Below are 56,391 nucleotides of genomic sequence, written 5' to 3'. Positions count from 1 at the left end.
CGTTCGTCCTGAGCCAAGATCAAACTCTCCATAAAAGTGTTTGTAATACTTAGCTGTTGTAGAAGCTGACTTCTACTTGTTTCAAAAAGAAAACTTAGTTTCCTTTTTCTTGACATACTGGTTGTTTTGTTCAGTTTTCAAAGAGCAAATTTGTTTGTCGTTTTTTAAAAGCGACTTTATTAATCTATCACATTTCATATTGTGATGTCAATAACTTTTTTTAGTTATTTTTTGTTGATCGCTTTGAACTTTTTTAGCGACAAGAAATAATTTACCACACTATCAAACTAAAAGTCAATCATTTTTTTAGAATTTATTTTAGTTCTTGTGGCGGATACTTAATATAGCATGGTTAGAAAAAGAATGCAATACTATTTTTATATCCAAAAAGTTATCTATACTTCTTTCTATTCTATTTATAAAGTATAGATAACTTTTAATTACTTACATTAGGGGACATCTACACTGGCAAGTATCCTGTTATTTTCTTTATAAGAACTCCTAACAGAAACACGACATTGTTCATATACATGTTAAAAAGGGAAAACTCCTCTACACCGAGACGCGAAGCTGCTACTGCTTGGTTTGCTCCTTTCCTCCTGGATTCGTTTGATAGTTTACCCCCTATTACGGTTTCCCCTTTTCGGGAAACGTATCAGTGTCGTAACCATGTTTATACTTCCAATGACAGTTACGATTGGTTTCATTTAGTAGTAATTGGCTTGGTAAAATAGATTCTAACTTACTTTTATTTAGAACCTAAATGGAAAAAGAAAAACAGCACCCTCTTTTAGCGAGTGTACTGCTCATTACTTCAGAACCGTTATTTTCGTTATGAATGGTAAATGTCCTCATGCCTCCGAATTGAGTAACTCTTAATTTGTAAATTTGATATTAGGGGATGCGAGAAAATGATCAACTCTTTTATTTAGACTAACTACTGGGAATGTATTCTCATTATCTGTCCCACTAAGGTATCAATGAAATCTCTTATTAATGTAGTAGTTTAATTTCGCCTTTTCATTCCTCAATTCTTCACCGGGTGCCGATAAACATATTCAGGAAAGTCCGTAATAATACCATCAACTCCACGTTCAAATAGGTTATCTGCTTGTTCCTGGGTACGTACTGTGTAAGCGTATATTTCCATGCCAGCAAAATGAACACGGTTAACCAGATCATCTGTCACGATATTCATATTCGGATTGAAAAAATCAGCATAGGTTGCAAATTGTGCGAGCTGTTCATCCGTAACATCTGCCCATGTCACGCCAGCAAGGACGCCATGTGGGATATTTGGTAGAAGTTCCTTTGATTGTTGTACAGATTCATGATTAAATGACTGGATAATAATTTTACCGTTATTAGGTTTATGCATATTACGCTGGGTCAGAGCTTCAGTAACTTTTTCTTCCATACCTGGATACAGTTCAGGGGATTTTAATTCTATTAAAATTCCTATCTTTCCGCGATATTCATCGATTATTTCCTCAAAAGTAGGAATTTGTTCTCCTGCAAACTCCTCTCCAAACCAGCTTCCAGCATCCAATTGTTGAATTTCATCAAGTGTATAATCTCCAACAAATCCATTACCATTTGTTGTACGATTTACGGTTGTATCATGGATAGCTACTAGTCTTCCATCCCGTGTCATTTGTACATCAATTTCGATATAATCTGCTTTCATTTCAAATGCCTTTTCAAATGCAGCCATTGTGTTTTCTGGAGCATGTCCTGAAGCACCACGATGTGCAACATTAACCATTTCGCTTTGACCATTCGATGCCAATGCAGGAACTGTAAACATAGACATAATGAAAATTGCCGATAATGCTAAAACCGTTAGTTTTCTTATCATGATTTGAACCTCTCCCTTTATCGTATTTATCTTTAATTATAGGGGAAATCTATTAAATGACTGTAAATTGCAAGATAAAGAAATGTGTGGAAATAAGAGAGATTCGTAGTGCTTCTAAAGACCTTGCATAAATTCCTTTATGGCAAGTGATAGACATAGAAAAAAGGGAAAACGATTTGTCCTCCCTTTTCTTAATTAACTTTCCTGAACAGCCTCAGCCGGAGCTAAATAATTCTGTGCCATACGTGCAGCACTCTCCGCTTCAATATATCCCCATACATCATCAAGTGTTGGGTGAGATGTCGATTTTAAAATGCTTTTTATATCATTGGGACTTAGATTCGGATTGGCTTCCAGCATTAGAGCAATGATACCCGCACAAATTGGGGTTGCCATAGATGTACCAGAAAGTTGAATATAACTTTCATCGACAACCATCTCTGGTAGTTCAGATTCAAGAGCAGAACCCGGAGCTAGCAAGGAAATAATATTTGTACCCGGCGCATAAATGTCCGGTTTAACAAACGTATCAATTGTGGGCCCTCTACTAGAATAATCTGCTATAACATCATCTGTGCGCTCTAATGTGTTCTGATCATCCGTTGACCCAACTGTAATAATAAATGGGTCGATTGCAGGAGTGCTGATAGTTGCTGCAGCAGGTCCACTATTTCCAGCAGCAGCACATACAACAATGCCTTCATGCCACGCAGTTTGAGCAGCTAATGATAATGGATCATCCCTAAAAGATTCATAGGCAGGAGCTCCAAGCGAAAGTGAGATTATACGAATATTGTGCTCTTCTTTATGATCGATGCACCATTCCAAGCCTTCAATAATGGTGGATAATCTCCCGCTCCCTTGCTCATCTAAAACCTTTAATCCAATAAGAGAAGCTTCCGGGGCTGTCCCCACATACTTTCCATTAGAGAGGCTTCCATTTCCAGCTGCATCACCAGCACAATGGGTGCCATGACCATTATCATCATAGGCTTCACTTTCTCCGTTTATGAAGTCTTGAAAAGCTATAATTCGATTTTCAGGATTCGTTAAATCTTCATGTGGATGGATACCTGTATCTATTACCGCAATCGTAACGCCTTTACCAGTCAAACCAAGCTCTTCTTTTACTTTCACAGCTCCTGTTTGCTCACTGGCAATATCCATAAAGGAAGTTACAATCCGATCATAAAAAATCCGATCTACTGCTTCATGGTCTTTAATTTCCTTTATTCGATCTGGTGTTAGATGTCCTTGCATCGCATTTATACTTCGGAGTTCTCTACCTAGCTTGTTGTTGGAGTCAGCATTGCATACTTTTAAGAGGTCGTCTTTTTTTCCTTGGTCACAATTCCTTTTCAAATAAACGATAATGGGGATTTCCTTGTTGTTGGATTCCTGATTGGTTACTTTTCGAGAATGTCGTAATTGTTCCACTAAGCCAGGGTCAAGTTTACGTTCGGCATTTTCAAACCATACTCTTTTCCTGTCTGTCATTTTACTCCTCCTCGTAAAATTATTGTAACTTCAATTATAGAGTATCAATGGAAAAGAATTAAAACAATCGGACAGGTTTACTATTTTTTTGAAATTTTTAAAATATATCTAGTAGTTTTGTTGGTAGTTTAACCCAATTCGATGTCAATTTATTCCAAGCGGGCGGTTACTATATGTCTATTATCTTTTTTTTGCAGGAAAGCTAAACTTACCAAGTTACCGAAAAAGTTTTCGTTCATCAAAATAATGAGCGGAAACTTTTTCAATTATAGTTGGTAGTTATGTAACTTATCCTTAAGGCCGCTAAAGGAAAGGATAGGAAATTTCCAAAGTCTACATTCACTTCATTCCAATCTACCTATGCAACAGCTGCTTTAGATTCTTCTATTCTCACTTCTTAACATTAAAAAAATGAAACTTATTTACTTTCACAAAACTAGAATCAGGAGGAGAAGGATTTTTTCTTAATGCAATAGCAAGTCTATTAATTATTTGCGTTAAATCAGCCTGAGCATTATCATGGAATAAAAATTCAATTCCATACTGGTAAATCCCATAGCTTATTTCATTCATCCAGGCAACTGCACCTTGCAATTTAACTGTGTTCCCTAAGATCTCCACTTCAAATTCTAAAACGATGTCTTGATGGACAGTTAACCTTATATCGGATAAAAAGCGAAGACCGCCTAATCCTATGTCTTCAATAAGTACTTCTGCTTTTCCAAGTTCAACATTTCTTCCTAGAATACGCGTAAGTGTCATCGATGCTTTTAATGGAACATCAAGATCGATTCTGAAATATTTTCTTCTGTTTTCAGTTACCTTCACTTCTTCTTTGGGTGCTGTTTCTACTTTGATTTTACTATTTTGTAAGAGTGCAGCAAACTCCTCTGCCGGAACTGGCTTTGAAAATATATAGCCCTGAATCGCGTTACAGTTCAGTTCCTTTAACACCTCCAGCTGCTCGTTGGTTTCCACCCCTTCAGCAACAACATCCATATGAAGATGTTGCGCTAAATCAATAATCATTTTCGTAATAAAATTGGTTGAGTCAGAATCCTTGCGACTTAACCCATTAATAAATGTACGATCAATTTTTAATGTATCGATTCGCCCTTTAAATTTCTGCAAGTAAGAAAGTGATGAGTAGCCTGTACCAAAATCATCTAATGAAACCCGAATGCCCATCTTCTTAAATTCATCCAAAATAGCTAGTATCATCGTTTCATTATCCAGAAGAGAAGATTCAAGTATTTCAATCTCTAGGTACTTCGGGTCAAGTTGCGTCTTTTGTAAAATATTTGAGATATCAGCAAGAATCTCTTTCTCCATAAAACGATGTGCGGAAAGATTGATAGAGATAGGAATAGCTGGCAGCCCATTATCTTGCCATGCCTTATTTTGGGTACACACTGTTTCTTTAATCCATTTGCCTATCTCAACAATAAGTCCCGTTTCTTCTGCAAAAGGGATAAATTCATTGGGATTTACCATTCCCCATTCTGGATGATTCCAGCGAATTAAAGCTTCTGCACCGATAATCTGATTCGTGTTTGTACATATTTTAGGCTGGTAGTACAATTCCAGCTGATTCAGCTTCAATGCCTTTCTAAGATCTGTCTCAAGTGTAAAGCTTTTATACGTTTCTGCATCCAATGAGGAGGTATAAATTTGATAGTTGTTATTTCCTTTGCTTTTAGCCCTGTACAAGGCGGAATTGGCATGTTTTACAATTGTCTCGTAATCCTCTCCATCAATTGGGAAAAAGCTAATTCCAATACTAGTAGAAACGAAGAGTTCGTAATTGTCGATGTGAAATGGCTGTTCGATTGATTGAATCAACGTTTTTGCATAATCTATGACCTGATCTGTATTAGTGATATCTGGTAATAAAATAACAAATTCGTCTCCGTCTACCCTCGTAAGAACTGCCTCTTCCCCAAGCTGATTTTTTAATCTGTGCGAGAATTTTTTAAGCAGCTCATCACCAATCGAATGACCTAACGTATCATTCACATACTTAAAACGGTCTAAATTTAAAATCATGAGCGCAAATCGCTTTTGCAGCGTTTGACTGATAATTATTTCCTGTTCGATTTTCTCATTCAGAAATCTACGGTTTGGGAGCTCCGTCAATGCATCATGATAGACCAAAAAGTTATTCAACTCCTCCGCTTTTTTACGTTCCGTGATATCAATAATTGTACCGATAATCGTTGAATAATTGTGGTATAAAACTTTCTTCACACGGAATTCTACATCTATCCGATTCCCGTCTTCTTGAATCATTTTGATGGATTGCTCAATGCTTTCCTCCCCATCCATTAAATTATCAATTATGGATTGAAATATAGCCTGATCTTCTGGATCGATATAATGGTAAATATTAAAATCCCGGCTAGTATTTGATACCCGTAATCCAACAATTTCAGATAATCTCGGGTTTCCGTAAACTAATTTTCCATTTTGTATAATAAAAACGCCAAAGCTAGATTCTTCAACGAGACTTCTAAACTTTAATTCAGATTCAGTCAGTTCGTACTTTGCGTTATTCAATTCTGTACGATCTTTAAATACCCCGAATATACCAATCGTCCTTCCTTCAGCTATTGCTGGGATAATATGTATTTCCACTTCTAGTGGTGCACCATTTTTCTGGACGATAACAGTATTATCATGTTCAATTTTTCCTGATAGAGCACTATTAAATATTATCCTAAACTTAGCTACTTCACTTTCTAAGAGCAGTTCTTCCAATGGATATAATGCAATTTCATCTTTTGAATAACCAAGTGTAGCCGTAAATCCCTCATTCACTGATGCAATAACCCCTTCTTTATCTGCAAAAAAAACGATATCAGGATTATACGTAAACAAAGAACGAAAAAATAAATCGGAATTTATTGCTTCACCATGATTCGATTGACCTTCCATTAAATTGTTGTCCATTCCCTCACCCTTTTGTTTTATATAATAGTAAAAACTTTTCTCCCCCTGCTATACTCCCTAATCTATTGCCTATTAGTCCTAGAAGTACCATACAATAATAGTGAGACAATTGTGTGGTACAAAAATCATTTAATATGTAGAATTATAGCATTTTTTATAGTTCTTATGTTCTGTTCACCCGAAATTTACATTAGGTAAATATACTTACTAGGATTTCGTCATTTATGTGGTCAAAATCTAGCTTAATTTGCAGAGGTTAAGTTAGTATCAAACCGTTTATAATATTTATTTTTGTAGCTGACCCATTTAAGGCAAAATAAAAAGGACTAGAATATATATTCTAAGCCCCTTTTATTCAGGTCCATTATAAAATTATAATGTTAAGTATAGTTTCTATAGTATTAAGCCTTAGCCTTCAAACGATTAATTATCTCCGCTGTAACTTCCTGCGTTGTATATTTTCCTCCAATGTCTGGAGTAATAATTCCATCATTTGTAACACTTTCCACCACATCTAAAAGAACCGTTCCAATCTCTTCTTCTCCCATATGGTCAAGCATCATTTTAGCTGTCCAGATCTGGCCAATCGGGTTAGCGATTCCCTTTCCAATAATATCTGGAGCTGATCCATGAACAGGTTCAAACATGGATGGGTATTTTCCATTTACATTAATATTGGCAGCCGGAGCAATTCCAACACTTCCCATGATGGCAGCACCAATATCAGTTAGAATATCACCAAATAAGTTACTACCTACAATAACATCAAACTTTTCTGGACGCGTAACAAAGAAAGCTGCAAGGGCATCGATATGCTGGGAATCTGTTTGGATGTCTGGATATTCTTTAGCAACGTCCTCAAAAACTTCATCCCAAAATGGCATCGTGTGGACAATTCCGTTTGACTTTGTTGCACTTGTTACATGTTTCTTCCGTTTAGATGCCAAGTCAAATGCATAGCGCATCGCACGTTCCGTCCCTTTTCGGGAAAAAATATTATTCTGGATCGAAATTTCGTCTTCTCCGCGAAAAATCCTTCCACCAACCTCACTATACTCACCTTCACTATTTTCTCGAACAACAATTAAATCAAAGTCCTTTGGGTTAACTAATGGAGACTTTATACCACGAATAATTTTGGCAGGCCGAATATTAATTACTTGTTCAAACTCACGGCGAAGCTTAATTAAAAGTCCCCATAGTGAAACATGGTCTGGCACGAGTTTAATATTACCAACGGCCCCCAAGAAGATGGAATCAAAATCTTTTAATCGCTCCACCCCATCGTCAGGCATCATGACACCATGTTCCAAATAGTATTCACAGCTATACGGAAAGTCCGTGAATTCAAAGGATAATCCTCCATGCAAATCTGATACCGCTTCCAAAATATCGATAGCAGCAGGAACAACTTCTTTACCAATCCCATCTCCAGGAATGGCTGCGATCTGAAATTTCTTCATTTGATATGCCTCCTAAACGAAATTTAATCAAAAGTCGTCGGTCGACTGTTTGTATTAAAACAAACTATATAATAAATTCTGTCTCTTTGCAATAGTATTTTAAAATTTCTTGGAATGAAAAAACTGCATCCCTAAAGAATACAGTTTTAGCTCTTTCCATTATTTTTGATCTAATAGATTTGCAATTTCTGTGGAACCTGAGAAAATTTCCAAAAGATGCTCCACATCCATTTCCAAATGCTGAATCATTTCTTCAGCAGCTTTCGATTCATTTCTATCTTTTATATAACGAAATACTTGTCGATGCTGTTTTAATATCTCTTCCGCTCGTTGATCACCTTTAAAATTCAAAATCCGATAGTAATTAATCAGTCCTTTTAAATCATTAACTTGTTTTAGTAAGCGAGGATTTTGAGAGTAATTAAGAATGTAGTGATGAAATTGTTCATTCAGAGCGATAATTGTATTCGCATCCTCATTGGCGTTAATAGCAGCTTCCGTTTCATCAAGGATTGCTTCTATTTGCTGAAGTTCTTGATCACTCGCTATGCTGGTTGTTCGTTTGACTGCAAAGGATTCTAATGCCATTCGGCAATAGTAAATATCCTCAACATCTTTTAATGTAGGCTTATAAACAATCACTTTAGATCGATCAACTACTAACAGACCTTCCTTTTCAAGGATTCTTATCGCTTCTCTTATCGGACTCTTGCTTACATTGTATTCTTTTGCGAATTGTGTTTCATTAATGCGCTCACCAGGTTTAATTTTCCCCTCAAAAATCATTTGCTTTATCATTTGATAGAACTGTACATAGTAAGGATTCTTTCTCTCTAAGCTCAAGTAAGATCATTCCTGTCATTTGAATTATATCTATTACTATAGTAGCAATTTACAGATTTTTGTAAAGTGTCCATTTCCTTTTGGCGAGTATATCTGTGATAGAAATATCAATTAAAAGTGTCAGAGCTTAGGGGATAGAGTAAGAGTAACATTAGGGGCAATGTCCCTTTCCCCCATAAATGAGGGTACCGTAGATGGTCCTTGAATCAGGATTTACAGGCAGTTCCCCCCTATTGGTCCATGTTTACATTTAGTATATTTTTATTTCTTACCCTCTTACAGTTTGTCTATCGTCATTTTATCAAAATTTATATATAATTAACGTAAATATTTTCAATTTAAATCCACATAATGTAAGCGCTTAAACGTTAAAAAGATGGATTATTGTAAATTTCAAGGAGGAAATTAAATGAGTAATCAGCAAGGCGAGCTAAAATCAGATTTAAAAATCCGACACATTAGTATGATCTCTATTGCTGGGGTAATTGGGGCAGGATTATTTATAGGTAGTGGTGCTGTTATTAATTCCTCTGGTCCTGGAGCAATCATTTCATATGCACTTGCAGGATTAATTGTTGTACTCGTTATGAGGATGCTTGGTGAAATGGCAGCGGCCTACCCAACAAGTGGCTCATTTTCTACTTATGCAAGCGAAGCCATTGGGCCATGGGCTGGTTTTACAATTGGATGGTTATATTGGTTCTTTTGGGTTGTTGTTATTGCAATTGAAGCAATTGCTGGCGCAGCTATTATGAACTACTGGATTCCTGACTTTCCACTTTGGTTAATGGCACTAATATTAACCGTTCTACTTACTATTACAAATCTATTTTCCGTTAAGTCATTTGGAGAATTTGAGTACTGGTTTGCACTTATTAAAGTTGTAAGTATTGGATTATTCCTTGTACTTGGGCTCTCTGTTATATTTGGCTGGTATCCTGGAGTCAGCGCCCCGGGAACGTCAAATCTATTCAGTAATGGCGGATTTTTACCAACTGGTTTTAGCGCGGTTTTAATGGGAATAGTCGTCGTAATTTTTTCTTTCATGGGAACTGAAATTGTTGCGATTGCAGCAGGAGAATCGGAGCACCCAGCGAAATCTGTACGTATCGCCACAAATAGTGTCATTTGGAGAATCCTCATTTTCTATATTGGTTCTATTGCACTCGTAGTTACGTTATTACCATGGAACTCGGCTAATATACTAGTCAGTCCATTTGTCGCAGTTCTCGATTATGTAGGTATACCAGCTGCTGCCCAAATCATGAACTTTGTTGTATTAACTGCCGTACTCTCTTGCTTAAACTCAGCATTATATGCCAACTCTCGTATGTTATATGGAATGGCAAAGAAAGGTGAAGCGCCGAAAGCATTCTTAAAATTGAGCAAAAATGGCGTACCTGCAAGAGCGATTCTATTCAGTACACTTTTTTCATATATTGCAGTTATCTTTAGTTACATTTCACCTGACAAACTCTTTTTATTTCTTGTAAACTCTTCAGGTGCTGTTGCCCTTTTCGTTTATCTAGTGATTGCCTTCTCACATTTACGAATGCGGAAAAAACTCGAACTTGAAAATCCGGATGCACTACAAATTAAAATGTGGCTGTTTCCTTATCTCACCTATGCGACAATTATTTGCATCGCAGGAATCTATATCGCAATGTTCTTCATGGAATCCTTGCGATTACAGGCGATACTTACTTTATTAATTGTAGGTATAACGATTGCGTCCTATTTCTTGTTTGCAAGAAAGAAGGAAAATGCAGCAGATTTGTCTGATAGCATAGCACCAACCACATCACGAACTGTTCGGTAGTATGGATTAAGTGTCTTTTATAGGAGCTATTCCCAATGAGTCTGATTTGAGTTGTTGGGAATAGCTATTTGTACTTTTACTTCCATCTCTTATTAAAAACAAATAAACTTAAGACCTACAGAAGATATTTATCAAAAAAACCTATGTTAAAAGGTAGAGAATAGTAATACATAAATATTTTAAACCTCAATCAGCGGAATTCAAAACGAAACATTCCACCAATTGAGGTTTTCTCTTTTCTCCAGGTGCTACATTAATCTAACTATTTCCTTCATTACTTATCCGCACGAATCATTTTCAATAACCCAGGAATCTGATGCGGTGCTTTCGTATCATTAGCAAACTCTTCTTCTATAATATCCCACCAACCATACATTTCTAGATATACTAAGTCGAATAACATTATGCCATGCGTGTTATCTTCTAAAGTTCGGATTGCTTTTCGGAATTGTTCCGGATCTCCTTCATATTGTTGAAGATAGAGGGAACCATATACTGGTGCAGCATAATCTACTACTTCCATTACTAGCTGTGCAGACCCTTCGACACTATACCAATACGGTAAGCCGGAAGCATCCGATTCTTCAATACTTACATCATAATAGTAATTACCGGTCATGAGAAAGTCGAGATATTCAGCATAACCCGTTTTATGGTAGTCCTCGCTAGCCCAATCATACTCTGGCTTGTAATCTTTACTCGCCCAGTTTACACCTTCATTATAGTAGAGTGGATACCAAGAACCAACATAGGTGGTAAACAATAAATCATCGTCATAGGAAAGAATGAGATCTTCTGCATCTTTGAAGAAAGATTGGATATTATGTGCACGGAATTCGATCCATTCTTTATACAACGGTCCTTCAACGATTGTCTGCTCTGTTCCATCTAACTGGATTTCATAGATATCTTCTGGCCAATTAGACACTTCCGCACCAATATATTCTTCAAATTTATCACGACTTAAATCACTAAAGTCAGCATGTTCATTTGAATATCTTGCTCTATCAAGCACAATACCGTCTAAATCATAGTTTGTGATTAGCTCTTCTATAATACTCAATTCATAGTTACGGACATCTTCACGGACTGGATTCACAAAAACGGAAAAAGATGGATATTCTGAAGCTGGAATAATCCTCGTTTCAGACTCTTCATATGCAACAGTATCACCAACCTGCAGATTTTCCAATACCCAATTTCTTGCTTCTCCATGTGCAGATAACACGACACCATTTTCCGGGATTTCTAAAGCCTCTCCATTCGTCGCAACTCTATCTTCGATTTGAGTGATTACGCCATCAACAACTTGAACTTCAACTCCCCAGCGATTGGAAGGAGAAACATCATATTCATCAGGTGTAAATAAAATGATTTGGTTCTCTCCTCTTTCTGTATTCACCCCATCCAATGGCAATGTCACTCCATTTTTTGCTTCTACGATTTGTACGGCCGTATAGAAATGGGATTGCCATTCTGGATTATCGAAAGCTGGACCATCTTTATACGTGTTGTTTCCTTCTGAGAAAACATTGATATTCGCTAAAACTTCCAAACCGTACTTATCTGCTTCATCAAGAACTGTTTCCAGTAAATCATAACCAGCTGGAAAATCGCCATAATCGGGAATCTCAGCTGTACTCATATGTGGCGCAATGTCACTATCATAGCCAACAAAACCAGTATAATTCTTCACATCTAAAACAATGGTGTCGATATTCGCATTCGCTGTTTTTTCCACAATATTTGCTACCTTTTCAGGTGTATCTAGGTTGTGAATGTTTGCGGATAAATCATACCAAAGCACACGCCCTTTAATATTTTCATTTTTCACAAGATTAGAAAGGACCTTCTCAAGGCCTTTCCCAGGTGCTGCTTGAATTGGGGTTGCTAACGTCAAAAACAAAACAATAGTCAGTAACATACTAAACCATCTTCTCATTTTCTTTGCCTCCAAAAATTTATTAGCAACCTATTACTTTGATGGAATTTTTCTATTTATTTATTTATCTCTAATCAAACGTACAAAACAAGCGAATACATCACCTCCTTAAAGATGTAAATAGTTTGAAGTTCGAGCTAAGCGTGAAATCATACCAGACCAAACTTCAATAAACTAACTAAGAAGTAAAAAGGAAAAACTCTAACGCGTCTACTAAATCCAACTTCCAAAAACTCCATTCATGTTTCTCTTCCTGCTCGGAATATACAATTCGTGCACCTTTTTTTACTAACATTTCGTGTAATTCCCGGTTTCGAGTTAAAATATATAAGTTTTCATTTGTAATTAACGAAACATATTCGTCTTCGTATTTTCCAACGGTTTGATAAACGCGCCATTGCACTTGTTTCAATTGTTCTACCATTACAATATCCTTTGGGGAAACAGCTGCCGATTGTAACAAGAGGTGTGTCCATGTCTCTGGATTCATTCTTGCAATATGTAACGATATATTTGCCGCTAATGAATCCCCTAGAAGACCGCGACGGACTATTTTCCTACCGATCACTAATTCCACTTCTGGCAAAAATTCTTCTGTCATAAAGGTGATGTACGCGTTAAAATCTTTCCCCTCATGATGGTAGGCGTTCCATCTGTCCATTGAATTCCCTGGGTGCACAAGTACAAAAACTAACTTCCTAGCTATCTCTGGTTGTTTTTCCATTAAAATTTGGAATGCATTCCCTATTTCTCCAAGTTCTAAATAATCTTTCCCGTCCTGAACATATAGTAGATAAGCTTCCTCTGTTACCTCGTCTGCTGTTAAAACGTAGTATTCATAGTCCTGTTTCAAAATACTGCTATGAAAGGTTTTCTTCGTTCGATTCAACAACGTATTAATATCCTTTCTTTTTTAGAATTCCATCTCATCTGGCCAATGTAGATCGATACCTTTTTCTACTAACAACTGCTGATAAGCTTGTAAATGCTTCGAGTTTTGTCTAACTTCCTTTGGTTCAACCTCATTTGCAATGGCGTATGCGGCTAAATATCCGACTGCTTCTCCAATATTCCATTCAGTAGGGTGGAGCCTGTAACATCCATTGGTGATTTGGGTGGTTCCAATATTTTTACATGCCGGTAATAGATTTGTTACGCGCAACGGAATCAATGCACCAATCGGGATTTCGTATGGGTGGCTAGGAATATAAAACGTGCGATTTGAGACAGTCGTATGGTGTAAATCAAGGTGATAGCTTCCTACGCCAACACTATCCGGATAGGTGCGAATGCCTTCTCTTAACTCTTTACTTACGTCATTCTCTGTTATCGTATATTGCGCCTTTATTCTACGCGACTCACGAATATAAGGATATTTAGCAAGTCCATCTTCTGTCCCTACAACATCCTTACGTAATCGTAAACCTGGATAACCCTTCCCGCCATCCAATCTTGGTGCCTCGGTTTGCAACCAATATAATAGAGACAGGCTTAGCTGCTTTGCGCCTTTTAGATGCGTTTCTCGCTCTTCTTCCGTAACATCAATAATTGAACCTAAAAAATAATCATTTTGCGGCCAATTTATCAGTGACACATCACCGTCATATATTGAATCTATTAGGTGCGTAACGTCTAGCACCCTTCGATACGTAAAAAGAGCTGGAATATCCTGTTCGTTAGGAAACAACGTGAACTTCTTCATCGTACTTGTATCCAAAGAATTAACGGCATACCAACTAAGCAATGGCCATTTCGAATAACTTGGGATATACTGCTTCCAAAAGTCATATTGTTCAGGTTTTTCAATGATAAAATTTCTGTTTTTAATATAGTCGACTGCAAACACATGTGTAATAGCCTGTACATCTTTCGAATCTGCTTGTAAAGGTGCATGTGGCTCTCCCGTTTCCTTCTGGGACTCAGCACCAATCACATATTCTACCTCTGCAAGCGGGAGGACGTCGCCGCACTCCGTAGCATCTAAAAAGTAGCTTCCAGTAAGTTCTATTAACTCTCCCTTTACATGATTTCGAATAACTATAGATTCAATTTTGTCTCTACTTGTTTGAGCATCGATAGGTTTATGATTTAACAGGATACGTATTTTCCCACTGTTTACATAAGGAGCTAGCATATCCTGAAGTACCTGTAAGGCAACTTTTGGTTCATGTGAAAGGCGACTAACCCATGCATTACCGGGATTCAATCGTTCTTCCTTCATCGCCTTTTCGGTTAAGGCATAGTTCTGTTTATAATAAGCTCGTACACGATTTCTAAAAGCACGATAAGTAGCGGTACAACCGAACTCCTCAATCCAAGGATGCTCATCAGGAGGAACCGCTTGACTTGTCAATTGTCCGCCGACCCAATCGGTTTCCTCCGTTAAAATAACGGATAACCCCATTTTTGCTACCGACAATGCAGCGATGCATCCACCAAGACTTCCTCCGACAACAATGACTTCTGCCGCTTCCTTTTTCATCATGTCAACTCCTTTCTATAACTAAACGATTGACTCGGAAATTAAGTAGTTTTCGTTTCCAGTTCTATACCACATTCAAACATCCGGTTCCACGGTGCATACGTTTTTAGCATTTCAATTTTCAATCCCTTAAAGCTATTCATCAATAAATCGTTATAACGTCTCCACAAACGCTTATTTCGTTCCTCATTTACAAGGTTTGCTTTATCTTTTAAATCAAAATACGATAAATGATGTGCGGCAAGAAAATCCGCTAGCATTTCCATACGAATTTCGGCTTGATAAAAATAATCATCTAACAAATGATAAATTAAGTTTTGTTGGATTACAGTTTGGTCGCCCCCCATCCCAATGACTCCTTGGGCAATCGTTGTACCAAGCGTATTACAATTTGTATTCCATCCTTTATAAGAAAGTAATTTATCTAAAATTCCAGATTCATCTAACAGTGTAATAAGCTGAGAATCACCACCATTTGCATATGCAGAATCTGCTACAACCACTTTTTTGCCTTCCTTTACATAAGAAGCAATCTGATCCACGAAATGTAATAAATTTCGAAAGCTAGAATACGTTATATCCTTCTTACCTTGGTCCCAAGCTTCTTGCATCACGCGACCTGGTGTATTATAAGCGAGAATTATATCGGCTTCTTCAGCTTGATCAACCAGCTGACAACCACTGGCTAAAACATGTGCCTTAAGACTCTCAGCAAAAGGGCGATCCTCATACATTGGAATAATCTGAGGACCTAATATGCTACTCCAAATTGGATAAATCCTTGGCCGTTTCTGATGATAGGTATTATAAATTCGTGTGAGTAGAGTTGCACCGACCTCATCTGCACCGGGATAAATATGAACGTTATGATAAAGCCTAAGCTGTTCACGTTTTGCTACGACAATAGCTTGATCCCTTGCCGTGTAACCATATTCCGCACTATCATCCTGTGGAATAGCTAGAAAGCTAATAACGCCATCTTTAACTAAGTCCAACATAGATTGGTTAATTTGTAGGTTAAAGCTTCGGCGATTTTCATAATCCTCCACATATTGCTTTGGGAGTTTTTGCTGTATTGCTATAAGTTCAGCCGTTTCGTCATCCGTTAATCCACTAACATTTTGTTTGTCTTCCAAATAAGCATGTAGGAAAATTTCTCTTCCCCACTCCTCATAATAGGTCGGTTCTTCATCACTAGAGCTATACTTAGGAGTGCGCATAATCATATTAGACGCATAGATAGGTAATGCTGGATACTGTTGATGGAAATTTCGTAACCTTTCTACCCATTTCTCAACGGCTCCCTCCGACAAATAATGAATACGAGACGGGAGTAAACCACCATAGACAAGCATATCGATACTAAGAATAATCGCATCTATCTCGGGAGCTACACGCTGTATCCATTGCCACATCCCATCTGTATCGGCAGGTTGTTTTTTAAATCCAAACAGTGTCTTCGGGGGTAACAATAAATCAATATCCTTCGCTGTGGCTGCGATTCGTTCTACAACATGCGTATTACAAGGTCGTTCGTCAATTGGAGTATAGATGATTCTCATTTACACACCTCTTCCTTACATCACTTGCGTCTTTTTCAATGGTTGTATTTCTTTTAAAAAAGTATCAAGTAAATAGAATAAGGATACTTCACGAATCGAATGACTAACTTTTCCCACATCATTGCCAGAAGGGATAAAAAACGTAATATCCGTTCTTTCTGTTATCGGTGAATCCTGCTGACTAGTTATTCCAATCGTGGTTGCATTGCACTTCCTAGCAGCTTCAAGCATTTTTAGTACATTTGAGTTAAATCCTGAAATACTTAATCCTACTACTAAGCAGTGCTGATCCAGTAAGTGAACAGAGCGATCCATTTGATAGCGATTCGAAAAAACGTCAACAGGTATGTGAAGTTCCATCATTTTATACTTGAGTTGATTCATCACATATTCCTTTTCCTCAGATCCGTATAAAATAATGCGTTTCGCGAGTCTAAGTTGCGACCCAATTTCTGCAAAATCAACTGATTGGTTTAACGTATCGATTTTATTCAGGATGTTAATATAGTCTTCTTTAATTTCTACTAGACTAGAATTCTCTGTTTTATCGTGAAGCCTTGTTCCAATCGTTGCTTCTTTTGCCATCATACGCAGCTGATTGTAGGAACCAATTTCAAGCTTCTTGCAAAATCTCGTAATCATCGATTCGGAAACATTGATTTTGTCGGCCATGTGAGAAATGGTATGATTAGGTACGTCGCTTAAATTCATCGTTACATATTTTGCGATAGTCGCTTCGCCTTTGGTTAATTTATGTTTATTTGATTCAATCATCGTCGTAATCCGATTGAAAGGTTGCAAAGATTCTTGAAGTAGGAAATGCCGTAATGCACCAACCATTCCTGCATCATTTAAATTCCCTGCAATTTCAATTTTCGTTTTATCTAGTAGTGCAGGGATAAGATCCTTCTCTAATTGCTTCATAATAAGCGGATAAAGATATTCCTTTTGATTGGTGATTCCACCACCAATCACAATCATTTCTGGATTCATCATATAGGCAATCGTTGCAATTCCCTTTGATAAGTAATACACAAGCTGATTAATTTCTCTTATGCAAACCTCATCTCCATTCAATGCTAATTCAAATATATCCTTTCCATTAAGCTTATCCTCAGGAAAGCCTTTTTGCTTTGCCACATTTTTTACGAGGGTTCTTGTTGAAGCAAGTTCTTCAAATTGACTTCCTTCAATTGGAATATAACCAATCTCCCCACCACTAAAGCTATGGCCACTGTGCAGCTTATTGTCGATAATATAACTCCCGCCAATCCCTGTTCCAATTGTGAGGCAGAACAAGCTTTTAACATCTTTTCCTTTTCCAATCCAAGATTCTGCTAATCCCACACAGTTCACATCATTCTCCACTTCTACCTGTAATTGAAAATAGGTTTCCAATTCTTTTTTGATTTGCATACCGGTATACGTTGGAATGAGGGAAGAGGCATATAGTATTTCCCCTTTTTTAGAATCCACCTGGCCAGCCGTGCTAATGCAGATTCCAGTAATAGGATAAGATTGAAGCAGTTCATCTCCAATCTTTTTCACTTTATCGATCACTGCTGATCCCCCTAAATCTGCTTCTGTAGGGACTTCATTTTTATAAATAATACTGCCATTCTCTTTGAGAACACTGTATTTGATTAACGTACCACCTATGTCAAATGCGATAAAATCTCTCATTGTACCTCTCCTTACAAACTCGGATCACGTTATAGTGACCTGGCCAAATTTTATTGTGCGCTTACCCCTTAACTGCTCCATCTGTTTGTCCGGAAATAAAGTATTTCTGCAACCAAATAAAGATGAGTAGACTAGGTATCGTAGTTAAGATGGAAGCAGCACTTATTAGTTTTAAATTTCCCCCATCAAAGTTTTGTGACATTTGCGCTAACGCAATTGATAATGTATACATGCTGCTTTCTGTTGTGTTGATGAGTGGCCATAAATAATCTCCCCATGTAAAGGTAAACGTATAGATGGCTAATGAAATTAGGGTTGGTTTCACAAGTGGCATAGCAACTTTCCACCATACTTGAAATCGATTAGCACCGTCCAGATAAGCAGACTCCTCCAATTCTTTAGGAACAGTCAAGAATGCTTGACGCATAAAATAAATACCAAATGCAGTTGAAATCTGTAGCACAGCTAAACCTACATAACTGTTTCGCAACCCAAGCTCACCTGCGATCTGAAATAGAGGTGCCATATATAATTGGAAGGGAACGGTCATCGTAGAGATGATAAGCGTAAGGACAATACTTCTTCCTTTAAAATTCATTCGTGCAAGTGCATACCCAGCCATACTACTGAATAATAAGTTAAACGGTACTGCAATCCCAGTTACAATGACAGTGTTTAAAAGGTAGCGTAAGAAATCCGTCTTATAAAAGGCATCGACAAAATTTGCAAACGTTGGATTAGCAGGTAATAATCCATCATAAATTCCTTGTGTTGCGGGTTTTAACGCAATAAATAATGTATATAAAAACGGACCAACCGTTACGACACAAATTGCAAGCATGACAATATATAGGATAATTTTCTTTGTTTGTGCCTTTGCTTTCACTTTCTTTCAGCTCCTTTTTAAGCCTTTAAATCATCTTCACGACCACTTGTTAGCTTCATTTGAATGAGCGATCCGATAATGGCTAACAGCAATAATACTAGCCCAGCAGCAGAAGCAATCGAAACATCCAAATTCATAAACTTATCATAAATATACATAACAAGCGTAGTAGTAGCCCCAGCTGGCCCTCCATTTGTTGTCAGAGCTATTTCTTCAAAGACTTTCAATCCGTTAATAATAGTTAGAACAGAAACCAATGTCATGGAAGGAACCATCATCGGTACCGTAATCTTAAAGAATTGTTGTATGCCATTCGCACCATCAATACTAGCTGATTCGTACACTTGTTTTGGAATAGATTGTAGATTTGCTAGATACATAATCATGTAGTAACCAAGCCCTTTCCAAACGGTAATAAATGCGACCGCGATAAGTGCAGTTGTTGTATTCGTTAAAAAATTCATTGGAGAATCGATAATCCCTAGTGTTACCAAAAAGTTAGATACCGTACCATCCTGGGAATAAAGCATTTTCCACATTAATGCGGCTACAACAATCGGCGTTACAACAGGTAAATAATAAAGCACCCGAAAAGCCCCAACAGCGCGTATTTTTTGATTAACTAGAACAGCTAAAATCATAGGAAGAAATATGTTTAATGGAAGAACAATGGCAACATATAAGATTGTGTTCACAAATGCCATCCAAAACATTTCGTCTGAGAATATCTCTTTAAAATTAGCAAAACCTACAAATTCACTTGTATCTGCAATAATCTTATAATCTAGAAAACTCCATTGAAACGCCTCTATAATTGGTATTGCTAAAAACGTTACTAGAATCACAATTGATGGAAGTAAGAATAACCAAGGTGTAATAGCTGCTGTTAGACTCTTTTTGGAGAAAGGATGTCTACTCATTCGTATCCCTCCTGAATTTAGAGACTAGCAAAAGGTTGCTAGTCTCTTCAATTTTGTAATGTATTAGAATGTTGGTGTTAAACCAGCTTTTTCAAAGGATGCATCCCATTTTTCTGAGATTTCCTGTAAGGCTTCTTCAGGAGTTATATCACCCTGGATATTTTTCACAAATGCCATTTTAACAATTTCATAAAGCTCAGAAGAATTTTCTACCGGTGGAACTAACACCTTCGAACGTTCAAGAGAAGTCGAGGCTTCTAACATCCCCAACGCTTTGGGAGAATCTCCTGGGTTCGTAAAATATTCATCTTCCAATGATTCTGTTGTCGAAGGAAGTACCGTTCCAGCAACTTTTGAAAACTCTAATTGATTTTCTGCATTCGTAACAAATTCCGCCAATGCAACTGCCGCATCTGGGTTATCTGTTTTCGATGGAATAGAGAAATTCATAACAGCTACGTTCATTGGTGCATCTAAGTCATTTAATGGTTGACCAGCTTTTGATGCGTCATATACATCTGGTGCACCGGATTCAATTGGTCCCAAGAAGGTTACGCCACTTTCAAGGAGGGATAAATTATTAGCCATAAATAGTTCTTGTGCCGTAGAGAAAGATCCTTCCGCATTTTCCTGTGGCATAATGCCTTCCTCATACATTTTTTGTGTTAGCGTAAAGAACTTAAGAATCTCTTCATTTTCAGTTAATAACGTTTTTCCTTCTTCTACAATCGGTTCGCCATTCGCTATGGAAATCATCTTTTCGATTACCGTGTCACCTTGGTTGATGATTTGATAGTAAGAAGGCTTGCCTGTTGCATCTGTAATAGCCTTCGCTGTATCATAAATCTCCTGTGTGGTTTGAGGTGTTTCGGTAATTCCAGCTTGTTCAAAATGGTCATTATTGTACCAGCTAACCGTAGTTGTTAAATACCAAGGTAAGGCATATAAGTCTTCTTCAAAATAACCTGCCTCAAAAGGTCCTTCTAAATAAGCATTTTGGACTTCTTCACTTACTAAGTCATTCAACTCTAGAAGCCCACCTTGAGCAGCAATATTAATCATATAACGTGGCGCTAGGTTCACAACGTCCGGAACATCATTACCAGTTAGTGAAGTAAGTACTTTTTGTTCAATTTCATTTTGTGGAATATCTTCTATGATGACATCAACTCCTGGATGCATTTCTTCAAATGCTGCTTCTAAATCAGCAAAATAACTATCAAATGGCTCCCCCGCCAAAGAAGCAGTCCACATGGTCACTTCTCCTGAAAGTTCTCCTGATGATCCAGCATCTGATGTAGCATTTCCTTCATCCTCACTACTACAAGCCATTAAACCAACTAAAAGTAAAGCAGTAACTAATGTAAATGAAAGTTTCTTTTTCATTCTTTTTTCCTCCCTTTTAATTATGAAAACGGAAATTACCTCTCTATGAAACCGCTTCCTTAAATTCATTTTAATTGTTTGATAATTATATAGCAAGTCTTTTTAGAAATAAATTTCATTTATTATTATTATTTAGAAATTATTTTTAAAGATAGAATCAATCTCACTTAATGCATCAAGAGAGGATATCCATAAACAACTTACCAACCCGACAAAATAAATCTAATCTAAAGGTTTTCGTCATCTTGAGAAATGAAGTGTACCCAAATTTCTATATACATAACTCAACACTTTCAGGGAATAACACTACTAACTAAGGAGGGATATTTATGAAGAAAAAACCAACGAAAACAGAAGAAGCAAATATAAAGTTAAACAAAGCTTTTTATGGAGAAGAACAAAAGGAGCAAAATTTCGATACGCTGATAAACAATAATAATATTGCTTTAGTTCTTAACGACAGTACAAATGACGATAAAGATAATGAGGATATGTGAATTACATCATTAGCATAATGTTAGTAATCGGCTGGATTACATTTTAAAATAAAAACTAAAATTAGCGCAATTTCACTGAAACAAAACCACCTCAAACTACGATCTTTCCCGTAGTTTGAGGTGGTTCAAATTTTGCAGTTTCCCGAAAATGTACTACTAAACTTCATGTTTTATTTTGTTGGCAAGTCTTCAATACTGTCAATTTCCATATATTCTGGTACTACAAATCCTTGTTGAGCGCCTTCCAGACTTGGCCCTAAGTCAACAATTTCATCTTGATATTGCTCCGCATAGGAAGCCGCACCTACAGGAAGCCAGGCGATTAACATTCCATCTACTTCCCCTACAGAAAGACTTTCAAATGCGATTCCCATATCAAGTGGGGTTAGTTCCACCGTATAGCCCAATTCCTCAAGCACGAGGGCAACCACATTTGTTGAGGATAGTTCTGTATCCCAGTTAACATAGGCCAGCTCAATTGTTTCATTTTCAACTGGCTCAATGCCTTCTGTCCAAGCATCAACTTTGTCACGGTTATCTTGAATCCACTCTTCAGCTGCTTCTCGTGGTTCAACGTCCTCATTCTGCCCAAATTTCGCCATCACTTCATTCATGTCGGGAACTTCCCAATAAAAGTTGTCCAAAAGCTTGTATGCTGATGGATGCTCGTCTTCAAGACCTTGGCGGACCATTGTATGAATATTTTCCGATTCACCCAGTGTTCCTTGTGGGTCCTCTAAGAACTTCAAATCATATTCACTAAACATCCAGTGTGGTTGCCAAAGGGTAACAACAATTGGTTCTTCATTTTCAATCGCACGCTGCAATTCCGTAATCATCGCCGGTTCTGTACTTGGTAATAGATCCAGGTCCAAGTTGTATGCTTCAACTGTTTCCTCTGCGATGTTCATGGTGCCTGATCCTGGTTCAATCCCGACAATTTCTGAAATGTCAGCTGCTGCATTATCTTCTTCTGAATTATTATTGTCAGTGTCTCCCTGACAAGCTGCTAATATCAATAGAATACTTATGCTTATGAAAGCAATGCCTTTCTTTACTATCGAGCTCATAATTTTATGAGAACTCCTTTCCAAACATTTATTTAATTTTTTTCGAACGACATTAAGTAATCATAAAATAGAACAATTTTTATAGCAAAGCTCTTAAATTGCGATTCTCAGCCAATTTAAGGGATCAGGTTAGCTTACAAGGATTATGGTCGTAAATGGTTAAATTTCTGACCGTGTTTGAATATTTTAAAATTGATGTGTTATTTATTTACCTACTAAAAAATTTAGTGAAATTTCAATCTGTATATTCAAAAGCAAAGGCTGATGAATAAAACTCCTCAATAGAAAGTAAGGGAAATAGCGTATTTTATGTTTCTACATGTAAGTAGATATATGGATGATATTGGATATACTAGCTAAAAAGATGAGGTGAATTCTTTGGCTAGAAGAAGAGTTACAAAGAGTAACATGCTGTTTTATTTCGTATTCTTTTTAAGTTTATTTCTATTTGCCGTGATATATCAGTTTATAATATGGTTGTCTAGTTTATCGCTAATTAGTTGGTTGTTAGTCGGAATTATAATTATTGGTGTAATTTTTATTAGAAGGAAACAAAAACAAAAAAAGGAAATTAGAGAAAAAGAAGAACGTTGTAGAGATTTACGTAGACAAGGGGGTTTAAAGGAGTTAAGAAAGATGCCTCACAGACAATTTGAGTATTATGTTTGTAATTTATTTCGACTAATTGGATATGATGCACATGTTACTCCTCCAACTGGAGATGGTGGAAAGGACATAATGATTTATGAGGATAACTGTTTTGCTATTGCTGAATGTATACGTTATAGTATTACAAATAAAGTAACCCGGCCAGATATTCAAAAGTTTCATAGTGCAATTATTGATTGTAAGGCTGAAAAAGGGTATTTTATTACAACTGGAGAATTTACTCTGCAAGCAAAAAACTATGTTTTAGATAAACCGATTATTTTAGTTAATGGTGAAAAGTTGATAGAAATGATAGAAGATTCTACAACTAATATAAATCGTTTGATGTAGTTGAGCACCTAGGAGCGAATCAATACGTTTAACTATGGGCTCTGATTCCAATCAGATTTTAAACTGTCAACAAAAGTAAAACTAGTTTTTCCAAGTCGTAAAAGTATATGAATTTAAACCTAACAACCTTCTGGTTGTTAGGTAGCATTGCATCTAGTTCAGTAGTTAAGAGGAAAAGCTAGTAAAGCTATCACCACCCTCGGTAAGACTTTTACCCTTAAAAATGTATCTTCTTCTCTGATTCCAACTGCTTTTCTTCAATTTCCTTCTTCCCTTTTAAATTACTCTCTTTCACTTTCTCTTCCCAAAAATCAGCACCTTTAATACCTAGTTTAATAGGGTCAAAGACTGGGTCAATACCTGCTTTTTTCTGTTTCTCATAGTCTTTAAAGACTTTTAAAGCTGTTTTCGTTAAGAGTAAAATTGCCACTAAGTTAAGCCAAGCCATACTTCCGAAACCAAAGTCACCAAGTGCCCATAATAGAGATGCGTTTTCTACACTTCCAAAGTAGATCATTCCTAAGAAAAGAATCATTAAGCCTACTTTTAAGCCTTTTAAATTTCTCTTTCTACCGAGGTAAACGAGTGTTGTTTCAGATATATAGTAGTATGCCATCAGAGTCGTAAAGGCGAAGAAAAAGATAGCAATCGCAACAAACAAACCACCAAATCCAGGGATAACACTTTCAACAGCAGCCTGTGTCCACATTGGTCCAGCTTCAACACCTGATATGTTTTCAACAATCGGCTGCTGCCCTTCTGGTGTAACGCTGTACATGCCTGTGATTAGAATCATAAGTGCTGTTGCTGTACAAACAATGATGGTATCAATATAGACGGAAAATCCTTGAACTAGACCTTGTTTGGCTGGATGGGAGACATGTGCTGCGGCTGAACTATAGGTTCCTTCTCCGACACCAGCAACATTAGAGAATATGGCTCGCTTAACGCCCCATGCAATTGCTGCACCAATAATTCCGCCAAACATTTCATTGGCACCAAATGCACTTGAAATAATCAGCCAAAGCATTGCTGGAATTTCTGTTGCATTTGCAAATAGAAGAACGAACGTGATAACCACATACCCTAAAGCCATAAAAGGGACAACTTTTTCTGAAACAGTAGCAATGCGCTTAACGCCGCCAAAAATAACAACACCAAGTAATGCAACAAGAACAATGCCAGTGATGCTTTTATTAAGACCAATTGTGTTTTCGAATCCAACAGCAATTGTGTTGGCCTGAATACCTGGAACTAAAATTCCGTAACAAAGGGTAACAACAATAGCAACAAGCACCCCGAACCATTTCATATTTAGGCCTTTTTCAATAAAATAAGGCGTTCCTCCTCGGTACTGATTACCTTCTTTTACTTTATAAACCTGAGCAAGAGTGGATTCAATAAAAGCACTTGCACCTCCTAATAAAGCCATAACCCACATCCAGAAAACTGCTCCCGGACCACCAAATGCAATCGCAGTGGCAACCCCAGCAATATTTCCAATACCGACCCGGCCGGCTAACGCCATAGAAAACGCCTGAAAAGAGGTCACACCCGATTCGGGATTACCTTTTTCAAAAAGAAGCTTAATCATTTCCTTAAAATATCTAACTTGTACAAAACGCGTCAAAATGGAAAAGAACAATCCTGCTCCAAGTGCAAACGCTACCAATCCAAGACTCCAAACCATACCCGACGCTTTATTCACCAATTCCTCCATCTTACCCCTCCTCTTTAGGCTTCAACTAAATATTTCAACTCTATATTTCTTCCATAATATTTATAATTTCTGTATATAAAGAGGGGGTGGAACGAGACGTATGACTGACCCACTGCACCGCCTCCATCCGATTATTCACAAGGACTATCCTAGTTCCTTACAGTAAGTTATCCTGCTTGATGTTAACAAATACACTTTTCACTTCCGTATAGTTTTGTAACCCGTACTCTCCACCCATTTCTCGGCCGATTCCTGATTGTTTGTAGCCGCCAAAAGACATTGTTTCCCATTCAAGACCAAAATCATTAATCCAAACTGTACCTGATTGAAGCTTCCCAGAAATATAGTGAGCTTTTTTGATATTTTCTGTCCAAACACTTGCAGCTAAGCCGTAATCACTATCATTTGCACGCTTAATAACTTCTTCAATCGTATCAAAAACGAAAACGGACATGACTGGACCAAATATTTCTTCACGGGCAATTACCATATGATCTTCTACATCAGCAAATATGGTTGGCTGTACAAAGTATCCTTTTTTAAAAGCTTTCTCGCCACCTGCCACAAGAAGTGCCCCTTCTTTTTTGCCTTGTTCAATATAGTTAAGAACCGTTTGATGCTGTTTAGCTGAAACGAGTGGGCCCATTTCCGTTTCAGGGTTCATTCCATCACCTAGCTTCAGTCTTTTTGCCCGCTCTGCCAATTCTTCTACAACACGGTCATAAATGTTTCGCTGTACAAATACACGCGTACAAGCACTGCAGTTTTGCCCATGATTGTACATTGTTCCGTTAAAAGCCCCTTCAATTGCTTCCTCAAGATTGGCATCATCTAAAATAATCGCTGGCGACTTTCCACCAAGTTCGAGCGTAATACCTTTAATTTGGTCTGCAGCTTTTTTCATGATTTCTTTTCCGACAGCTGTTGAACCAGTGAATGCTACTTTATTAACAGCTTTATGTGTGATGATGGCTTCCCCAGCAATTCTTCCTGTTCCAGGAACAATATTCACAACACCATCTGGAAATCCAGCTTCTTTAAACAGTTCTCCAACATAGAGAAGAGATAAGGGTGTTTCAGTTGCTGGTTTAATAACAACCGTACAGCCAACAGCAAGTGCAGAGCCGAGCTTCCACGCTGCCATGGCAAGCGGGAAGTTCCAGGGAATAATTTGCCCTACAACACCAACAGGCTCGTGTACAGTATAGGTTACATAATCCTTTGAAATCTGGGTTGTCTTACCAAATAATTTCGTCGCCCATCCGGCATAATATCTAAAATGCTGGATACTTCCATCTATATCATCTGACAAGGCAACTTTATATGGCTTCCCATTATCCAACGATTCTAGCTGGGCAAGTTCTTCACGGTTTTCTTCTAAGAGATCCGCAAATTTGTAGATTAGATGGGAGCGTTCAGCTGCATCCATTTTTGTCCACTCACCTTCATCAAATGCCCTTCTTGCAGCAGAGATTGCAACGTTAATGTCTTCCTCTTGCGCTTCACTAACTTCTGCGATGATCTCCTCATTTGCAGGATTAACAACATCAAACGTTTTTCCATTAATTGCTGGCACATACTCCCCATTGATATATAATCCTTTTATTCCTTTCAAAAATTCTTGTACTTTCGGTTTCAAATTATAGTTTGTCGCTTGCATGGTCTCGCTCCTTCACTAATTTTTAGTTATTTACTGTTTCTAAATTTGCCAGTAATTCCTTTAGCTTCTCATCTTCCTCAGGAGATAGACCTAAACGAGGAAAACGTGCAGGACCCCCAGCATTACCGGTTAATTCCATCGCTCTCTTCACGATTTGCACATACTTTCCTGATCCTTCAAGGAACGTACAAAGCGGTAAAATTCGATCATTGATTGCCCATGCTTCTTCAAACTCACCGTTTTGGAAATGGTTATACATGTCTGTAACAAGCTTTGGCACGATATTTCCTGCAACAGAAATCCACCCGGTTGCTCCAACGAAGTAAGACTCCATTACAAGTTCTTCAGCGCCACAAAATACTTCAAAATCCCCCTTGCCTTTTCGCGCAAGATCTCTTACCTTGCCAATTTCACCGCTTGATTCCTTAATTAGACGAACATTTTCACATTCTTTACCAATCCGAAGCATTAGATCTGTGCTCATATTTACACCAGAAGTAAATGGATTGTTATAGAGCATAATTGGTAGATTCGTAACACTCGATACTTCTTTAAAATGATGGTAGATTTCATTTTCTTTTGGTTTCATATAGTAAGGGGGAATGATTAGCGCACCAGCAGCTTCATGGGCTTCAGCCTGCTTTGTATATTCAATTGTTTCCTTTGTTGTTTCAGCAGCAGTACCAACAATAACAGGAATACGACCACTTACTTCCTCCATAACTGTTGCTACCATTTGGAATTTCTCTTCTTTTGATAGACTGACAAATTCACCCGTACTCCCGTTGATTACGATACCTGCTACACCCTGATCCACGAAGTAATTCACATTATTCTTTACTCCATCCCAATCGATTTTTTGTTCCTGCGTCATTGGCGTAATTAATACTGGATAAGCTCCTCTGATTGTAGTCATTCTATTTTCCTCCTGTTTAATTCATTTTTTATTGTAATAAAAATCCTTCAGATAATGGATCTGTCGGATCTAAAACATATGTCTGTATACCCGTAATAAATCCGCGGGCTGAAAAACTAAAACTGTAATCGCATTCATTTTTTGCAATAAGCTCTCCTGAAAGTTTGGCATTATATATGCTTTCATTTTCAATTTGTCTACCTGAAAACATATCGCCATTTTCTAATAAGTAAGTACTGCTGGCAGCTAGAGTACCAAATCCTGGAGAGCGTACAATATAACAATCCGGACGGAATGTTACTGTTTTGATTCTTCCTCTACTTTTTTGAGAATGATCTAGTAAAATGATTCGGCTAAAAGCATGGCTTTCCTCTCCTAAGGCTTCCAATGCCTTTTTCCCCCATTGGTTAATTTCAGGAAGGTTCTCTATCTCCATATCAAAAGGTAGCTCCGCTTTATCAAAAATCGCATAGAGATGGTCGGCTTGAACAAAAGTAACCTCTGTCTGTAAATCTAAATAAGAGATTGGAACCTGTTTTTTTACAACCTTGCATAGACCGCTTTTTAATGCAACAGCTTTCACTTCTTCGTCTTTTAAAATAGCCCTAGCCGTAACAACACCGCTCACGGTTTCAATGTTATATTCAGCTGAAGGTTTTGCTTTTAACTGACCAGACTCCAGCAAGGCAGTTAAGACAGCAACAATTCCACCATATTGCATTGGAACAGTTCCGGTATGATCAAAAAAGACAACAGCTACATCTATACCACTTTTAAAAGGCGGAACGACCAAACAACCATTCAATCCAGCAAATCCACGAGGCTCATTTAAAAGTAGTTTCATTTCTTGCTCATAGATATTTGGAAACTGCTCATTCAGCTCCTGCAAACTTTGATAATAATCAAATGGTGCATCTTTCATAATTCGGTAAGCTTCGCCTGCTACATGTACATCGGTTGTTGTATACGACGTTTTAATCTTCATGTTATATCCTCCATTTCATGTTCCATTGGGGGAATGAGCAAAAATCCTTCTTTCAGTGGGTCTTCCTCATTATAAAAGAACCGATGCATACCCATTAACCAAGCTGAACCCGTTACCTCTGGAATAACAGCTCCTACATTCTTTACAGTAGTTGTATTTAAAATTCTCGCTTTAAATAAAGAACCAACAATACTCTCATGCACAAACAATTCATTTTCTTCTATTTCATTTTTACTATACATAACTGCTAGTTTTGCAGAAGTACCTGTTCCGCATGGGGATCGATCAATCCCACCAGGAGGAACAACTACAGTGTTCTTCACATCTGCTTCTGAATGAACTGGATCTGTGTAAAATTCAATATGTGTTAATCCTTGAATAAATGGAAATTCAGGATGAACAATCTCCTCAGCAGCATTAATGGTATTGCGTATAGTGATTGCTTTTTCAATAATCGTGGATGCATTTTCTTTCGTCAGTTCAATCCCTATTTTTCTAGCATCGATAATGCCATAGAAATTGCCCCCGTAAGCAATATCACATTCCACTTCTCCAATTCCTTCTACATCCATTTTGATGGTCTTTAATAGAAAGGAAGGAACATTGGAAAAAGTTACTTCCTCTGCTTTGCCATTAGTCACTTTAATGGTGACTTTAATTAAGCCAGCTGGAGTATCTAATTTAAGATAGGTATATGGCTCAGAAACCTCAACCAAACCTGCCTCAATTAATGCAGTACAGCAGCCAATCGTATCATGACCACACATTGGAAGATATCCGCCCGTTTCGATATAAATGACCCCAAAGTCCGCCTCAGGATGGCACGGTTCTACAAGCAGAGCACCTGACATTACCTCATGCCCTCTAGGCTCATTCATTAAAAACTTTCGAATCCAATCGTAATGTTTATCCATATAAAGCATTTTTTCTGACATCGTATTTCCCTTAATCGGTGGAAGTCCACTAATAACGGTCCGTGTTGGATTTCCACCAGTATGTGTATCAATTGTTGAAAATAGGCGCTGAAACTTCATCTATTGAACCACCCTTTCTTTAAATCGATCATGGCGTAGCGGTTGAACTGGTATACAGGTTTGTTTCTCTGATAACATTTCTTCGATAAGTTTTCCTGTCACAGCCGCCAAGCTAATTCCATCTCCTTCATGCCCAGCTGCAATATAAAAGCCAGGAACTTGTTCTACATGTGAAATTATCGGAAGATGGTCCTCTGTCCACGGTCGTAAACCAGCATAAGTCCGAATAACTGTCATATCCGCTATCTTCGGATAAAAGCGAACAGCTCTTCTCGCAATATACTTCGTTACTTCATGATTCACCGTCGTATTAAATCCTGAAAATTCCCGGCTACTTCCAATGAGAAAATTTTGGCTTTCAGTTGGTTCAAACACTAGTGCAACTCCATACTTTTCCGTTATGGAATCCACTTCTCTCGTTCCACCAAACTTCGAGATAAGATAGCCAAATTCCATTACCTTTCGCAATCCAACTGGTTGCTGTCTGGAGGCTACAATAAGCTGTCCTTTTCTTGGTTTAATGGGAATAGTCACTTCTAACATTTCTCCAATAAAAGGTGCCCATACCCCACACGCATTCACCACTTTGTTCGCTGTAAATGTGCCATTCGTTGTTTCAATAGAAAATTGGCCAGATGGATCTTTGGCTACATTAGTTACCTCTGTCTTCGTATGTACCCTTGCTCCAGATTTTTGAGCACGATGAAACATAGAAAAGGTAAGCATATATGGATTTACTGTCGAATCAGTCTTACATTCCAATCCACCAAATAAATCATCCGCAAAATACTTTGATTCATTTTTTAAATCAGACCGATCAAGCATCCGAAAATCCAATCCAGCATCCTTTTGTTGTTTTACCCATTTACTTGCTGCTTCCATTTCTTCATCATTCTCACAAACCAAAATACTCCCTGGGTTACGATACTCAAATGGTACCTCTAACTCCTTACTTAACTCATGTACCAATTGCTGGCTTTTTAAAGACATCTGACTATCAAAGCCTGGGTCCTTGTCTATAGCCAAAATGTTTCCATCACACCTTGAAGATGTTCCACTAGCTAGCTCATTCTTTTCTAACACCGTTATCTCCAATCCTGCTTTTGCTCCATAATAGGCTATAGCTGCCCCGATAATTCCCCCACCAATAACTACAATGTCACGATGCTTTGGATTTCCCATCTTTAATACCTCCTTTCTAGACTCTGCTACAAAATATTATGCAAAAAACATGCCAACAATATTTATTCTATTTTCGTAACATATATTGTTTTCTGAATATGTTAATGTAAAATTATTTATAAGACTGTAAAACTTTTTATACACAAGGAGGTTGCTTAAATGAATTTTGAAAAAAATTTTAAATTAGCTATGAAACGGGATTTTTTAATCATTACGGATATAAAAGAAGATGAGAAAGAGCTTAGAAGTTTACTTCAAACCAATAAACCAAAAAAACTCCTTTTTAAAAATCAAGAAAAAGTGTACTTAATTGAATTGGTTCCCGATACAGACCACCTAAACTACTATCCGTGCAAAGAGGTTTCAGCAGATATCCATGTAAACGAAGCAATCAAATTGTTAGAAAAACATCAATTCATTGTCCTGAAAGAGAAGAAAAACTACATAGGATATCTCAGTACATTTGATTTATTTACATTGCTTAGAAACGAGTACAAACAATTAAATGCTTATTACCAAGCTATTTTAGAAACAATGGATGGTTCATGTACCGTTATTGATGCGAATCAGAATGTACTCGTTTGGACAAAAGGGGCAGAGAAGCTATTTTCTGTAAAACAAAAAGATATCATTGGAAAACCAATTACAAACTTCTTCAATCCTGAACGGCTCGAACTGCTAAACACCTTAAAAAGCGGTGATTCCCTCCAGCACAAACAGCATAAAGCAAGAGAAGATCTTGTCGTGTTAATCAACTCCAATCCTGTTTATTTAGAAGACCAAATAATTGGTGCGGTCGTCTCTGAGATAGATATAACAAGCCAAATACGATTAAATAATGAATTAAACAATGCATCAGAAAAACTATTTGAACTTGAAAGAGAAGCTAATCGATTCGTACCTGAAGATCCATTTAAACTTATTCGCGGTAACAGTAGAACACTTAAGAAAACAACTTCCATGGCTGAGAAGGCAGCAAGTACGTCTACAAACATATTAATTCATGGAGAAAGCGGAGTAGGAAAGGAACTTTTTGCCAAAGCAATTCATACTATTCGCGAAGGCAATAAAGCTCCTTTTATTGCCATCAACTGTGGCGCCATTCCTTCCTCTCTATTTGAAAGTGAAATGTTTGGCTATGAAAAAGGTGCTTTCTCTGGAGCGGACAATAAAGGGAAAAAAGGGAAAGTCGAACTAGCACAAGGTGGAACCTTATTTCTAGATGAAATTGGAGAAATGCCTTTAGAAATGCAAGTAAAACTTTTACGATTACTTCAAGAAAAGAAATTCTATGCGGTTGGTGGAACGAAAGAGAAAACAGTCGATTTTAGAGTGATTGCTGCAACAAATCGTATCTTAAAGGATTTAGTTGAGGAAGGAAAATTTCGCGAAGACCTTTATTATCGATTAAATGTGGTAAGTCTTGAAATTCCACCGTTACGCAAGCGACCAGAAGATATTATTGAATTAACACATTACTTTCTATATGAAATATCCATTAAATATAACAGGCCGATTTATGGTATTTCACAGGAAGTGATGCAGGCCCTGTTAAACCATGAATGGCAAGGTAATATCAGGGAGCTAAAAAATGTCATCGAGCGCTTAATTGTTTTCTCAGAAGATGGTCAGGTTAAATTAGAGCATTTACCTTTTGAAATAGATGGATTGGCAGTTAAAAACAATTCGATGACATCTATTTACGAAAATGACTCTCGTCCATTAGCTGACAGACTTCAAGAAGTGGAACGGAAAATACTTCTACATGAACTCGATAATGAAAGCGGAAACAAGAATGCCGTTGCTAGAAAGTTGCAAATCACCAGAGCTACACTTTATAACCGTTTAAATAAACTTGGAATAAAAAATTGAATCCCCTCTCTTTTAAAAGTTGGCACGATTATTGCAGGGTTATCATTAAGAAAAAGATGAGGTGATTCAATTGGCAGAATGTGAAATGATTATTTGCAGATGTGAAGAAGTAACATATCAAGAATTATTAGATACAGCAATAACCTATAACTGTTCGGCAAGAGAATTAAAGCTTAGGACACGTGCAGGAATGGGGTATTGCGGCGGAAGGACGTGTCGAAGCATGGTGGACCAAGTTGCAAAGCAAGTCGGAAGTGAGCAAAGTAAGAAAAGTATATCCTTAAAATATCAAGCCCCAATTAGGCCTGTTAATTTTGTGGATTTAGGTGGTGAAGGAAAATGAAATTGCGCGTCACCAACCACCCAATACTTGGAAATCCAGAAAAGAAAAAAGCAGTTACCTTCACCTTTAATGATAAACAATACACAGGCTATGAAGACGAATCTTTAGCTGCTGCACTGTTAGCAAATGAAATTCGCACTCTTCGCCATCATGAGGAAAGTGGTTCTCCGCGGGGAATCTATTGTAACATCGGTCATTGCTTTGAATGCAGAGTAAGTATAAACGGCAAGCAAGGAGTTCGTGCCTGCCTTACCCCATTAAAAGAGAATATGATCGTGGAAAGCCATGGCAAACTCCCAACACCAGTAAGGGATTGGAGGTCATCTGATGAATAATGTCATTATTATTGGTTCTGGTCCTGCCGGATTAACAGCCGCTATTACATGTGCTCAAAAGGGATTAGAAGTATATGTTATCGATGAGTACATGAAACCAGGTGGTCGTTTGCTAGGTCAATTATATGAACAGCCAGATGGTACTTGGTGGAACGGGATCAATGAATCCAACAAATTATTTCAACAGGCTGTAGATCTGGGTATTCAATTCTACTTAGAAACAGCGGTCTTTAATATTGAAAAGAAAGATAATCGATGGAAGGTTTACACAGACAAAGAAACCTTTCAAACAACTAATCTATTACTAGCAACAGGAGCTGCTGAGGCTCCAGTACCAATCCCCGGCTGGACATTACCTGGAGTTATGTCTGTTGGAGCAGCACAGGTAATGACGAATGTACACCGTGTGAAACCTGGAAACCGCGGAATTATTATTGGTATTAATGTTCTATCATCGGCTATTGCCATGGAATTAAAACTCGCAGGGGTAGATATTGCTTGTCTTGCCTTACCGAAAAACAATCAAATTACTCATGAATCTGCACATCCCAAGAAGGTATTAGATTCATTACTTCACGTTGCTCATATGGCCCCTTCCTCTTTTGTAAAATTAGGAAGCAAATTAATGAAAAATAATTTCATGAAAGAGTTAGGTGTTACATTTTTTCCTAGAAATGGTGTGAAAATGTGGGACATTCCCATTCAACTAAAAAAAGCTGTTATTGAAATTTACGGAGAGCAGGAAGTAGCAGGAGTAACAATCGCTTCGATTAGCAGTAAAGGCGAGGTTATAGAAGGAAGTGAAGAAAACATTGCTGTTGACTTTGTCTGTATTGCTGGCGGTCTTTATCCATTAGGAGAACTAGCAGCACTAACTGGATGTCCTTTTCATTATATCGAGGAACTCGGTGGATATGTACCATTACATAATGAGCAAATGGAGACACCAGTGGAAGGTTTATTTGTCGCTGGTAATATTACAGGGATAGAAGGAGCGAAAGTTGCCGCTGCACAAGGTCGAGTTGCTGGGTTATCCATCGCTGAGCGCACTGGTCAGCATCAATTAGAGGAAGAGTTAAAAGATGCTATTAAACAAGTAGCAGATACGAGAAAGAATGCTTATATTCAGTTTCATCCAGAGGTTGAAAGCGGGAGAAGGACGGTCCAGATGGAGTGGGAGGAATATTGGTCTAAAAGAGAACAAATAATTTAAAGGTATGGAATGAAATTAATTACAACGAAGGAAAATGTAATCACTCATTTTCACTATACAAAGGGGCGGGATCTATATAGAAAGAACCATCCAGTTCATAAATGAAGTATGTTGATGATAAGTTTCAGCATTTCTATATATTCTCCACTTGTTTTTCACAAAAAACAACATAGTAATCTATTTCATAATACTGTTTAGTCAACAAAGCACCGATATTAAAGAAACTTAACAGACTTATAGGCTAAAAAATGAGACTGGGACATAACTAAAGTGTTTAATGTTAAAGACGAACGACGCACAAAATTAGCGTAGGAAATATACGTAGACTCCAGCAGGAGGAAAGGCATAGGTGAGACACCGTAGTGCGATAGCAGAAGGGGGCTCACCAGCCGCCTTTGGATGCGCGAAGTATATTTCCGGAGCGAGTTGTTTGCAACAATCATGTTCGGTTTTTATCTCATAAAAAAACTTTTGTCCCAGCCTCATTTTTCCACTTCTATATCTTAGTATCAGTTGAATCTTTATCCTTAAGCCGATCTAAAACTTTTTCCAATGAAGGCATGCCACTTTGTGCACCCTGTTTTTCGACCGAAATAGAAGCACTTGCGTTGGCAAATCTCACTGCCTCCTGGATACCCATTCCTTCCGCCAATGCAAAAGCAAAACTTCCGTTAAACGTATCGCCAGCACCCGTCGTATCCAAGGGAGTGGTTTGAAAGCCTTTAATGAATATATGCTTTTCACCATCATAATAGCGAGCACCTTGATCTCCCAAAGTAACAATTAACTTATTTGGATAAAGTTCTAATGATTGTTCCATATTTCCACCAAAAATACTGATACATTCCGATTCATTCGGGGTAAGATAAGTTGCTAATTCAATGAATTCCTCTTTAAAGTTATCAACTGGCGCGGGATTGAGTACAACAGGAACGTCATGTTGTTTACATATTTCCAACACTGCATGAACTGTTTCAGATGGTATCTCAAGCTGTATGACGACAATTTCACTTTGAACAATCTCCTGTTTAACACGTTCAATTTCATTACATGTCAATAAATTGTTTGCCCCTGGAACGACAATGATTCGATTATCAGCCTCAGAAACAATGATTGTAGCAATCCCTGTTGTTTCATTCGGAAATAAGAACACATTTTCTGTTTTTACGTTTTCCTGTTTTAATAATGCAAGTGCCTTTTCTCCATATCCATCCGTACCACATGCACCAATCATCTGGGCTTCCTTGCCTAATCGTGCAATAGATACGACTTGATTTGCTCCCTTACCACCAAAATAGGTGGAAAAAGAGGTTCCTAACTTTGTTTCTCCAATTTCCGGTACATGATTTGTTTGTACAACCAAATCCATATTAATACTTCCGACGACGGTAATCATATTATCACCACTAACCTAATACTTTTTGAGTGCTTCAATCATAAGCTGCCAAAAGCCTTCCGTGTCAAGTTTTAAGCCAAACTTTGCATTAACACTTCTACCTGAAACCCCATGCAGATCAATTAAGGTCGTTCCTGCTGTGAACTCACCTTTCGTTTCCACCGTTATGTTTACATCCTTCATTGTAAACAATTTTGGAAACTTCGTTATCTATTGTGTTCACTTGATCAATCACTTTTTTTGTTGCCAGCGCTTGATGTGTTATGTCAAGATGACAGTGTATGACATTGCACCTTCTCTTGCTCGCAAATAGCTACCAATTCCTGGCTAGACCAATTATAAAAATCCTGAATCTTTTGATTAGAACTAATAATATCTATAGACTTCCCCTTATATTTCCATCGGGTGATGCAAATAAACTTGAATTCCTTGAGCTTTCAAAGCACGTACGACTTCTACGATTTCTTCCCGATGATACAAACCTTCTTCTACTAAATGTAATTCCATAATTTCCGGCCCATATTGTAATCGATTTTCAATTTGCAAAGGATCTAACGAAGCCTTCAACCGAATATTTTGCATGGTATGACTCCCTTATACGGTTTATCTCCTTATCATTATATCAAGTCAATGGCCGGAGAAATTCTAAATTGATAATTCTTTAGGAAAATTTAATGTCTTCACCCTATGCTTGATTTTCTTTCTGCTGATTGCTTAACTCACAAATCAATCTCATTATAGAAAAGTCCTCTAGAAAGATTCTAGTGGACAAATGGTAGCCAACCAAAGACTTATTGATTACTCAAAATGCTAATATGTGACGAATCTTCTTAATCATCTCATCTTTTGTTGTATAGCCATAGGCGATTGTGCTTCCATCTATAAAAGGAGTATATTTGAAGTAAATAGGAGAATTAATTCTATTATTTTATAACTTGTAATGTAGTGTAATTCTGCCCCATTGACCTTGCATACGGGTAATAATGTCCATTAATTACAAATAAAAAAGCTCCTCTTGCAGAAGAGGAAACATACTTGTTTCCAAAACTTCCACAAAGGAGCCACACAAAGAAATAACTTTATAAAACTCAATAATGGAAAAATTGGGAATGAAATCAATCAAAACCCTAATAAATCTACGTGTTTTCCAATATGCTTCCCTAATGCTGTACGATACTCCTTTTCTTGTTCATCCAGCGCTTGAAAGAATTCATCTTTAAATAGGTAAGAATCTTGTTCATCCTTTGCTGTTAATAATAGACCGTATGTAACGTGGAACACTTGCCTTGCCGCATCGTTATTCATATATTCCCGTAGTTGTTCATCTGTCACATTTTCAAGTGGGCGAATGCTTTCTAGATCTGGTGTTACATGATAATAATTTAATGCCTCTTCAAAGTTTTCAAGTGCAAACACATGCATTCTTCTGTATAAATCTGGCTTTGTATTAGCAATTACTCGAACTGCTTCAAGCCAATTAGTGCCGGCTGTTTTAACATGCAAGATCCCTTTAGTATGCTTTGCAATAATTGGAAATACCGCAAATTTATCGCTGCCTGAATGAATACTAAGCTTGTAGCCAAAGTAAGTTGCAATTAAAGCGTGTTCACGGAGTTCCTTTTCAAACTGCTCGATATCACCAATATAGTCGATTCCTTTTTGAAATTCTCCACAAAATCTTGGTGCAAGACTTGTAACATCCACCTGATTTAACATTAATTCATTTGCAACGAAGAAATGTTCTGCTGGTGACGTAATTGTTTCAGTTTCATCGATAGAAATTTCAAAATCAATATCGCGTTCTTCTTTGCTAATATACGTATTATAAACATGAACCATGTAACCAATAGCCTTTCCATAAACGAGCACATTTTTCATCAATTCAAGTTCGTCAAATGTGAGTGAAATGCCAGTTAGATCAAATGTTTTATTTAAATAATTTTTCTCATAATAATCCTTTGTTTCTGCTGGCAGTTCCATATAAGCATTTCGAATTTCCTCTGGAGTTGCGCTTGAAACGCGGTTGTCAATATAATCTGAGCAATCTAGTGTCAACATTGACATACCGATTGAAAGTGCATGTTCGATATCGGATTCTTCTTTCAAGTGATCTCCATCGGCACCAAATCCGTCTTTATAACCCTCTTGGAAAACTGCAAAACTAGCAGCATCAACGATATCCGTCATCGTTCGATTCGTGAGATTTAATTCCCGAATACTTTGTTGAGCAAGGATTGGCTTAATTTCCCGGTTTCTTAGTGTTTCAATATGACCGGTGGAAGCCAAACCTAAGCGATCACCTAATCCCATTGTTGCGATATCCTTACCAAATGCTTTTGGTACCGTATACTCAAAGTATTGATTGAGAACTAAACGATTTTCATGTATAAGTGGACATACCTTTCCTTTTCCTTCAACCTGTTCTCCGTATAACTCATCGATCAAATCTCCCTCACCAACAGCTAATAGCTTCTTCTCACCTGAATCTTTGATCATTACAAGACTTACATTCTTATATTTCGTAAATGATTGCTTGTATACTTTAACATCCGATAAGTTCAAGTCTAAATCCTCTGCTTCTAACCCTTTCAACACTGTAACTAATTGTTCCATTGATAAACAGCCCCTATCCCATTATATTTATATTCAAATTCACTCACCTATAGCAATTAATGTTTTATTCGTTGTGAAACTTCCCGCTTCAAAAAATGACGGTACCTGATCAAATTCAATACGATTGGTGACATAGGAATCCTTGACTAGCCCTTTGGATAAACAGTCAATAACATAATTGAAATCTTCTTTTGTTGCGTTTCTACTAGCCATTAATGTCAATTCCTTCGCATGAAAATCAGGGTCAAAGAAACTAATCGTATCTTTCACAAGTCCAACATAGATCAGTTTCCCACTATGAGATACATACTCAAAAGAACTCATCATTGAATGCTTATTTCCGGTTGCATCTATGACAATCGTCGGTAATTCTCCTTGATTCACATCAAGAAGTTCCTGATAGGCAGCCTCCCCTGCTACCACAGCATGATCGCAATCTGCCCATTCCTTGCAAGTATGTAATCGTTCTTCACTGAGATCCATAATGACAGTTGTTGCTCCCGCCAATTTCGCAAAACGAGCAGCCCCCATTCCAATCGGCCCGGCACCGACAATTAGTACAGTTTCTCCCTCTTTTATTTCAGCTCTTCTTACCGCATGTGCACCAATACTTAACGGTTCAACAATTGCCGCTTCTTCTAAGGACAAATCACTTACTACAAAGATATGTTCCGCTGGAACTGCTAGATATTCTGTCATTCCCCCGTCACGATGAACCCCAATTACCTCCATATTTGTGCAGCAATTTTCCCTTCCATTCCTGCAGGCGACGCATTTTCCACAATTTACGTATGGAATAACGGTAACAGTATCTCCCTGTTTGACAGACCCCACATTCGCTCCGGCCGTTTCTACGATTCCTGAAAGCTCATGACCTAATACACGTGGGTATTCAAAAAACGGCTGATTTCCACCATATGCATGAATATCTGTCCCACAGATTCCAATGCGTTTAATGGCTATAAGCACTTCATTTTCCTTAATTGAATGTTGTTTATCCTTTATTATGATTTCCATTTCATTTGGTCTAGTACATACTATTGTTTTCATTACTTTGCCCCACTCTCTTTTTTTCTAAAGCTGACTGCATACCTAGCTGATCGATAAGCATAAAATCAGTTGCAATTGCTTCGTAAAGCTCATTCAATTCTTCTTCCTTTTCTAAAAAGTCTTCTTCTATTACTCTTTTAATAAAAACTACCAATTGTTCCTTTAAGTGATCATTGGAATGATAAAACCTCTTAAACATCTCGATCGTCTGTTCATCATCGGTAATGCTATAACCAACCTTCTCATTTACTCCTTTGTAAAAATAAAGAAGGGAGGCAAATGAAAATATCAATCGTTTCGGAAGTAACTCATATTCTTTCAGGTATGCATATAGGCTTGGCCACACCCGGCTTTTAAACTTTGAATATCCATTTAGGCTAATGTCAATCAATTTGTGGTGTAGATACGGATTTGTAAATCGCTCATATAGTTGCTCAATATAATTTACGCTTGCATTCTTTGCCAGTGGATCCATCGTAATGGCTACTTCTTCGTGCAATGCATGATCAATAAATTGGAACAAATTCTGATTCTGCATACCTTCACGTACAGTTTCGAGACCGCTTAAAATCCCTATTGGCGCGAGCATCGTATGTGCACCATTTAATAGTTTTACTTTTAACTCTCGATAAGACTTTATGCTGTCGAAATGAACATTCAGTCCTGCCTGTTTCAAAGGCAATTCCGTTTCTAACTTAGAAGGGCCTTCGATAACGAATAAATGGTACGGTTCCGCTACTGCCAATAATTCATCCCTATATTGAAGCTCTTTGTAAATTTGCTCTGCCTCATTTGCTGGAAATCCAGGGACAATCCGATCAACGAGTGTATTACAAAATGTACAAGCACTATCTATCCAATCAATAAATTCAGTCGGTAGTCTCCAATCCATAGCTTTCCGAATACAAATATGCCGTAATACCTCTCCATTGTTATCAATAAGTTCACAGGGAATGATTGTCCACCCCTTTTCCCTGTCTCCCTTAAACGTCTGGTACCGGTGATACAGTAAAGCCGTCACTTTTCCTGGATACGAGACTGGACTTTGATCCGGATTAAATTCCTCTGGATGATAAACGATACCTGCCTCCGTCGTATTTGAGAACAGGAATGAAACCTGTTCTTCTTCGACTAACTTCAATAGACTCTCCCATTCCGTATAAGGATTGAAACCCTTCGTGATAGAATCGATAATATGTCTTTCTTCAATGGATTGACCATTTCTAATTCCTTTTAAAAATAAGGTAAAAAGTCCCTCTTGTTTATTTATCTTTTGTGTTGTCTGATCTCCAGGGAGCGCTTGTACCGTCGCAATACTTCCATTGAAATCTGTTTTTTGATTCATGGCAGAGATCATCCAATCAATGAAAGAGCGAATAAAGTTCCCATCTCCAATTTGTAGTGCCTTTATAGGATGATCTCCTGCAGACTGTGAACCTGGTAAGCTTTTTAACACGTCCCTTTTTAGCGCTTTCATTTCAGTCATATGATTACCTCCTTTCATCTAATAACCTTCCACCTATTCAAAAATTGTTGGTAAAAACATAGAAATCTGTGGAATAAAGGCTATTAATAGACTTGCAATGATTAATAAGATAATGAATGGAATACTTGCCTTAATGAAATCCTCAATCTTCGTTCCTGTAATTGAGCTCGTAACGAACATAATCGTTCCTACAGGAGGGGTGATTGTACCTATACTCAATGTAAGGATAAAGAATATACCGAAGTGTACAGGATCGATTCCATATTCTCCCAACATCGGAAGAAATAATGGCGTTAATATAATAATTGCCACATTTCCTTCGACAAACATCCCAATGATCAATAAGAACAACAGAATCATGATGAAGAATAATGCTGGTGTAGAGATAAGCCCTGTAATCGACTCCGCCATCATTTGTGGTACCTGCTCCAATGTGAGCACCCAGCCAAATGCCGTTCCTGCAGCAATTATTAATAGAATTCCTGCCCCTGTATGTACCGTTTCAACAATCGACTTTATTAAATCTTTTAAACTCATCTCTCGGTAAACAATTAATCCGATCACCAAGGCATACAAAACGGCAATCGCTCCGGCCTCCGTTGCACTGAATATTCCAAACCGAATTCCTCCGATAATAATGATTGGGAAAAATAATGCTAAAATAGCATCCTTCAATCCTGAGAAAAATTCCTTTGCCGTAGCCTTTGCCTTTTTTTCCGTTTCAAGATTATGTTTCTTTGCATAGAAATAAACGTAAATCATCAATAATATAGCCAAGGTGATTCCTGGCAGAATACCTGCCATAAATAGATCTCCGATGGATACATTTCCGACATATCCAAACATAATTAAAGCAATACCTGGTGGAATAATTGGTGTAATAATCGATGATGTTGCTGTTAATGCAGTTGAGAATGCCCGATCATATCCTTTTTTCTCCATTGAAGGAACAAGCATTTTAGATTGCATCGAAGCATCTGCTATGTTAGACCCTGAGAGACCACTCATTAATACACTTAGCGTTACGTTTACTTGGCCCAAAGCCCCCGGCAATGGACGCGTAATAATTTCAGCAAAGTTAAGCAACCGTTTCGTTATACCGGTGTAATTCATCAATATACCGGAAGCCATAAAGAATATTATCGCCATTAATGGGACAGATTCTAAGCCACTAATCATCCTTTGAATTAACACCATACCTTCAAAGTCATTAGCAAATATAAAGTAAATGGCGACACTCGCGATAATCGAGAATGCGACCGGTACATTAATAAAAATAAGTACCAATAAAGATATCATCATAATAGTTAAAGCCATTTAGATATCCCCTTTCTGCGGCAATTCATTTTGAAAGGATTTAATTATGTTTCTAGTAAAATGGTAAGCAATAAGTATACCGCCGATTGGTACCGCAACATCAATCCATATATAGCTTACTCGTAAGGACGGGGTCACCTTATCTCCTGCTTGCATAGCAAGTTCTGAACCTAAGTACATAAATACATAGCCGAACACAAAATAAATTACTACCATTCGGATAAATTTCATTACTTTTTGTATACTTAATGGCAGCCGTTTCACAAAGTAATCAATCCCAATATGCCCATTCCTTTTCATTGTGGAGCTTGCTCCTATAAAGACGAGCCACACATATAGAGCAAGCGATACTTCTTCAGCCCAAAGAATTGGCATATTAAATATATAGCGAAAAATTACATTGATGATGGTTATGCTTATCACTCCAATAAGCGCTATTGAAGCGATGAAGTCGTCTATATTATTAACCCCTTTTTTCCACATACATACACCCCACCCCTATTTACTTAACCTAGTAGGTCTTCCAATTGGATTACTGTTCCTCAACTAAGGATTGAACAGTTTTATATAGGCCATCTGTCCATTCAGGAAATGATGTATAGACGGATTCTGCCCTTTCCTTAAATGGTTCTAAATCTACTTCATGTATCTCTATCCCTTGTGCAACAAATTCTTCCAATACTTTTTCATTCTCTTCCATCATCACTTCTCTTCCATATTCCGCCGCTTCAATACCTGTTCGTTTTATAATCTCTACTATGTCTTCAGGAAGTGTATCCATGAATTCTGTCCCTGTAATCCACGGACTCATTATCTTTGTGTGTTCAGTCAGTGTTAAATGTTTCGCAACTTCATTTGTTTTTGAACCAGCTAATACTGGCAAAGGGTTCTCCGCTCCATCGATTAGCCCTTGCTGCATTCCTGTATATGTATCAGACAAAGGCATTGGTGTTGGTGACGCACCAAAAGCTTCAAACGTTTTTATATACATACTATTATTAGGAACTCGAATCTTTCTCCCCTCCAAATCCTCTGGGGACTCCACTCGATCGACTGTCATGAGGTGTCTCTCCCCATAAATCGTTGTTGTGTTAACGATTTCAATACCTTCCGCATTTAATTGACCTTCCAGATCACCGAACCAATCCGTAGTGGTCAGTTCTAATAATTGATCGAAGTCATCTGTTAAATATGGTGCAGTTAAAATCCCCGCATCGGGAACATAGTCCATTAAAAAATCATATCCCGTAAAAATAATAACGTTATTTCCCATTATCGCTTGCTCGACAACATCTTTTTCAGACCCCAGTTGTGAGCTTGGATAAATGTTTAGCTTTAGTCTTCCATTACTCTCTTCTTCCGCTAACTCCTTCCACTTCTCAGCAAGTTGTCCAATAGGCTCACTCGGCTGATTCCCATGTGCAATATTCACAACAATCAACCCTTCATCTAACCCCTTTCCCGATGAGCGTTGTACCTCGCCACAGGATGCAAGTAAAAGAATACAGGTTCCAAGGATACTAATAATTAACCAACGTTTACTACCTTTCATAACCATTCCCCTCTCCATTTATGAAGCTCCTTCCTGCCCCGTCTTCCTATTATTTGATAAGCAGCACACCTATTTATACACCCTTTTATAATTGAGTAAGTAACTTAATCCACGGTTTATATACAATTCCTCTCTACGTTACCCTCTCATTAATCACCACCTTTAACTGCAACACAATTAATAACAACGTTGTTATTTTTATCAAAAAGATTAATCAAGCTGGAGAATGAGGCAATTTCCAACAAATTACTTGATTACCTTTTCTATGAAATTTCTTCTTTCTGTACATAATTTAATTAACTAGCCTACCACAACATTTATAGAACTCGTTTTTATTTATTAGATAAGTATTATCAGCGCTTACAAAAGTGAAAGAATCTAAATGGGAGTTGAATACAACGCTTTCATTTAGAATTGGACGCAATTTCTTTGATTCTAACTAACATAAAGATTTTTAATTTATAGATGCTAGATTAACTTGCTTAAAATAATGAACTCAATGTTTTTAAAGTTCATTATTAACAACGTTGTTATTTATGATATACTAACTATTATAAAATTGCAATAGATTAATAATAATATAATTCAGGAAAATTAGGTGATAGACAATGAACGTTACAATTAAAGATATAGCTAATGTTGCAGGAGTTAGTTACTCTACCGTATCCAAGGCTTTAAATAATAGTCCCTTAGTAAAGGAAAACACGAAAAGGAAAATTATTAAAATTTCACAGGAAATGGGATATAAGCCTAATTTCGCTGCACGAAGCCTTGTATCAAACCAAACCAAAATTATTGGTCTTATTTGGCCTACCATAGAAAGGATTGTTTTATCAACTTTAGTAACAGAAATAAGTAACCAAATAAATAAAACTTCCTATTCAATGATTCTTTCCGTTGATCCGGTGCAAACTTCATTAGAAACCTTCAGGCGTTTTCAAGTAGATGGAATTATACTGTTTGAAGAAAATAACGATGAATTCGATGCTTCCCAGTCTTCTGCATTACTATCTTATGGGGTAACGAGAAAGGATGACCGCAACTATCCGAAGATCGACCCAAATCATGAACAAGCAATGCATATGGCTGTCGAATATTTAGCTATGTTGGGACACACACAAATAGCTTATATTGGTGACTTATCTTCTATAGACCCGATGCAGATTCAGAAATATAAAGGTTTTAAAAAGGCAATCAAACAGCATGGTCTTTTCTTGAATGAGGATTACTTAATAGATACAGAAGGACTTGACTGGTATAACGGATATACTGCTACAGGTAAATTATTCAAAATGACTAATCGACCGACAGCGATTGTAGGTGGGAGCTACGATATTAGTGGTGGAATCATTCGTGCGATGAAGGAAAGAAAGCTACATATCCCTAATGACTTCTCTATTATTAGCTATGATAATGTTCCGCAGATGGCTAATATGGAATTCCCCTTAACATCGATTGGGGTACCAGTTGGCGAATTAGCTGCCGAAATTGTAAAGTCCATTATTAAACTTGTGGAATCTGAAGAAATGAATAGTATTGATGTCTATAGTAATAAAATGATGCCGAAATTAAATTTAAGAAGCTCCTGCGCCCGGCCTAGACTGTAGGGGCTGATTTGGGGCAACTCAAAATTTATATTTTAATTTTGAGTTGCAGAAATGGCTGGTTTTCTTATTGTACTTTGAGATATAACAGCAATGTTATAAAATTTGTATAAGAAGATGTTAGAGGTGGATAGTATCATCTTCATCCCCCTCTTCTACCTTTAATTCTACAGCCTCTAAATCCCTCGATAAGATTCGCTATCTTGTCATTGATGAAGCAGACGAAATGTTGAATATGGGATTTATTGAACAAGTAAAAGCAATTATTAATAAGTTACCAAAAGAAAGGGTTACCCTGTTATTCTCGGCTACCATACCAGAAGCAGTGAAAAGCCTAGCACAGAAGTATATGAAAGACCCGATTGATATTGCAATAAAAGCGTCTGGACTGACAACGGATAAAATCGAACATCTTCTTTATAACTTTCCTGAACAGGGTAAACTCTCCTTGCTTAAAGACATAACGATTGTTGAAAATCCAGACAGCTGCATCATTTTTTGTCGTACAAAAGAAAAAGCAGATACGCTGTGTGATGAATTAACCGATTCAGGCTATAGCGCCGATAAAATCCATGGCGGTATGGAACAAGACGATCGTTTAGCAGTAATGCATGATTTTAAAAAGGGAGAATTCCGTTATTTAATTGCGACGGATGTGGCTGCAAGAGGAATTGATATTGAGAATATTACCCAGTCATTAATTATGATATCCCATTAGAAAAAGAAAGCTATGTCCACCGAACTGGCAGAACGGCACGAGCAGGCTTGAGCGACAAAGCGATTACCTTGGTAACGCCATTTGAAGATCGCTTTTTGAATGAAATAGAGGAATATATTGGTTTTACAATTCCAGCGAAGCATGCACGGCAATGGAAGACGTTACACGTAATAAACCTGCTTTTAAGGAAAAAATGAACAAGCGACCAACCTTAAAAAAATCTAAAAGTGAACAACTAAATAAACAAATTATGAAGTTATATTTTAATGGCGGAAAGAAAAAGAAGCTTCGAGCAGTTGATTTCGTTGGCACAATTGCAAAAATAGATGGTCTAGCAGTAGAGGATATTGGTATTATTACAATCCAAGATACGGCATCTTTCGTGGAAATATTAAATGGAAAAGGGCCACTTGTGTTGGAAACGATGAAGCATACGAAAGTAAAAGGTAAATTGTTGAAAGTGTATGAAGCGAATAAGAAATAAGAAGCAGACCGTTCTCTTATAGACAAAAACACTCACTTGCTACTTTTGTGAGTGTTTTTATTTCTGGAATGATTCCTTATGCAAATATCGGTGCCATCCCTACCTTACCTGGATTAACCAGGGAAGCAGGAAGCTCAAAAAGTTAATATCGCCAAGCTGAAAAATCACTAGATTTTAGGCAATTATAGCAAACCCTAAATTTCAATATTTTTAACAATCAAGTAAACCATTAAACTACCTAAACACTTTCAACATAGTTAAATGCTTGCTCAAAATCTGCAATTAAATCATCAATATCCTCAATACCGCAAGACACCCGGATTAAGCCTTCAGGAATACCCATTGCAGCACGTTCTTCTGGTGTACATTCAATATGGCTTGTCGTACGAGCAGGTCCCACTGTTGTTTCAACTGCCCCGAGATTTGCTGCACGGTTAGCAAGTTGGAGTTTTGGAAGGAGATCTCTTACTGTATCGATTCCACCTTTTACCGCAAAACTAAGCATACCACCAAAATCCTTCATTTGTTTTTTCGCAATCTCATGATTTGGATGTGTTTCAAGACCAGGATAATAAACGGCTTCTACTAAATCCTTTGTTTGTAAATATTTTGCTAGTTCCATTGCATTTGCACACTGCTGTCTAACACGTAAATGGAGCGTTTTCATTCCGCGCAACGTTAAATAAGCGGCCATTGGGTCCATCGTCGCACCGTTAATTTCACGATAATGATAAATTTTTTCAACAAGCTCTTGTGAACCACACACAACCCCACCTAGTGCATCTGCGTGACCGCCCAGAAATTTCGTTGCACTATGGAGAACTAAATCGACACCAAGTGAAAGTGGATTTTGATTAATCGGAGTTCCAAATGTGTTATCAACAATCACGAGTGCCCCAGCTTCATGTCCCGCTTTTGCCATACGTTCAATATCCGTAATTTTAACGGTTGGGTTGGTAGGTGTTTCTAAATATAAGATTTTACAGCCCTTTGCTACTTCTGATTCGATTTGTTCATGATTTCCTGTTTCACAAAGAACGACGTCGATTTGTTGACGCGGTAAAAATTCCGTAAAGATTTTATTGGTTCCACCGTAGGTATCTTTAATAGAAACAATACGGTCTCCTGGTACTAAAAATGTAGAGAAAATATTACTGATCGCAGCCATGCCAGTTGAAAAACTTGTTGCTGCTTCTGATCCTTCAAGTGCCTTCATTTTGTCTTCAAAAGATTGTACAGTTGGATTGGTATTTCGACCATAAATATGCCCTTTTTTCTTTCCTGTTGCTACATCATACCACTCATCCATATCATCGTAGTTGTATGCTACACTAAGAACAACTGGTACCTGTGTTGCACCATGTACTAAATATTCCTTTTCTCCTGCCCATACTGCTTTTGTACCCATTTTCATGTTTTGGTTTGTCATATGGCCCACTCCCCATTCATTTAATCGTACTGCTCATTCATTCGAAAACTTCCCACCCTAAATTCCTTTCAGGTTTTTTGCTCTTATTCCACTGACCTTGGGAATCTAGAGCACTTCTATACCTCCTCTAATCCTATATGCGTCTCACTTTTTGATAAAACGCCGTCCTTGATAAACAACTCTCTTGGCAGTTTTGCAAATGTTTCACAGCCAGTTTCCGTAATGCGAATTGATTCACTTGCTTCAAAACCATATTGATCTAACCATATCCCCGGGATAAGATGGAAGGTCATATTCGGCTGGAGAATTGTTTTGTCTCCTTTACGAATACTTGCTGTATGTTCTCCCCAGTCAGGAGGATAATTCAATCCCATCGAATAACCTAGACGCGAATCTTTAATAATGCCACTTTTCTCGATTGCTTTTCTCCACGTCTCTTCAATTTCCTCACAGTAAATCCCTGGCTTTATCATGTCAAGACAAGCGTTTAAACCTTCTACAACCAGGTTTGAAAGTGTTATAAATTTATCGTTTGGTTGGCCGATATTTACTGTTCGTGCTAGGGGTGAATGGTAACGTTTGTAACAACCGGCTAATTCTAAGATTACCGCATCACCACGCTTATAACGTTTATCCGTCCACGTTAAGTGTGGTGTTGAATTTTTATCTCCTGATGGAAGTAAAGGCATAATTGCTGGATAATCTCCTCCGAATGCATCGGTTCCAGTGATTTGCGTATGGAAAATTTTCGCAGCAACATCACATTCCCGAACACCTTCCTTAATTAAGCCAATTCCATCCATCATTGCTTTTTCCACAATGACTGCTGCTCGTTTCATATATTCAATCTCTGCATTCGATTTAACAATGCGAACCCAATTTACGAGAAGTGTTGCATCTTTCAATATTGCATTTGGTAATCCTTTTTGCAATTGTTGGTAACATTTTGCTGTAAAATAATAGCTTTCCATTTCAACTCCAATGGCACGGTTACCTTGGCCAATTTGTGTTAAAATACATGCCACAAAGTCCATCGGGTGTTTCGTATCGGATTGGACATAATCATCTGGGTAAGGAATAATGTTTTCATCATAAAGCCATGTTGTTACTTTTGCTGCGTTTCTATCCATTCCCCTGCCAATCCATAATGGTTGCTCATCATCATTAATAATGACTAGCATTTGATGAACATAAAAGGACCAAGCATCATACCCAGACAAGTAATTCATATTTGCCGGGTCTGTAATGAGCAACACGTCAATCCCTTCTGTTGCCATCCTCTCCTTTGTTTTTCGAATTCGCCTTTTATACTCAGCTGTTCCAAATGACATAGGGACATTCCTCCCTCGTTCAGCAAAATTTAATGATTCATTTTTTGTATCCGTGCTGTAACTACAGTATAGTAAGGTTGAAAAAATTAATCATCTGCCAAATTGTATGAACATTAAACTGATTTTATAGACAACATTTAAAATCGATGAAGTTCACAATGGAACAAGATGCTGCGTTGTCTTTATTTAATCGAGAAATGATTTTGAAAAATAAATAGACCGTTATAAAAATCGGCTATCTGCCAGATCTATATAACCGTCCAATTTTAGTTAGATAATCAATAAGCTCCTGCATTTATGTTTTCTCTCCCGGTTCATATACACCTATCCGCCAAGTCTTGATGCTTAAATCTAATAAAAATAAATCATCTGGATCAACGAGCGAAAGCCCTGTGAGCGATTCAATTTTTCGAAGTCGATACAACAAGGATTGTCGATGCAAATTCAAGACACGAGCTGTTTGACTTACATTCCCACGGAATTTGTTAAATGTACGAAATGTACCAATTAAATCCATATTCCGCTGCCCATCATATTGAACAAGCGGTTCAATCGTCGTCATCATGATTTCTTTCATTTCCTGAATTTGTACGAGATTTAACAGGACACGATCCACTCGAGTGTGTTCATGCAACATCCGGTGCCCGATTCCTTTTTTACGCCTCCCGATCGTTAAAGCAACCCTTGCATGCTGATAACTCTCTGAAAATCCTTGATACCCTTCCCCATAGCTTCCAATCCCCCATGATAATACAACCCCAGGTAGTAAATTCACTAACCTTCTCTCTACTAAATCCAAAAAATTTGTAGCATTTTCATTTTCATTTTTACAAGGGATTTCTAAGAATAGTAGCAGTTGTTCTTCTTGATAGGTCATCATTACTTCTCGATTCAATGATTGTGCTGCATAATAAATTTCTTCCCTGATATAAAGAATCATGTTCTCCAGCCAATTTTCATAGGAAAAATGATCTTGTTTTTGTTTACGAAAAAGTTCCCTAAGATTCTCAGGGATCCCTACCATACATACGTATGGAACATTAATACGATACCCTAATAATGTTGCGCGTGCATGCGCTTGTTCATAAGTCGAAAATTCCCCTTTTGCAAGCTCCTGTACAAAATCACTGTGAAGTCGCATTTTTGTTTCTTCAATCGCGTTTTTTCTTGAAAACCAAAGTGCTATTGTTGTAGCAGCGTGTTCCAATACGTTTACTCGATACTGTGTTAAAAATGCTTCGGTATTGGTATCAGCAGGTATGATTACAAAAAGATAGCCTTGCGGATTCCCTAAAATATGAAGTACTGGGAGCTGCAGTACAGTTTGACGCTCTAATTCAATCATGTGGAATTTCTGAAACATTGGATCACGAGTTAATAGAGCAGAATCTTTTTTCGCTGGAAAGACGCCTTGTAAAACGTAATCCTCCCATTTCTGAATGAATTCCTGTGTATGTATTCCTTTTTCTTGAATATCTCCTGTTCGATTCGTAATAACAATCGAACAGCCAACCTTTCTTTGGATAAATTTCGCGATCGGTTGCAGTGCTGTATCCTTTAAAATCAGCTTAAAAAACGCTTGCTGAACTTTCTCTGATTTTTCCCGCTCCTTATAGTTAATATCGTTAATCTCTTTCATAACTTCTTCCACAATACTTGCAAAACGGATTTCCCATGGAAGTTCAATTATCATAAAATTTTGTTTCTCCGCTAATTCAATAACCTCACTAGGAATATCAAATATATATCTACCCGTAGCAATTAATAAAGCTGATGCCTCTGCGTCTATAATAGCTTGCACAAAACTTTTTAAAACGGTTACATCATCACTGCATCCAATAGCAGTTGTTAATACGACTTCATTTTTACGAACAAAATTTTCGACGGGCATCTCCATGACGGATATCCATTGAACATATCGTTCGCTTGCAACATTTTGTCCTGTTATAATTTTCGCATTTTCCAGCATCTCTCTATTCAGTACATCTTCCATTGTTAACCTCATGTTGTCCTCCCCCCAATACTTAATGATTAAAGCGATTACCAAAAACGGTTAACCGCAACTTTTCAGTTCAGTTAAAATCGGAATTGCAGTTCTTGGATAACCGTTCTTCAACGATTGGTTAATTATCTTGTTGAATGACAACATCCTTTAACCATACTATGCCTAAGAATGGATAATAACGACTACTTATGAGAATCATGGACTTAACGAGGAAACAGTGCAATGGATGGGATTTGTAAGTACAAACAAAAATCTCAAAATAAATATGATGGCACAACTATAAAACGTATACAAAGTTTAAGGCACGCAATAAAAATGACTTCGATTTCGAAAATAGATCCATTCGGATTCATTTACTATTTATCACTTCCCGCTTTGACATAAAAGAATGCGCTGTTTGTAAAGGAAGCGTTCATATTCCAATGTATTATTTTTTCTATTTTACAAATGGTAGTAGTGCAAGTTTTATATGTGAGGAGGAGTTCCCATGAAATTTTCTATGCGTGGAGATGCACATAAACTCTATCTTCGACTAAAAGAGATGCCAATTGAAGACATAAAAAAGAGCCGATATTTAAAGGAAACGGCTACCTTAAAAGAATTTTATCTATTGCTTGACAGTGAAACGTTACAATTAATTTATTACCAAATCGTGAAAGAAAAGAGCGGAATTGGAATCATTCCAATATTTGCTACAGCCATACCGTGGCTGCTCTTTCTCTTTGCGAATCCATTGGAAAACTTCCTCTTCCACGATGGGAGTTCAAATTGGATGATTTTCTCTGTTATTTACTTAATTTTACTCTCGATTAGCTTGATTCTACATTTTAAAGAAAAAGCATGGGCCGGTGTGCACACAGAGATCATTCGAGATATTTTAGACAAACGAAACTAATCGCATACTTTGAAAGAACAATCTGATTCTTTGTGAGCGTTCTTTTCTAAAAATGGCTAAAGTCTTAGATGAGGATTTAGAAAATGGACGATTACTAATCATAAATAGACCTGGAAAATAGTTAAACCGGAAATGGTTGTCCCTTTTTCTAAGAGCACTTGAATTACTTATCGCTGTCTTTTCTGGCGACCGAAGTCTCCTTTCGGGTCATCTTTCTCATACGTATATATAAGATTCCAGCTTTACAAGAAAGAGCATTTATATCAGCTAATTAACTGCTTATAATAAAGCTCTAACTTGAGGTACACTCTCTTTCTAGTAAAAAACATTCGAGCTAAGATTTCTTTACAACTATGTGAAACTTTATGCACTTCGATTTATGCTTCAAATAATTTGCTATATTGTATTAAAATAATTATCTAGTAAGTATAGAGGATGCAAAGAAGAAAGTCTTTGTCTATTCACTAAACGGACAAACCCAACTATTCCTTCGTCCTTAAGGAGTTGATTTCCAGCAATATTTTATAAAACTCAAGAAATATCAAGTAACCAATCCGTTTCTCTGCATCTTTGATATACTCAATTATTAGTGCTGACTACAAGTAATACAACCGGATAATCTGTATCATTATACCAAATATGTTCTTCTGCAGAATCAATATGTAATGATTCATGAGCATATAAAGTCTCTTCATGGCTATTTAAGACAACTTTTAATTGACCCTCTAACACATAGACAAACTCCTGACCATGGTGTCTATACGTAGTTGTATGGGATTCTCCAGCTTTCAATTCAATACGTGCTGGATAAAATTGTGGAGATTTCATATTGCCAACAAGACTTGTGTATGTAAAATTGGGTTGCATTGCATTTTTTTTAAACGGCAGTTTCTTTATTGACTGAGTTTCTTCTTCAGTTTCAAAAAACAGACTAATATTCACCCCCAACCCTTCAGAAATCTTTCGTAATGATGTAAATGTTACAGAACTAATTCCTCTTTCCACCTGTGAGAGGAAACTTTTTGAAAGACCACTCCGTTCACTTACTTCTCTCAGAGTTAATTTTTTATTTTTACGTATCTGTTTAATTTCAATTCCTAATTTATTGTTATCCATTAACAAATCAACCCATTCTTCTTGTCTTTTTTGTTTTTTATGTACAGTTCAATCAGTTCTTAATATTATACTATAGTTAAAAACTCTTGGAGAGCAATTAAAGCTTCCAAGAGTTTTTAATAATGGCTACTGTTTGATATTTACAAATACACTCTTTACCTCAGTATAGTTCGCAAGTCCATACTCTCCACCCATTTCACGACCGATACCAGATTTTTTATATCCACCAAATGGCATGGTTTCCCATTCTAAACCAAAGTCGTTTATCCATACTGAACCTGCTTTAAGTTTATTTGCGATATAGTGACCTGTTTTGATGTTTTCTGTCCAAACACTTGCAGCAAGACCGTAATCGCTATCGTTTGCCCGTCTGATGACTTCTTCTACTGTATCAAAGACAAATACTGCCATTACGGGTCCAAAAATTTCTTCACGTGCAATTACCATATCATCTTGGACATCTACAAAAATAGTAGGTTCTACAAAATACCCTTTAGTTGATCCTTTTCCACCAGTAACGAGGCGAGCACCTTCTTTTTTCCCTTGTTCAATGAAGCGAAGCACTCTTTGTTGCTGTTTTGCTGAAACAAGTGGCCCCATATCTGTTTCTGGATCCATTCCAGGTCCTAATTTTAATTGGTTCACTCGCTCTACTAAAGCCTCGACTACAGTATCATAATGTTTGCGGTGAACGTAGATGCGAGTAGTAGCACTACAATTTTGCCCGTGATTATACATCGTTCCATTGAATGCGCCTTCAATTGCATCTTCTAAATTCGCGTCTTCTAAAATAATGCTAGGAGATTTACCTCCAAGTTCAAGTGTAATATCTTTAACTTGGTCGGCTGCTTTATGCATCACTTCTTTTCCTGTTGCGGTTGATCCAGTAAAGGCAATTTTATCGATACCTTCATGTGTTGTAAGTGCATTTCCTGCAACCGGCCCGTCACCAGGAACTATATTAATCACTCCATCTGGGAATCCAGCCTCTTCAAATAGCTTTGCAGCATATAGAAGTGAAAGTGGCGTTTCCTGAGCAGGCTTTATGACAACGGTACATCCAGCAGCAAGTGCAGAGCCGAGTTTCCATGCAGCCATTAAGAGTGGGAAATTCCACGGTATGATTTGACCTACCACTCCAACGGGTTCATGGACAGTGTATGTGACATAATCAGGTGAAGCAGGTGTCGTTTTTCCTAATAACTTCGTAGCCCATCCAGCATAATATCGGAATTGCTCAATCGTCCCATCAATATCATCTGTTAAAGCAACCTCATAAGGCTTTCCATTATCTAATGAATCAAGTTGAGCCAGTTCGTCACGGTTTTCTTCAAGAAGGTCAGCAAACTTATAAATAAGACGTGAACGTTCTGCAGCTGACATTTTAGTCCATGCACCTTCATCAAAGGCTTTCCTTGCTGCTTGAACCGCTTTATCAATATCCTCAGCTTGTGCTTCACTTACCTTCGCAATGACATCTTCTGTTGCAGGATCAACGACATCAAATGTTTTCCCACTAATTGCCGGTACATGCTCCCCGTTGATATATAGTTCCTTTACACCTTTCAAAAACTCCTGCACTTTTGGTTTCAAGTTATATTTCGTTAATTGCATGTTTATTCTCCTTTCCTTTTTAATTTTTTATGACTTCCAAGCTTCCCATAAGTTCTTTTAACTGTGCTTCCTCTTCTTCATTTAACCCTAATTTTGGCTTACGGCACGGTCCACCTGCTAGACCTTGCAGTTCCATTGCCCTTTTTGAAAGTTGAACATACTTCCCAGACTCTTCAAGGAAATTACAAAGTGGTAATAGTCTGTCATAAAGCTCCCAGGCACTTTCAATTTCATTATTTTGAACATAATTATATAAATCTGTAACCAGTCCTGGAACAATATTACCAGCTGGGGAAATCCAGCCCACAGCTCCAACTAAAAATGATTCAAGCGCAAGATTCTCAGAACCACAGAACACTTCGATAGAGCCTTTACCTTGCCTTACAATGTCTCTTGCTTTGGTAATATCTCCGCTTGATTCTTTGATATGAGTTATATTATCAACATCACGGCCAACCTTTAAAATCGTTTCAGCACTAATGTCCACACCTGAGGTAAATGGATTATTATAAATCATAATTGGGAACTGAACAGATTCAGCAACTGCTTTAAAGTGCTCATAAATTTCATTTTCTTTTGGATGCGCATAATAGGAGTTAATTAACAAGGCAGCTGTTGCTCCTGCTCGTTCTGCTTGTTGCGTGTATTCAATTGCATCTCTAGTC

General features: G+C 37.5%; 44 protein-coding genes and 1 pseudogene (1 of these 45 cut by a window edge). 10 read left to right on the top strand and 35 right to left on the bottom strand.

Features of this window, described 5'->3' with window-relative positions:
* Nucleotides 1-1,027: 1,027 nt before the first annotated feature.
* The 5 genes from F1560_RS08305 to F1560_RS08285 form a co-directional block, all read right to left on the bottom strand.
* Complete coding sequence (locus F1560_RS08305; protein ID WP_149474167.1) at nt 1,028-1,858, bottom strand: glycerophosphodiester phosphodiesterase; 831 nt, start codon at nt 1,856-1,858, stop codon at nt 1,028-1,030.
* Nucleotides 1,859-2,053: 195 nt separating this feature from the next.
* Nucleotides 2,054-3,355 carry a S8 family peptidase gene (locus tag F1560_RS08300; protein ID WP_149474166.1) on the bottom strand — a complete coding sequence of 434 codons (1,302 nt, stop codon included), beginning with the start codon at nt 3,353-3,355 and terminating at the stop codon, nt 2,054-2,056.
* Nucleotides 3,356-3,745: 390 nt separating this feature from the next.
* Complete coding sequence (locus F1560_RS08295) at nt 3,746-6,304, bottom strand: EAL domain-containing protein (protein WP_149474165.1); 2,559 nt, start codon at nt 6,302-6,304, stop codon at nt 3,746-3,748.
* Nucleotides 6,305-6,705: 401 nt separating this feature from the next.
* Nucleotides 6,706-7,767, bottom strand: coding sequence for a tartrate dehydrogenase (locus F1560_RS08290; RefSeq protein WP_149474164.1), 1,062 nt, complete (start codon nt 7,765-7,767; stop codon nt 6,706-6,708).
* Nucleotides 7,768-7,926: 159 nt separating this feature from the next.
* Nucleotides 7,927-8,610 (bottom strand): GntR family transcriptional regulator, encoded by a 684-nt coding sequence (locus tag F1560_RS08285; protein ID WP_245347555.1) that lies wholly within the window; start codon nt 8,608-8,610, stop codon nt 7,927-7,929.
* 409 nt (nt 8,611-9,019) lie between these two features.
* On the opposite strand from F1560_RS08285, the gene F1560_RS08280 reads away from it, so the two are divergent.
* Entirely contained in the window at nt 9,020-10,429 is a 1,410-nt protein-coding gene (locus F1560_RS08280; protein WP_149474163.1) for an amino acid permease, read from the top strand.
* A 274-nt stretch (nt 10,430-10,703) separates the two neighbouring features.
* Here F1560_RS08280 and F1560_RS08275 read toward each other — a convergent pair whose 3' ends face one another.
* The 8 genes from F1560_RS08275 to F1560_RS08240 all read right to left on the bottom strand — a co-directional run bounded on the left by F1560_RS08275 (nt 10,704) and on the right by F1560_RS08240 (nt 21,290).
* Nucleotides 10,704-12,371, bottom strand: a complete 1,668-nt coding sequence (locus tag F1560_RS08275) for an alpha amylase family protein (RefSeq protein ID WP_149474162.1) — start codon at nt 12,369-12,371, stop codon at nt 10,704-10,706.
* Between the two features lie 178 nt (nt 12,372-12,549).
* Nucleotides 12,550-13,263, bottom strand: a complete 714-nt coding sequence (locus F1560_RS08270) for an alpha/beta hydrolase (protein ID WP_187773667.1) — start codon at nt 13,261-13,263, stop codon at nt 12,550-12,552.
* A gap of 21 nt (nt 13,264-13,284) precedes the next feature.
* Complete coding sequence (locus tag F1560_RS08265) at nt 13,285-14,856, bottom strand: FAD-dependent oxidoreductase (protein ID WP_149474160.1); 1,572 nt, start codon at nt 14,854-14,856, stop codon at nt 13,285-13,287.
* Between the two features lie 38 nt (nt 14,857-14,894).
* Entirely contained in the window at nt 14,895-16,415 is a 1,521-nt protein-coding gene (locus F1560_RS08260; RefSeq protein ID WP_149474159.1) for a DUF4127 family protein, read from the bottom strand.
* A gap of 15 nt (nt 16,416-16,430) precedes the next feature.
* Nucleotides 16,431-18,098 (bottom strand): ROK family protein, encoded by a 1,668-nt coding sequence (locus tag F1560_RS08255; RefSeq protein ID WP_149474158.1) that lies wholly within the window; start codon nt 18,096-18,098, stop codon nt 16,431-16,433.
* A gap of 61 nt (nt 18,099-18,159) precedes the next feature.
* Entirely contained in the window at nt 18,160-18,984 is an 825-nt protein-coding gene (locus F1560_RS08250; protein ID WP_246811917.1) for a carbohydrate ABC transporter permease, read from the bottom strand.
* A 17-nt stretch (nt 18,985-19,001) separates the two neighbouring features.
* Nucleotides 19,002-19,904, bottom strand: a complete 903-nt coding sequence (locus tag F1560_RS08245; RefSeq protein WP_149474157.1) for a carbohydrate ABC transporter permease — start codon at nt 19,902-19,904, stop codon at nt 19,002-19,004.
* Between the two features lie 63 nt (nt 19,905-19,967).
* Entirely contained in the window at nt 19,968-21,290 is a 1,323-nt protein-coding gene (locus F1560_RS08240) for an ABC transporter substrate-binding protein (protein ID WP_187773666.1), read from the bottom strand.
* A 329-nt stretch (nt 21,291-21,619) separates the two neighbouring features.
* Here F1560_RS08240 and F1560_RS22100 point away from each other — a divergent pair, with 329 nt between their 5' ends.
* Entirely contained in the window at nt 21,620-21,787 is a 168-nt protein-coding gene (locus F1560_RS22100; protein WP_187773665.1) for a hypothetical protein, read from the top strand.
* A gap of 170 nt (nt 21,788-21,957) precedes the next feature.
* Here F1560_RS22100 and F1560_RS08235 read toward each other — a convergent pair whose 3' ends face one another.
* Nucleotides 21,958-22,857 carry a glycine betaine ABC transporter substrate-binding protein gene (locus tag F1560_RS08235; protein WP_149474155.1) on the bottom strand — a complete coding sequence of 300 codons (900 nt, stop codon included), beginning with the start codon at nt 22,855-22,857 and terminating at the stop codon, nt 21,958-21,960.
* Nucleotides 22,858-23,235: 378 nt separating this feature from the next.
* Between F1560_RS08235 and F1560_RS08230 the strand changes: the two genes are divergently transcribed.
* Nucleotides 23,236-23,856: a restriction endonuclease gene (locus tag F1560_RS08230; protein WP_149474154.1), complete on the top strand. Its 621-nt coding sequence runs from the start codon at nt 23,236-23,238 to the stop codon at nt 23,854-23,856.
* Nucleotides 23,857-24,073: 217 nt separating this feature from the next.
* On the opposite strand, the gene F1560_RS08225 is transcribed toward F1560_RS08230, so the two are convergent.
* The 6 genes from F1560_RS08225 to F1560_RS08200 form a co-directional block, all read right to left on the bottom strand.
* On the bottom strand, nt 24,074-25,576 hold the full coding sequence (locus F1560_RS08225) for an alanine/glycine:cation symporter family protein (RefSeq protein ID WP_149474153.1): 1,503 nt from the start codon (nt 25,574-25,576) through the stop codon (nt 24,074-24,076).
* A 157-nt stretch (nt 25,577-25,733) separates the two neighbouring features.
* Nucleotides 25,734-27,236 (bottom strand): aldehyde dehydrogenase family protein, encoded by a 1,503-nt coding sequence (locus F1560_RS08220; protein WP_149474152.1) that lies wholly within the window; start codon nt 27,234-27,236, stop codon nt 25,734-25,736.
* Between the two features lie 22 nt (nt 27,237-27,258).
* A complete protein-coding gene (gene dapA, locus F1560_RS08215) occupies nt 27,259-28,152 on the bottom strand; it encodes a 4-hydroxy-tetrahydrodipicolinate synthase (RefSeq protein ID WP_149474151.1) in 894 nt (297 codons plus the stop codon).
* Nucleotides 28,153-28,180: 28 nt separating this feature from the next.
* Nucleotides 28,181-29,137 carry a proline racemase family protein gene (locus tag F1560_RS08210; RefSeq protein WP_149474150.1) on the bottom strand — a complete coding sequence of 319 codons (957 nt, stop codon included), beginning with the start codon at nt 29,135-29,137 and terminating at the stop codon, nt 28,181-28,183.
* Nucleotides 29,134-30,171 carry a proline racemase family protein gene (locus F1560_RS08205; protein WP_149474149.1) on the bottom strand — a complete coding sequence of 346 codons (1,038 nt, stop codon included), beginning with the start codon at nt 30,169-30,171 and terminating at the stop codon, nt 29,134-29,136. Before F1560_RS08205 ends, F1560_RS08210 begins: the two co-directional genes overlap by 4 nt.
* The gene (locus tag F1560_RS08200; RefSeq protein WP_149474148.1) at nt 30,172-31,353 is read right to left on the bottom strand and encodes an NAD(P)/FAD-dependent oxidoreductase; all 1,182 of its coding nucleotides are present in this window, start codon (nt 31,351-31,353) and stop codon (nt 30,172-30,174) included.
* A gap of 159 nt (nt 31,354-31,512) precedes the next feature.
* On the opposite strand from F1560_RS08200, the gene F1560_RS08195 reads away from it, so the two are divergent.
* From F1560_RS08195 to F1560_RS08180, 4 genes are all read left to right on the top strand, one after another.
* Nucleotides 31,513-33,225 (top strand): sigma-54 interaction domain-containing protein, encoded by a 1,713-nt coding sequence (locus F1560_RS08195; RefSeq protein ID WP_245347556.1) that lies wholly within the window; start codon nt 31,513-31,515, stop codon nt 33,223-33,225.
* A 70-nt stretch (nt 33,226-33,295) separates the two neighbouring features.
* Nucleotides 33,296-33,568 carry a (2Fe-2S)-binding protein gene (locus tag F1560_RS08190; RefSeq protein ID WP_245347557.1) on the top strand — a complete coding sequence of 91 codons (273 nt, stop codon included), beginning with the start codon at nt 33,296-33,298 and terminating at the stop codon, nt 33,566-33,568.
* Complete coding sequence (locus F1560_RS08185; protein WP_149474147.1) at nt 33,565-33,903, top strand: (2Fe-2S)-binding protein; 339 nt, start codon at nt 33,565-33,567, stop codon at nt 33,901-33,903. The genes F1560_RS08190 and F1560_RS08185 overlap by 4 nt, the downstream gene beginning before the upstream one ends.
* Entirely contained in the window at nt 33,896-35,116 is a 1,221-nt protein-coding gene (locus F1560_RS08180) for an NAD(P)/FAD-dependent oxidoreductase (protein ID WP_187773664.1), read from the top strand. The genes F1560_RS08185 and F1560_RS08180 overlap by 8 nt, the downstream gene beginning before the upstream one ends.
* A 496-nt stretch (nt 35,117-35,612) precedes the next feature.
* On the opposite strand, the gene rbsK is transcribed toward F1560_RS08180, so the two are convergent.
* From rbsK to F1560_RS08135, 9 genes are all read right to left on the bottom strand, one after another.
* Nucleotides 35,613-36,512, bottom strand: a complete 900-nt coding sequence (gene rbsK, locus F1560_RS08175; protein ID WP_149474145.1) for a ribokinase — start codon at nt 36,510-36,512, stop codon at nt 35,613-35,615.
* A 15-nt stretch (nt 36,513-36,527) separates the two neighbouring features.
* Nucleotides 36,528-36,674, bottom strand: a complete 147-nt coding sequence (locus tag F1560_RS22410) for a hypothetical protein (RefSeq protein WP_245347558.1) — start codon at nt 36,672-36,674, stop codon at nt 36,528-36,530.
* 228 nt (nt 36,675-36,902) lie between these two features.
* The gene (locus tag F1560_RS08165) at nt 36,903-37,094 is read right to left on the bottom strand and encodes a hypothetical protein (protein ID WP_149474144.1); all 192 of its coding nucleotides are present in this window, start codon (nt 37,092-37,094) and stop codon (nt 36,903-36,905) included.
* Between the two features lie 537 nt (nt 37,095-37,631).
* Nucleotides 37,632-39,125 (bottom strand): tagaturonate epimerase family protein, encoded by a 1,494-nt coding sequence (locus F1560_RS08160; protein ID WP_149474143.1) that lies wholly within the window; start codon nt 39,123-39,125, stop codon nt 37,632-37,634.
* A 39-nt stretch (nt 39,126-39,164) separates the two neighbouring features.
* Entirely contained in the window at nt 39,165-40,175 is a 1,011-nt protein-coding gene (locus tag F1560_RS08155) for a zinc-binding alcohol dehydrogenase family protein (protein WP_149474142.1), read from the bottom strand.
* The gene (locus tag F1560_RS08150; protein WP_245347559.1) at nt 40,153-41,661 is read right to left on the bottom strand and encodes a tagaturonate reductase; all 1,509 of its coding nucleotides are present in this window, start codon (nt 41,659-41,661) and stop codon (nt 40,153-40,155) included. The genes F1560_RS08155 and F1560_RS08150 overlap by 23 nt, the downstream gene beginning before the upstream one ends.
* 33 nt (nt 41,662-41,694) lie before the next feature.
* Entirely contained in the window at nt 41,695-42,978 is a 1,284-nt protein-coding gene (locus F1560_RS08145; RefSeq protein ID WP_149474141.1) for a TRAP transporter large permease, read from the bottom strand.
* Complete coding sequence (locus F1560_RS08140) at nt 42,979-43,461, bottom strand: TRAP transporter small permease (RefSeq protein ID WP_149474140.1); 483 nt, start codon at nt 43,459-43,461, stop codon at nt 42,979-42,981.
* A 49-nt stretch (nt 43,462-43,510) separates the two neighbouring features.
* A complete protein-coding gene (locus F1560_RS08135; RefSeq protein ID WP_149474139.1) occupies nt 43,511-44,530 on the bottom strand; it encodes a C4-dicarboxylate TRAP transporter substrate-binding protein in 1,020 nt (339 codons plus the stop codon).
* Nucleotides 44,531-45,138: 608 nt separating this feature from the next.
* Here F1560_RS08135 and F1560_RS08130 point away from each other — a divergent pair.
* Complete coding sequence (locus F1560_RS08130; protein ID WP_149474138.1) at nt 45,139-46,137, top strand: LacI family DNA-binding transcriptional regulator; 999 nt, start codon at nt 45,139-45,141, stop codon at nt 46,135-46,137.
* A gap of 178 nt (nt 46,138-46,315) precedes the next feature.
* Nucleotides 46,316-47,336: pseudogene (locus F1560_RS08125) on the top strand (DEAD/DEAH box helicase); the annotation flags it as partial.
* A 238-nt stretch (nt 47,337-47,574) separates the two neighbouring features.
* Here F1560_RS08125 and F1560_RS08120 read toward each other — a convergent pair.
* The 3 genes from F1560_RS08120 to F1560_RS08110 all read right to left on the bottom strand — a co-directional run bounded on the left by F1560_RS08120 (nt 47,575) and on the right by F1560_RS08110 (nt 52,101).
* A complete protein-coding gene (locus F1560_RS08120; RefSeq protein WP_149474137.1) occupies nt 47,575-48,765 on the bottom strand; it encodes a cystathionine gamma-synthase family protein in 1,191 nt (396 codons plus the stop codon).
* Between the two features lie 116 nt (nt 48,766-48,881).
* Nucleotides 48,882-50,096: a M24 family metallopeptidase gene (locus F1560_RS08115; RefSeq protein ID WP_149474136.1), complete on the bottom strand. Its 1,215-nt coding sequence runs from the start codon at nt 50,094-50,096 to the stop codon at nt 48,882-48,884.
* Between the two features lie 295 nt (nt 50,097-50,391).
* Nucleotides 50,392-52,101, bottom strand: coding sequence for a PucR family transcriptional regulator (locus F1560_RS08110; protein ID WP_149474135.1), 1,710 nt, complete (start codon nt 52,099-52,101; stop codon nt 50,392-50,394).
* Between the two features lie 487 nt (nt 52,102-52,588).
* On the opposite strand from F1560_RS08110, the gene F1560_RS08105 reads away from it, so the two are divergent.
* Nucleotides 52,589-52,996, top strand: coding sequence for a hypothetical protein (locus F1560_RS08105; protein WP_149474134.1), 408 nt, complete (start codon nt 52,589-52,591; stop codon nt 52,994-52,996).
* A gap of 579 nt (nt 52,997-53,575) precedes the next feature.
* Here the strand turns inward: F1560_RS08105 and F1560_RS08100 are convergent.
* From F1560_RS08100 to dapA (F1560_RS08090), 3 genes are all read right to left on the bottom strand, one after another.
* Complete coding sequence (locus F1560_RS08100) at nt 53,576-54,112, bottom strand: helix-turn-helix domain-containing protein (protein WP_149474133.1); 537 nt, start codon at nt 54,110-54,112, stop codon at nt 53,576-53,578.
* 126 nt (nt 54,113-54,238) lie between these two features.
* Nucleotides 54,239-55,726: an aldehyde dehydrogenase family protein gene (locus F1560_RS08095; RefSeq protein ID WP_149474132.1), complete on the bottom strand. Its 1,488-nt coding sequence runs from the start codon at nt 55,724-55,726 to the stop codon at nt 54,239-54,241.
* A 19-nt stretch (nt 55,727-55,745) separates the two neighbouring features.
* A protein-coding gene (dapA, locus tag F1560_RS08090; RefSeq protein ID WP_149474131.1) for a 4-hydroxy-tetrahydrodipicolinate synthase crosses the window boundary here: on the bottom strand, nt 55,746-56,391 show its 3' portion. 248 nt of this gene lie beyond the right edge of the window; only the last 646 of its 894 coding nucleotides appear in the window; the start codon falls outside the window, past its right edge; the stop codon is at nt 55,746-55,748.

The sequence above is a fragment of the Oceanobacillus polygoni genome, assembly GCF_008304605.1.
Taxonomy (GTDB): domain Bacteria; phylum Bacillota; class Bacilli; order Bacillales; family Amphibacillaceae; genus Oceanobacillus; species Oceanobacillus polygoni.
This window is presented reverse-complemented; position numbering and strand designations above follow the sequence as displayed.

Excerpts from the sequence above, each read along its gene's own strand:
- F1560_RS08305 (WP_149474167.1), bottom strand. The coding sequence starts at position 1,858 with ATGATAAGAAAACTAACGGTTTTAGCATTATCGGCAATTTTCATTATG.
- F1560_RS08300 (WP_149474166.1), bottom strand. The coding sequence starts at position 3,355 with ATGACAGACAGGAAAAGAGTATGGTTTGAAAATGCCGAACGTAAACTT.
- F1560_RS08295 (WP_149474165.1), bottom strand. The coding sequence starts at position 6,304 with ATGGACAACAATTTAATGGAAGGTCAATCGAATCATGGTGAAGCAATA.
- F1560_RS08290 (WP_149474164.1), bottom strand. The coding sequence starts at position 7,767 with ATGAAGAAATTTCAGATCGCAGCCATTCCTGGAGATGGGATTGGTAAA.
- F1560_RS08280 (WP_149474163.1), top strand. The coding sequence starts at position 9,020 with ATGAGTAATCAGCAAGGCGAGCTAAAATCAGATTTAAAAATCCGACAC.
- F1560_RS08275 (WP_149474162.1), bottom strand. The coding sequence starts at position 12,371 with ATGAGAAGATGGTTTAGTATGTTACTGACTATTGTTTTGTTTTTGACG.
- F1560_RS08265 (WP_149474160.1), bottom strand. The coding sequence starts at position 14,856 with ATGATGAAAAAGGAAGCGGCAGAAGTCATTGTTGTCGGAGGAAGTCTT.
- F1560_RS08260 (WP_149474159.1), bottom strand. The coding sequence starts at position 16,415 with ATGAGAATCATCTATACTCCAATTGACGAACGACCTTGTAATACGCAT.
- F1560_RS08255 (WP_149474158.1), bottom strand. The coding sequence starts at position 18,098 with ATGAGAGATTTTATCGCATTTGACATAGGTGGTACGTTAATCAAATAC.
- F1560_RS08245 (WP_149474157.1), bottom strand. The coding sequence starts at position 19,904 with ATGAGTAGACATCCTTTCTCCAAAAAGAGTCTAACAGCAGCTATTACA.
- F1560_RS08240 (WP_187773666.1), bottom strand. The coding sequence starts at position 21,290 with ATGAAAAAGAAACTTTCATTTACATTAGTTACTGCTTTACTTTTAGTT.
- F1560_RS22100 (WP_187773665.1), top strand. The coding sequence starts at position 21,620 with ATGAAGAAAAAACCAACGAAAACAGAAGAAGCAAATATAAAGTTAAAC.
- F1560_RS08235 (WP_149474155.1), bottom strand. The coding sequence starts at position 22,857 with ATGAGCTCGATAGTAAAGAAAGGCATTGCTTTCATAAGCATAAGTATT.
- F1560_RS08225 (WP_149474153.1), bottom strand. The coding sequence starts at position 25,576 with ATGGAGGAATTGGTGAATAAAGCGTCGGGTATGGTTTGGAGTCTTGGA.
- F1560_RS08220 (WP_149474152.1), bottom strand. The coding sequence starts at position 27,236 with ATGCAAGCGACAAACTATAATTTGAAACCGAAAGTACAAGAATTTTTG.
- dapA (WP_149474151.1), bottom strand. The coding sequence starts at position 28,152 with ATGACTACAATCAGAGGAGCTTATCCAGTATTAATTACGCCAATGACG.
- F1560_RS08210 (WP_149474150.1), bottom strand. The coding sequence starts at position 29,137 with ATGAAGATTAAAACGTCGTATACAACAACCGATGTACATGTAGCAGGC.
- F1560_RS08205 (WP_149474149.1), bottom strand. The coding sequence starts at position 30,171 with ATGAAGTTTCAGCGCCTATTTTCAACAATTGATACACATACTGGTGGA.
- F1560_RS08200 (WP_149474148.1), bottom strand. The coding sequence starts at position 31,353 with ATGGGAAATCCAAAGCATCGTGACATTGTAGTTATTGGTGGGGGAATT.
- F1560_RS08195 (WP_245347556.1), top strand. The coding sequence starts at position 31,513 with ATGAATTTTGAAAAAAATTTTAAATTAGCTATGAAACGGGATTTTTTA.
- F1560_RS08185 (WP_149474147.1), top strand. The coding sequence starts at position 33,565 with ATGAAATTGCGCGTCACCAACCACCCAATACTTGGAAATCCAGAAAAG.
- F1560_RS08180 (WP_187773664.1), top strand. The coding sequence starts at position 33,896 with ATGAATAATGTCATTATTATTGGTTCTGGTCCTGCCGGATTAACAGCC.
- rbsK (WP_149474145.1), bottom strand. The coding sequence starts at position 36,512 with ATGATTACCGTCGTCGGAAGTATTAATATGGATTTGGTTGTACAAACA.
- F1560_RS08165 (WP_149474144.1), bottom strand. The coding sequence starts at position 37,094 with ATGCAAAATATTCGGTTGAAGGCTTCGTTAGATCCTTTGCAAATTGAA.
- F1560_RS08160 (WP_149474143.1), bottom strand. The coding sequence starts at position 39,125 with ATGGAACAATTAGTTACAGTGTTGAAAGGGTTAGAAGCAGAGGATTTA.
- F1560_RS08155 (WP_149474142.1), bottom strand. The coding sequence starts at position 40,175 with ATGAAAACAATAGTATGTACTAGACCAAATGAAATGGAAATCATAATA.
- F1560_RS08150 (WP_245347559.1), bottom strand. The coding sequence starts at position 41,661 with ATGACTGAAATGAAAGCGCTAAAAAGGGACGTGTTAAAAAGCTTACCA.
- F1560_RS08145 (WP_149474141.1), bottom strand. The coding sequence starts at position 42,978 with ATGGCTTTAACTATTATGATGATATCTTTATTGGTACTTATTTTTATT.
- F1560_RS08140 (WP_149474140.1), bottom strand. The coding sequence starts at position 43,461 with ATGTGGAAAAAAGGGGTTAATAATATAGACGACTTCATCGCTTCAATA.
- F1560_RS08135 (WP_149474139.1), bottom strand. The coding sequence starts at position 44,530 with ATGAAAGGTAGTAAACGTTGGTTAATTATTAGTATCCTTGGAACCTGT.
- F1560_RS08130 (WP_149474138.1), top strand. The coding sequence starts at position 45,139 with ATGAACGTTACAATTAAAGATATAGCTAATGTTGCAGGAGTTAGTTAC.
- F1560_RS08120 (WP_149474137.1), bottom strand. The coding sequence starts at position 48,765 with ATGACAAACCAAAACATGAAAATGGGTACAAAAGCAGTATGGGCAGGA.
- F1560_RS08115 (WP_149474136.1), bottom strand. The coding sequence starts at position 50,096 with ATGTCATTTGGAACAGCTGAGTATAAAAGGCGAATTCGAAAAACAAAG.
- F1560_RS08110 (WP_149474135.1), bottom strand. The coding sequence starts at position 52,101 with ATGAGGTTAACAATGGAAGATGTACTGAATAGAGAGATGCTGGAAAAT.
- F1560_RS08105 (WP_149474134.1), top strand. The coding sequence starts at position 52,589 with ATGAAATTTTCTATGCGTGGAGATGCACATAAACTCTATCTTCGACTA.
- F1560_RS08100 (WP_149474133.1), bottom strand. The coding sequence starts at position 54,112 with ATGGATAACAATAAATTAGGAATTGAAATTAAACAGATACGTAAAAAT.
- F1560_RS08095 (WP_149474132.1), bottom strand. The coding sequence starts at position 55,726 with ATGCAATTAACGAAATATAACTTGAAACCAAAAGTGCAGGAGTTTTTG.